The sequence below is a fragment of the Bacteroides sp. 214 genome (genome assembly GCF_010501015.1).
In the GTDB taxonomy this organism is placed as follows: Bacteria; Bacteroidota; Bacteroidia; order Bacteroidales; family Bacteroidaceae; genus Bacteroides.
The window spans coordinates 1-57,671 of record NZ_QVML01000016.1 but is presented as its reverse complement, the minus strand read 5'-3'; the positions used below and the strand labels follow the sequence as shown (position 1 = coordinate 57,671).

51 protein-coding genes, 1 tRNA gene and 1 pseudogene are annotated in these 57,671 nt (G+C 39.7%); 26 read left to right on the top strand and 27 right to left on the bottom strand.

Features of this window, described 5'->3' with window-relative positions:
- Positions 1–12 precede the first annotated feature (12 nt).
- The 3 genes from D0T50_RS11265 (at position 13) to D0T50_RS11255 (ending at position 3,148) form a co-directional block, all read left to right on the top strand.
- Positions 13–690 carry a hypothetical protein gene (locus tag D0T50_RS11265; RefSeq protein ID WP_163223631.1) on the top strand — a complete coding sequence of 226 codons (678 nt, stop codon included), beginning with the start codon at positions 13–15 and terminating at the stop codon, positions 688–690.
- 153 nt (positions 691–843) lie between these two features.
- Positions 844–2,187, top strand: a complete 1,344-nt coding sequence (locus D0T50_RS11260; RefSeq protein ID WP_163223630.1) for an MATE family efflux transporter — start codon at positions 844–846, stop codon at positions 2,185–2,187.
- A 52-nt stretch (positions 2,188–2,239) separates the two neighbouring features.
- Positions 2,240–3,148: a DMT family transporter gene (locus D0T50_RS11255; protein WP_203558228.1), complete on the top strand. Its 909-nt coding sequence runs from the start codon at positions 2,240–2,242 to the stop codon at positions 3,146–3,148.
- Here D0T50_RS11255 and D0T50_RS11250 read toward each other — a convergent pair whose 3' ends face one another.
- Both D0T50_RS11250 and D0T50_RS11245 read right to left on the bottom strand, forming a co-directional pair.
- Positions 3,149–3,739, bottom strand: coding sequence for an HD family hydrolase (locus tag D0T50_RS11250; protein WP_163223629.1), 591 nt, complete (start codon positions 3,737–3,739; stop codon positions 3,149–3,151).
- A gap of 35 nt (positions 3,740–3,774) precedes the next feature.
- Entirely contained in the window at positions 3,775–4,356 is a 582-nt protein-coding gene (locus D0T50_RS11245; RefSeq protein ID WP_163223628.1) for a phosphoglycerate mutase family protein, read from the bottom strand.
- A 131-nt stretch (positions 4,357–4,487) separates the two neighbouring features.
- Here D0T50_RS11245 and nudC point away from each other — a divergent pair, with 131 nt between their 5' ends.
- Positions 4,488–5,315, top strand: a complete 828-nt coding sequence (gene nudC, locus D0T50_RS11240) for an NAD(+) diphosphatase (RefSeq protein WP_163223627.1) — start codon at positions 4,488–4,490, stop codon at positions 5,313–5,315.
- Positions 5,316–5,359: 44 nt separating this feature from the next.
- Positions 5,360–5,902 (top strand): methylated-DNA--[protein]-cysteine S-methyltransferase, encoded by a 543-nt coding sequence (locus D0T50_RS11235; protein ID WP_163223626.1) that lies wholly within the window; start codon positions 5,360–5,362, stop codon positions 5,900–5,902.
- A gap of 175 nt (positions 5,903–6,077) precedes the next feature.
- Here the strand turns inward: D0T50_RS11235 and D0T50_RS13805 are convergent, their stop codons facing one another.
- A complete protein-coding gene (locus D0T50_RS13805) occupies positions 6,078–7,808 on the bottom strand; it encodes a pectate lyase (protein ID WP_370520909.1) in 1,731 nt (576 codons plus the stop codon).
- A 969-nt stretch (positions 7,809–8,777) separates the two neighbouring features.
- Between D0T50_RS13805 and D0T50_RS11225 the strand changes: the two genes are divergently transcribed.
- From D0T50_RS11225 to D0T50_RS11200, 6 genes are all read left to right on the top strand, one after another.
- The gene (locus D0T50_RS11225; protein ID WP_163223624.1) at positions 8,778–9,830 is read left to right on the top strand and encodes a uroporphyrinogen decarboxylase family protein; all 1,053 of its coding nucleotides are present in this window, start codon (positions 8,778–8,780) and stop codon (positions 9,828–9,830) included.
- Positions 9,831–9,897: 67 nt separating this feature from the next.
- Positions 9,898–10,767 (top strand): AraC family transcriptional regulator, encoded by an 870-nt coding sequence (locus tag D0T50_RS11220; protein WP_163223623.1) that lies wholly within the window; start codon positions 9,898–9,900, stop codon positions 10,765–10,767.
- 123 nt (positions 10,768–10,890) lie between these two features.
- The gene (locus tag D0T50_RS11215; RefSeq protein ID WP_239058258.1) at positions 10,891–11,919 is read left to right on the top strand and encodes an alpha/beta hydrolase; all 1,029 of its coding nucleotides are present in this window, start codon (positions 10,891–10,893) and stop codon (positions 11,917–11,919) included.
- Positions 11,916–12,743: a carboxymuconolactone decarboxylase family protein gene (locus D0T50_RS11210; RefSeq protein ID WP_163223621.1), complete on the top strand. Its 828-nt coding sequence runs from the start codon at positions 11,916–11,918 to the stop codon at positions 12,741–12,743. Before D0T50_RS11215 ends, D0T50_RS11210 begins: the two co-directional genes overlap by 4 nt.
- A 1-nt stretch (position 12,744) precedes the next feature.
- Positions 12,745–13,179 (top strand): flavodoxin, encoded by a 435-nt coding sequence (locus D0T50_RS11205; RefSeq protein ID WP_163223620.1) that lies wholly within the window; start codon positions 12,745–12,747, stop codon positions 13,177–13,179.
- A 23-nt stretch (positions 13,180–13,202) separates the two neighbouring features.
- Positions 13,203–13,742, top strand: coding sequence for a flavodoxin (locus D0T50_RS11200; protein ID WP_163223619.1), 540 nt, complete (start codon positions 13,203–13,205; stop codon positions 13,740–13,742).
- A gap of 84 nt (positions 13,743–13,826) precedes the next feature.
- On the opposite strand, the gene D0T50_RS11195 is transcribed toward D0T50_RS11200, so the two are convergent.
- The gene (locus D0T50_RS11195) at positions 13,827–14,327 is read right to left on the bottom strand and encodes a ClbS/DfsB family four-helix bundle protein (RefSeq protein WP_163223618.1); all 501 of its coding nucleotides are present in this window, start codon (positions 14,325–14,327) and stop codon (positions 13,827–13,829) included.
- A gap of 114 nt (positions 14,328–14,441) precedes the next feature.
- Entirely contained in the window at positions 14,442–15,086 is a 645-nt protein-coding gene (locus tag D0T50_RS11190) for an efflux RND transporter permease subunit (RefSeq protein WP_163223617.1), read from the bottom strand.
- Between D0T50_RS11190 and D0T50_RS11185 the strand changes: the two genes are divergently transcribed.
- Together D0T50_RS11185 and D0T50_RS11180 are read left to right on the top strand one after the other, a co-directional pair.
- Positions 15,043–15,579 carry an ECF transporter S component gene (locus tag D0T50_RS11185; RefSeq protein ID WP_163223662.1) on the top strand — a complete coding sequence of 179 codons (537 nt, stop codon included), beginning with the start codon at positions 15,043–15,045 and terminating at the stop codon, positions 15,577–15,579. The genes D0T50_RS11190 and D0T50_RS11185 overlap by 44 nt on opposite strands.
- Before the next feature lie 36 nt (positions 15,580–15,615).
- Complete coding sequence (locus tag D0T50_RS11180) at positions 15,616–15,903, top strand: RteC domain-containing protein (protein ID WP_163223616.1); 288 nt, start codon at positions 15,616–15,618, stop codon at positions 15,901–15,903.
- Positions 15,904–16,031: 128 nt separating this feature from the next.
- Here D0T50_RS11180 and D0T50_RS11175 read toward each other — a convergent pair.
- Positions 16,032–16,105: transfer RNA gene (locus tag D0T50_RS11175), tRNA-Asp, on the bottom strand.
- Between the two features lie 878 nt (positions 16,106–16,983).
- On the opposite strand from D0T50_RS11175, the gene D0T50_RS11170 reads away from it, so the two are divergent.
- Both D0T50_RS11170 and D0T50_RS11165 read left to right on the top strand, forming a co-directional pair.
- Positions 16,984–17,202, top strand: coding sequence for a winged helix-turn-helix domain-containing protein (locus D0T50_RS11170; protein ID WP_163223615.1), 219 nt, complete (start codon positions 16,984–16,986; stop codon positions 17,200–17,202).
- Positions 17,203–17,610: 408 nt separating this feature from the next.
- The gene (locus D0T50_RS11165) at positions 17,611–20,109 is read left to right on the top strand and encodes a glycoside hydrolase family 9 protein (RefSeq protein ID WP_163223614.1); all 2,499 of its coding nucleotides are present in this window, start codon (positions 17,611–17,613) and stop codon (positions 20,107–20,109) included.
- A gap of 152 nt (positions 20,110–20,261) precedes the next feature.
- On the opposite strand, the gene D0T50_RS11160 is transcribed toward D0T50_RS11165, so the two are convergent.
- The 3 genes and pseudogenes from D0T50_RS11160 to D0T50_RS11150 form a co-directional block, all read right to left on the bottom strand.
- On the bottom strand, positions 20,262–21,293 hold the full coding sequence (locus tag D0T50_RS11160) for a low specificity L-threonine aldolase (protein WP_163223613.1): 1,032 nt from the start codon (positions 21,291–21,293) through the stop codon (positions 20,262–20,264).
- 237 nt (positions 21,294–21,530) lie between these two features.
- Positions 21,531–21,887, bottom strand: coding sequence for a hypothetical protein (locus D0T50_RS11155; RefSeq protein ID WP_163223612.1), 357 nt, complete (start codon positions 21,885–21,887; stop codon positions 21,531–21,533).
- A pseudogene (locus D0T50_RS11150) lies at positions 21,880–22,438 on the bottom strand (RNA polymerase sigma factor). The gene D0T50_RS11155 and the pseudogene D0T50_RS11150 overlap by 8 nt, the downstream one beginning before the upstream one ends.
- Positions 22,439–22,593: 155 nt before the next feature.
- On the opposite strand from D0T50_RS11150, the gene D0T50_RS11145 reads away from it, so the two are divergent.
- On the top strand, positions 22,594–23,016 hold the full coding sequence (locus D0T50_RS11145) for a DUF6249 domain-containing protein (protein WP_239058256.1): 423 nt from the start codon (positions 22,594–22,596) through the stop codon (positions 23,014–23,016).
- A gap of 73 nt (positions 23,017–23,089) precedes the next feature.
- Here D0T50_RS11145 and D0T50_RS11140 read toward each other — a convergent pair whose 3' ends face one another.
- The 3 genes from D0T50_RS11140 to D0T50_RS11130 all read right to left on the bottom strand — a co-directional run bounded on the left by D0T50_RS11140 (position 23,090) and on the right by D0T50_RS11130 (position 25,454).
- The gene (locus D0T50_RS11140) at positions 23,090–23,308 is read right to left on the bottom strand and encodes a winged helix-turn-helix domain-containing protein (RefSeq protein WP_163223611.1); all 219 of its coding nucleotides are present in this window, start codon (positions 23,306–23,308) and stop codon (positions 23,090–23,092) included.
- A gap of 208 nt (positions 23,309–23,516) precedes the next feature.
- Complete coding sequence (gene groL, locus D0T50_RS11135) at positions 23,517–25,151, bottom strand: chaperonin GroEL (protein ID WP_163223610.1); 1,635 nt, start codon at positions 25,149–25,151, stop codon at positions 23,517–23,519.
- Positions 25,152–25,181: 30 nt separating this feature from the next.
- Positions 25,182–25,454, bottom strand: a complete 273-nt coding sequence (locus D0T50_RS11130; protein ID WP_163223609.1) for a co-chaperone GroES — start codon at positions 25,452–25,454, stop codon at positions 25,182–25,184.
- Positions 25,455–25,690: 236 nt separating this feature from the next.
- On the opposite strand from D0T50_RS11130, the gene D0T50_RS11125 reads away from it, so the two are divergent.
- On the top strand, positions 25,691–26,590 hold the full coding sequence (locus D0T50_RS11125) for a DUF3667 domain-containing protein (RefSeq protein ID WP_163223608.1): 900 nt from the start codon (positions 25,691–25,693) through the stop codon (positions 26,588–26,590).
- Here D0T50_RS11125 and hisS read toward each other — a convergent pair.
- The 12 genes from hisS to mutY all read right to left on the bottom strand — a co-directional run bounded on the left by hisS (position 26,587) and on the right by mutY (position 39,642).
- On the bottom strand, positions 26,587–27,951 hold the full coding sequence (gene hisS / locus D0T50_RS11120; RefSeq protein ID WP_163223607.1) for a histidine--tRNA ligase: 1,365 nt from the start codon (positions 27,949–27,951) through the stop codon (positions 26,587–26,589). The two genes, D0T50_RS11125 and hisS, sit on opposite strands and share 4 nt — an antisense overlap.
- Before the next feature lie 383 nt (positions 27,952–28,334).
- Positions 28,335–29,015, bottom strand: a complete 681-nt coding sequence (locus D0T50_RS11115) for a zinc metallopeptidase (protein ID WP_163223606.1) — start codon at positions 29,013–29,015, stop codon at positions 28,335–28,337.
- 124 nt (positions 29,016–29,139) lie between these two features.
- Positions 29,140–30,411 carry an adenylosuccinate synthase gene (locus tag D0T50_RS11110; protein WP_163223605.1) on the bottom strand — a complete coding sequence of 424 codons (1,272 nt, stop codon included), beginning with the start codon at positions 30,409–30,411 and terminating at the stop codon, positions 29,140–29,142.
- An 18-nt stretch (positions 30,412–30,429) separates the two neighbouring features.
- Complete coding sequence (locus D0T50_RS11105; protein ID WP_163223604.1) at positions 30,430–30,894, bottom strand: Fur family transcriptional regulator; 465 nt, start codon at positions 30,892–30,894, stop codon at positions 30,430–30,432.
- Positions 30,895–30,968: 74 nt separating this feature from the next.
- The gene (locus D0T50_RS11100; RefSeq protein ID WP_163223603.1) at positions 30,969–31,634 is read right to left on the bottom strand and encodes a DNA alkylation repair protein; all 666 of its coding nucleotides are present in this window, start codon (positions 31,632–31,634) and stop codon (positions 30,969–30,971) included.
- Positions 31,635–31,642: 8 nt separating this feature from the next.
- Positions 31,643–33,649 (bottom strand): dipeptidyl peptidase 3, encoded by a 2,007-nt coding sequence (locus D0T50_RS11095; RefSeq protein ID WP_239058257.1) that lies wholly within the window; start codon positions 33,647–33,649, stop codon positions 31,643–31,645.
- Between the two features lie 130 nt (positions 33,650–33,779).
- Positions 33,780–34,244: an AraC family transcriptional regulator gene (locus D0T50_RS11090; RefSeq protein ID WP_163223601.1), complete on the bottom strand. Its 465-nt coding sequence runs from the start codon at positions 34,242–34,244 to the stop codon at positions 33,780–33,782.
- A 359-nt stretch (positions 34,245–34,603) separates the two neighbouring features.
- Positions 34,604–35,425: a lipopolysaccharide assembly protein LapB gene (locus tag D0T50_RS11085; protein ID WP_163223600.1), complete on the bottom strand. Its 822-nt coding sequence runs from the start codon at positions 35,423–35,425 to the stop codon at positions 34,604–34,606.
- Positions 35,426–35,472: 47 nt separating this feature from the next.
- Positions 35,473–36,093, bottom strand: a complete 621-nt coding sequence (locus D0T50_RS11080) for a 4'-phosphopantetheinyl transferase superfamily protein (RefSeq protein ID WP_163223599.1) — start codon at positions 36,091–36,093, stop codon at positions 35,473–35,475.
- Positions 36,080–37,408 carry a gliding motility-associated protein GldE gene (gene gldE / locus D0T50_RS11075; protein ID WP_163223598.1) on the bottom strand — a complete coding sequence of 443 codons (1,329 nt, stop codon included), beginning with the start codon at positions 37,406–37,408 and terminating at the stop codon, positions 36,080–36,082. The genes D0T50_RS11080 and gldE overlap by 14 nt, the downstream gene beginning before the upstream one ends.
- 89 nt (positions 37,409–37,497) lie before the next feature.
- Positions 37,498–37,944 (bottom strand): single-stranded DNA-binding protein, encoded by a 447-nt coding sequence (locus D0T50_RS11070; protein ID WP_163223597.1) that lies wholly within the window; start codon positions 37,942–37,944, stop codon positions 37,498–37,500.
- 639 nt (positions 37,945–38,583) lie between these two features.
- A complete protein-coding gene (gene mutY / locus D0T50_RS11065) occupies positions 38,584–39,642 on the bottom strand; it encodes an A/G-specific adenine glycosylase (RefSeq protein WP_163223596.1) in 1,059 nt (352 codons plus the stop codon).
- A gap of 162 nt (positions 39,643–39,804) precedes the next feature.
- Between mutY and D0T50_RS11060 the strand changes: the two genes are divergently transcribed.
- The 3 genes from D0T50_RS11060 to D0T50_RS11050 all read left to right on the top strand — a co-directional run bounded on the left by D0T50_RS11060 (position 39,805) and on the right by D0T50_RS11050 (position 44,356).
- Positions 39,805–40,089 carry an HU family DNA-binding protein gene (locus D0T50_RS11060; RefSeq protein WP_163223595.1) on the top strand — a complete coding sequence of 95 codons (285 nt, stop codon included), beginning with the start codon at positions 39,805–39,807 and terminating at the stop codon, positions 40,087–40,089.
- Positions 40,090–40,313: 224 nt separating this feature from the next.
- Positions 40,314–41,888, top strand: coding sequence for an Rne/Rng family ribonuclease (locus tag D0T50_RS11055; protein WP_163223594.1), 1,575 nt, complete (start codon positions 40,314–40,316; stop codon positions 41,886–41,888).
- Between the two features lie 278 nt (positions 41,889–42,166).
- Entirely contained in the window at positions 42,167–44,356 is a 2,190-nt protein-coding gene (locus D0T50_RS11050; protein ID WP_163223593.1) for a glutamine synthetase III, read from the top strand.
- 211 nt (positions 44,357–44,567) lie between these two features.
- On the opposite strand, the gene D0T50_RS11045 is transcribed toward D0T50_RS11050, so the two are convergent.
- Positions 44,568–45,137 (bottom strand): DUF308 domain-containing protein, encoded by a 570-nt coding sequence (locus tag D0T50_RS11045; RefSeq protein WP_163223592.1) that lies wholly within the window; start codon positions 45,135–45,137, stop codon positions 44,568–44,570.
- A gap of 217 nt (positions 45,138–45,354) precedes the next feature.
- Here D0T50_RS11045 and D0T50_RS11040 point away from each other — a divergent pair, with 217 nt between their 5' ends.
- The 6 genes from D0T50_RS11040 (at position 45,355) to D0T50_RS11015 (ending at position 52,070) form a co-directional block, all read left to right on the top strand.
- Positions 45,355–46,410 carry an asparaginase gene (locus tag D0T50_RS11040; protein WP_163223591.1) on the top strand — a complete coding sequence of 352 codons (1,056 nt, stop codon included), beginning with the start codon at positions 45,355–45,357 and terminating at the stop codon, positions 46,408–46,410.
- A 143-nt stretch (positions 46,411–46,553) separates the two neighbouring features.
- On the top strand, positions 46,554–46,919 hold the full coding sequence (locus tag D0T50_RS11035; protein ID WP_163223590.1) for a PleD family two-component system response regulator: 366 nt from the start codon (positions 46,554–46,556) through the stop codon (positions 46,917–46,919).
- 14 nt (positions 46,920–46,933) lie between these two features.
- Positions 46,934–48,106: a sugar transferase gene (locus D0T50_RS11030; RefSeq protein WP_163223589.1), complete on the top strand. Its 1,173-nt coding sequence runs from the start codon at positions 46,934–46,936 to the stop codon at positions 48,104–48,106.
- A gap of 22 nt (positions 48,107–48,128) precedes the next feature.
- Complete coding sequence (locus D0T50_RS11025) at positions 48,129–49,286, top strand: glycosyltransferase family 2 protein (RefSeq protein ID WP_163223588.1); 1,158 nt, start codon at positions 48,129–48,131, stop codon at positions 49,284–49,286.
- A gap of 14 nt (positions 49,287–49,300) precedes the next feature.
- Positions 49,301–49,930 (top strand): DapH/DapD/GlmU-related protein, encoded by a 630-nt coding sequence (locus tag D0T50_RS11020; protein WP_163223587.1) that lies wholly within the window; start codon positions 49,301–49,303, stop codon positions 49,928–49,930.
- Between the two features lie 292 nt (positions 49,931–50,222).
- Positions 50,223–52,070, top strand: a complete 1,848-nt coding sequence (locus tag D0T50_RS11015) for a fimbrillin family protein (protein ID WP_163223586.1) — start codon at positions 50,223–50,225, stop codon at positions 52,068–52,070.
- Between the two features lie 21 nt (positions 52,071–52,091).
- Here the strand turns inward: D0T50_RS11015 and D0T50_RS11010 are convergent, their stop codons facing one another.
- On the bottom strand, positions 52,092–52,943 hold the full coding sequence (locus tag D0T50_RS11010) for an AraC family transcriptional regulator (protein ID WP_163223585.1): 852 nt from the start codon (positions 52,941–52,943) through the stop codon (positions 52,092–52,094).
- 44 nt (positions 52,944–52,987) lie between these two features.
- Positions 52,988–57,325 carry a hybrid sensor histidine kinase/response regulator transcription factor gene (locus tag D0T50_RS11005; RefSeq protein ID WP_163223584.1) on the bottom strand — a complete coding sequence of 1,446 codons (4,338 nt, stop codon included), beginning with the start codon at positions 57,323–57,325 and terminating at the stop codon, positions 52,988–52,990.
- Positions 57,326–57,671: the final 346 nt, after the last annotated feature.

Here is a 57,671-nt window from a genome sequence, read left to right as displayed (position 1 = left end):
TTTTAACCATATATGAAGAAGAAACATCTACTATTTATTGCATTACTAGTCATTAGTCTTAATAGTTTTTCTCAAAATCATGAGCTTAGCATCGGACTAAATACGGGTTACTCATTCTTTACTGGCAATTCAAGCGGTCATACAACCTTCCTCAATGCTGCCGGAACTTCCGATGTCTACACCAACTCTCCTATGGGTAAGAAGTTCACACCTTCATTTGGTATAAGTGCCAATTACAGATTTGTTTTTCTGCGTTACTTTATGGTAGGAGCCGAAATTGGTTATGAAGATTTGCGTACTAAGATTTCGCTTGTTGGCGATAATACCGGCAGAACCATTCTTAACAATCATTTCCTGAATGGACATCCATTCATCGGGTTGCGGCTTCCCCTCAAAAATATTTCATTTGATTTAACCGTTGGATTGGACTTTGCCAAATCCCTGAAATGCAAAGAATATGGAAAATACAAAGATGGAAGTGGACACGAGATTAAGTTTACCAATACGCGAGACGGCTATATAGATTCCGATGTTCGTCCACGCATTGATTTAAGTGTAAACTATAAGAAGTTTGTCTTCTTCACAGGAGCATCTTTCGGCTCGAAGAACTATTATGAAGACTGGATAGGAGGAGATTTTGAAGCATATCTGAATACCATTCGGATTGGTGCAAGGTATCGGATATTTTAATTTGCATGTTCCAAACATAAATTCTACCTTTGCGCCCGAAATAATAAACAACCAAAAAGTTGTGTAACCTCATCGGAGGGCGAAGAAAAAGCCGGATAAGATGACTGGGTAAAACCAATCAGCTTATCCGGTTTTTTTGAATAGATTAAGAATATGGAAAGAGATGCTATTGACTTGGGAACGTTAAAAGTTTCCACTCTGTTTAGAAAATTATTTGTGCCTACACTATTAGGAATGCTCAGCATGTCTGCGGTTACGGCCATTGATGGGATATTTGTAGGACATGGCGTTGGTAGTGATGGTATTGCCGCAGTAAATCTTTGTATTCCGCTGTTAATGCTATTTACAGGAGTGGGATTGATGGTAGGTTTTGGTAGCTCAGTGGTAGCATCTATACACTTATCAAGAAACAAAGTAAAAGTAGCTCGTCTTAATGTAACGCAAGCACTATTTTTCGTTACGTTAATTACACTTATTCCCTCTATCATTATAATGATTTTCGTGGATCAAACGGCTCTATTGCTTGGTTCGTCACAACACCTTCTGCCCCAAGTAAAAGAGTATCTATTGTGGTTTGTCCCCGCGCTGACCTTTCAGATGTGGATTGCTATTTCTCTATTTATTATCCGGTTAGATGGTGCTCCACAATTGGCTATGTGGTGTAGTATGATTACGGCTTTTGTTAATGTAATACTGGACTGGTTATTTATTTTCCCGTTGGGTTGGGGCGTAAAGGGAGCGGCTCTCGCCACTACCATAAGCATTGTGATAGGTGGTGTCATTGCTATTACTTACCTGCTTTTCTTTGCGCGTACACTGCGCCTGCATCCTCTTAAATGGAGTAAGAACAGTCTAAAGCTCTCCATTCGTAACATTAATTACCAATGTCGCATCGGGTCATCGGCATTTTTGGGAGAGGCTACACTTGCTACATTGATGTTTGTTGGTAATCAGATTTTCATGCGTTATCTGGGCGATGACGGTGTGGGTGCATTCGGCATCGGTTGTTATTATATTCCATTTGTATTTATGGTAGGCAATGCCATTGCGCAATCGGCACAACCCATTATCAGTTATAATTTTGGTGCACAGCAATTAACCCGTGTAGTATCAACGGGAAGAATATCTCTTTTTACCGCCATCGTTTGCGGAACAATTGTAACAAGCATCTTTGTCTTTTTCCCCGACCTTTTGGTAGGGCTTTTTCTTGCACCCGGCAACGCCTCTTCTCAAATAGCTATTGACGGTTTTCCTTACTTTGCCGTGGGGTTTATCTTTTTCATTGTCAACCTATCGGTTATTGGTTACTACCAAAGTCTGGAAAGAATAAAGATAGCAACCGCTTTCGCGCTGCTACGAGGTTTCGTGTTTTTAATACCAAGCTTCATCATTATGCCAAAGCTATTGGAGTCGGTAGGTATATGGCTTGCCATGCCCCTATCCGAAATACTAACTACTATGGTTGTTATAGGGGTATATTTGTACAAGAAAAGATGAAGCGGTATCTGTTTATTTCTTACTTTTGCCGCCAATCATAATCTGTAGCACAATGTCCTTGAACCTCAAAAACTTAAAAGCTCACCTTGCTCTTTTAGTCGCCGCTGCCATATGGGGGCTCATGGCTCCTGTAGGCAAGCTTGCAATGGATGCCGGCATCTCAAATTTATCTCTTGCTGCCATGCGCATGGTGGGTGCCGCGGTTTGCTTCTGGCTTGTTTCTCCTTTGGGTGTAAAAGAGCAAATAAGTAAGCGCGATTATCTATTGATTTTCTTTGCCGCGCTAATGAGCATTGTGTTCAACCAAGGCGTATTTATATTCGGGTTATCGCTCACTACACCGGTAGATGCGTCTATCATAACGACCTTTCTCCCTATTATCACAATGATATTGGCTGCCTTGTTCTTAAAAGAGCCGATTACAACAACAAAAGCATTAGGTGTTATTTTAGGTGCTATTGGTGCGGTAATGTTGATACTATTCAGTCATGGAGATGCGGGTACATCGGGTAATATCTGGGGAGATTTACTGGTACTCGTGGCGCAGTTCAGCTTCGCCTGTTATCTTACCATTTTTAAAGGACTAATTGCACGCTATCATGTAATTACCTTAATGAAGTGGATGTTTACCTATGCCGCTATTTGTTTTATCCCCATCGCTTACAATGATTTATCTATAACGTTTAATCAAGATTTTCCTGTTGAAGTTTGGTTGCAAGTGGGTTATGTGGTACTGTTCGGTACATTCTTTGCTTATATATTAATGGTAGTAGGGCAAAAAAGCCTTCGCCCTACCATCGTGAGTATGTATAACTATGTGCAACCTATTGTAGGAGCCGGGGTTTCGGTATTTATTGGTATCGGAACATTCGGGTGGACAAAAGCACTGGCGTCATTGTTGATATTTGCAGGGGTATACGTAGTGACGCAAAGCAAATCGAGAGAGGAAATAAAAGCTTAGCTATTTCCTCAAAATTCCTTCCTCAACACTTTTATTTATCAGTTCCTCTGCATACTTCCAAATAGTTTCAGATCCTTTTCTTATGACCTGTTTATTGAAGTAAACCGTGTCATAGCTCACATCAAACTCTTTCCACGTACCACCCTGATTGGATGTGTTTTGCAGCAACGGTTCCAGTCTATCCATTGCTTTGGCAAACTTAGCTTCGGGGGTGGTGCCTGCTTCGAACTCTTCCCACAAGGCTATTAATTCGGCAGCAAGCTCGCTGGGCAGTAAACCAAATATTCGCTGAGCAGCAAGTCGCTCTTCGGCAGTATTGTCGTGACTTTTCCGAGTATCATAAAGGAAAGTGTCGCCGGCATCAATCTCTACAACATCGTGAATGAGTACCATCTTCACTACTTTCAATATATCAATAGGTTCGTTGGCATATTCTGCCAGCACCATTGCCATCATAGCTAAGTGCCAACAATGTTCAGCATCGTTTTCGCATCGATCACTATTGAACAACTTTGTTTTGCGTTGAATATACTTTATCTTGTCGATTTCTTTTATAAAAGCAATTTGCTGAATGAGGTGATTAGGATACATATTCTATCTATTTTTACTATAACAATTTAATACTATTAAGGCATCCAGCCGAGACTGTTTGTTAACGGATTTGTTTTTCGCCATTGTAAGAGTTCTTCGTATGTTTTTACGTTTCCTGTAAAAACTGCATGATACACTTCAATCCCTGGAATCAATGCATTTTTTGGCATATCATACTTTATTTGAAGTATCGTTTTACGAAGTTCGGGGGTTAGTTTTCCGGCTATTGTATCTGTTACTTTCTCAACCACGCCATCGTACATAGAGCCCTTACGGATGTGTATCAGGTCTAACTTCCAACAATCCTTGTTTTTGTCTTCAAACAAAGCATGCCATTCAATACATTCCTCCTCTGTTTCAAGCCCGTTTTTATATTGAATCTCGGTCAGATTCATCCGTTCCGCAAGCTTTGCCATAACCGAAAAACTATCCGAAACGGAAACTTTTTCAGTGTAAACATGGATGTCGATATCCTTATGTATCAGCAATCCTGTTTTCGCTGACCCAACCATATATACTTCGGCTCCAATAGCTTCCCACAATTGAATTAGTTTGGAGTTTTCAAGTATTTCGAAGGCTGTTTTTTGAATTTCTTGTGAGTATTTGAGTATGTCCATATAAACAAAGTTACAAAAAGAATATAAACGCCCTAAAAATAGCACTAAATAAAAGAACAAGCAAAAATTAAACAGTTTCTTAGTAAAAACTGTATTTTTGCAATCTAACAAAGTTTCAATTTCGTAGTAATATGATTCAAGATATTTTTCCCAATCGCCTTAATACCGACTACCAGATTCTCAGTCCAAAAGCAAACGATTTTTTACTCGTTTACAACGACAGCAAGGTGCTGTTAAATAGAACAAACCTGCAATTACCTACCGTAGCCAATATAGAAGAAGCATATTCTATCGGCAACGAGCAGTACATCTATCTCTTTGCCATTGACGAGATGAGATTCTTCCTCTCGCAAGACAAACTTCCCGAAACAAATCATTTATACTACCACGATATACGTTCATTGCGAAGTCATAAACCCAAATGGCTTTGTTTTGCCGCAGCCACAGGAATGCACCTTAGCCACTGGTACGAGAACAACCAATTTTGTGGCAAGTGTGGCAGTCTTACTGTTGCCAAAGAAGACGAAAGAGCTGTGTGCTGCACAGCATGTGATTCTATTATTTATCCGCGTATCAACCCTGTGGTAATTGTAGGTATTACAGATGGAGAAAGATTGTTGTTAGGCAAAAACATGAATTCGGTATACAAACACTATGGTCTCATATCGGGGTTTATAGAGATTGCCGAAACAGTTGAAGAAGCAGTAAAGCGAGAAACGATGGAAGAAGTAGGACTAAAAGTAAAAAACATACGCTACTACAAAAGCCAGCCTTGGGCTTTTTCCGAATCAATGTTAATGGGCTTCTTTGCTGAGGTGGATGGTAATACTACGCCCTATCTGGATGGAAAAGAACTAACGGAAGCTGTTTGGGTAAACAGGGAAGAGCTGCCGTTGGGCGATTCGCATGTTAGCCTTACTTGGGAAATGATTGAAAGTTTCCGCTTACATCGGGTTTAGTGCAAACGGATAACTAACTTGCAAAGGAACAAACAAAATGCAATATGGAAAAAGAGAATAAAGAGAAACAGGTTCTATATATCACCCACATAGAAACCGAATTGGGTTTGATGGTTACTGCAGCTACCAATAAAGGGATATGCATGTTTGAGTTTGCCGACTATAAGTTAATAGATTTAGAGCTTCGGCAATTGGAAGAAATATTTAAAGCACCACTTGTGCAAGGAAACAGTACGCACTTTGACACACTCAAAACTCAACTTGATGAATACTTCAAAGGAAAGCGCAGAACTTTCGACATTCCGTTGGACTTGGCAGGTACCGAATTTCAGAAAAAAGTATGGCTTTCTTTATTGAAAATTCCATACGGAGAGACAACAACTTACGGCAAACAAGCCGAACTGATAGGAAAGCCTTCTTCTGTAAGAGCAGTAGCCAATGCCAATGGAAAAAACAAGATATCCATCATCTTACCTTGTCACAGGGTTATCGGTATTGATGGCTCTCTTACAGGATACGGCGGAGGTATATGGAGAAAGAAGAAGCTACTGGATTTCGAAAAAGAGCAGATAGAAAAACTTCGATAACTATCTGAAAAGAAATAATCGCTAAATACACCTTATTTTAATAAGCAAAAAGAGACTTTTTGCCAACACATTGGCAATGTTTTGCCAACGCGTTGGCACAACATTGCCAACAGCGTGGCAAAAACAGCATAAAATATGCAATAATTTAAAAGAAACTATTGTGCAGTTATTTTATCTAAGATATTATAACTTTTGCACTAGACTCGCGCCCGTCAGCATATTTAACCCTAACGATTACAATCATCGAGCTGTAGTTACCTGTACTAACCTCAGCCTGCTGGCTGTTACATTGAAGCGTGTTGATACATACTCCTTGTAAATTATAAACAGATATACTATTAATCAGTGCATTTGAGTTTACTTTAATCGTATTTGATTGTCTGTCAAAATAAGCCGTGGTCTTCAACTCATCAGCAGTTATTTCTTTAGCCACAGATGTTATGGCGTTTTTATTCTGATTTTCTGTTATATTACTAACCAAGCTATTCAAATAGATTTCTAAGTTAGTATATCCCTCACTGTTTGTTAAGTTGCCGTCGGCGGGGTTATTTTTATCCAATCCATTCGCATCTTCCCAATCGTCGGGCATACCATCTTTATCCGTATCAATCGGCGCCGTGGCTGTAGATGAAGGTAGCCATGGAGTCCAATCATCAGAAGCATTTGCCGGTTTGGTATCGTAAGGTGTGTTAATAAATCCAGGTTTATTCCCGCTAGAAGTAAAACTTGCTTTACGCTCGCGAATATCTTCAACAATCCGGCTGTCGGCATCATCACGGCTCAATGAACATCCGGCATAAGCCAAGACCTGTTCGTACGCCTTGTCGGCAGAGTGAGTAGTAATTTCGCCTGCATCAAGAGGCTTAGCCAAGCGGATGGTGTCCATGGTGGTTTGTGTCCACGTATAATCAACTCCCGAGCCATTCGTTGTTTGCTCATAAACTCCTTTTGTCCAATTATCGGCAGTAACATCCGGATGTCCTTCCATCGTATTTCCATCAATATAGAACTTTCCCCAGACATGCAGCATCGGAGCAAATGCCGGAAAGGTTTCTATGTAAGATGTTGTGCGAATGCCAATCCCGGCAATTCTGTACTGCACTTTGCTGGATGCCTGATCTGTAGCCGGCCCCGGTTTATAGTAGTTATTGACTAAATTAACGTTCATCCCTTCGCCGCCGTAACAACCATTGCCTGCCCAATTATAAAACACATTATTACGTATATCTACATATTCATCTTTTTGAGTTCCTGCACGAGGCCCTAAGCGAGGAGTTCTGCTTTCGCAATGCGCAATGATATTATGGTGATAGGAAGCTTTATTTCCACCCCAGTTTCCACCATAGCAGTGAGTTCCTTTTTCATGTTTAGATACTCGCAATGCTTCGGATACTAAACACCATTGCACCGTAGAATTTCTCATTCCGTAAACAGAAAGCCCTTCATCTACACTCCAACTAACGGAGCAATGATCAACAATGATATTGCTTTTATCCATACCACCCAATCCGTCGGGTTCTCCCATACTCTCATCTCCCGGTCGGAAGCGAATGTAGCGAATAATAACATTATTGGAGCTGATAGTAAATCCAAATCCTGCAATACAAATACCATTACCCGGAGCCGTTTGTCCGGCTATTGTTACATAATCACCTCCGGTTCCTAATCCTTGCTTTAGTTGAATGGTTCCGGAAACGTCGAAAACAATGGTTCTCGGACCGGCTTGTTGCAAAGCCCAACGCAAAGAACCTTCGATGAGAGGTTGTGAAGATGCGTTATCTTCTAATGTGGTAACACGATAAACGTTACCTCCACGACCACCAACTGTGAATCGTCCATGTCCTTCGGCTCCCGGAAAAGCTAAAATCGGATCGGGAATTTCTGCACCGCTGGGCGATAAGACAATCTTACAGAAAGCATGCGTTTCGGCGGTTATCCCCACGCTGAAGGATGTTGCCGGATTTGTTTCAGAAATCTCGGACAGAGTAAGAACCGTACAGTTGGCTACCGTACGATTACCGGCAGCAACGTCTGCTCCACAATCTGCAAACACATACGGAGTAGCAAGAGTGGTACTCTTTTCTCCATCAATAGTTATTGAATTAATGGTGGTGCTTCCTGTTTTACGAGGCCAACCATAAATCGTTACTTTAGTCGCGACATAGCCCTGTGGCATGGTAAAAGTACCTCCACCGAACTTAAAAATTCGAGAGGAGATTCCTCCTGTGATTGCAGACACAGCCGCACTATAGTCATTACTGCTAAACGTGGAGCAAGTCGACGATACTATCAAATCGTCTAAACTTGTTGACCCCTCTGTGAAAGTTCCATTACCAACAACCCATACTGTTTTGGATTGAGCAAGAATTGAGATACAAGATGTTGTGATTAAGCAACAGAGAATACATGTAAACTGAAAAAAAGATTTGTATGTTTTCATTTTCATCGTGTAAAAAGGTTGTTATTTATAAAAGACGCTGTAAAGTTAGACTTGCTTTCATGTAACAAAGGGTATTTTTTGGTCTATATTGTGTGTTTTTTATTATTGGCAAATATACAGGCTACCGAAAGAGACTATGAATGTAAAATATTATCTTAATAAAAGAAATCTACAGCATCTGCGAAAAGTCTGAATTATTTACAAAAAACCACACCCACAAGGTACTGTAAGGCTGTTTTTACAAATGCTGCATTTGATGAGTTCGAAATGCAGCAAACCACTTAACCGAAATGCTGCATTTCAATCAAGCAAAATGCAGCATTTCGATTAAGTGGTTTGCTGCATATTTTTGAAATGTAACATTTTATTTAGTTACAGAAACGCAAATTGCCCGTCTTTACAGATACGAACCAACACTAAAAAGCAAAGATATTTATGAATACATTCAGCTACCCACTTCTTCCTGTAGATATTATTTTTCATCCATCATGGTGGAACAAACACACAGGTATTACCTTCGATGAGGACTTTTTCTATAATCCCAAACGACGGGTAGAGGACGAGCGACGAATGGAACAGGAGCTTTATGATCGCTTTGGCGAGTTCGGCTTGGGTGCAGACAAAGACAAGGACCTACCGCAAATCGGAGCTGTTCACCTGGCAGCCGGGTACCTCCTTTCAGAGATGCTGGGTTGCAAAATTGAATATTCGAACAATTCTTCGCCTCAGGTAATATGCCCCTACCGCGAGGACTTTGAGATTGACGAAGAAGCTGCTTTTGAGAATGCAGCTTTCAAAAAATTACTAAAACTGATAGATGAGCTCAAATCTCGCTATGGCTATGTTTGCGGCGACATCAACTGGGGAGGTGTACTGAATCTTGCCATTGACCTCAAAGGAGAGAATGCGCTGATGGATATGATTATACAGCCCGAAGAGTGTCAACGCTATTTCCAGAAAATAGCACATGTGGTAGAGCGTTTCTTTACCTTTATACAATCGCAAAGCCACACCAACTCCATCTCGGTCAACCGAGTAGTGCGCCACATCAAACAGCCGGTGTACTTACACTCAGAGTGTACCCATACCATGATTTCGGAAGAAGACTACCGGAAATTTCTATTTCCTATTGATGTAGAGTGGAGCCAAAAATACCGCCCGTATGGCATTCATTATTGTGGCCGCGATCCACACCGTCACGCACCCATCTATGGTGAACTACCCCACCTCGACTTTTTCGATTTGGGTAGCGGAGGCGACATCGCCGAGATACGCAAACATCTTCCCAACACATTATTAAATATCCGATTAGATCCCACAAGCATCAACAGTCATTCGCACGCCGAAATAGAACAAATTATCACAGAAGGCATAACAGCATCTGCCAATCCGCACCTGACAGGCGTTTGCTGCATCAATATGGATGCGACAACGGACGACGAAAAAGTACGGACAATATTTAGGGTGGTGCAGAAATTGCGCAGTTAATTAGTCAGTAGAAAATCATTCGGGTAAACTCAAAAAGGAATAAGTTTGAATTTCTTATCTTTGCAGAATGAAAACAGAACGCATACTATCGAAGTTTAACAACGAGCTCAAGTTAAAAGGCTTCAAAGCATTTCAGATTGACGACGATTGTAACGAGACACGCACCTACAGTCGCAAAGATTTTTATAAGATTTGTCTTACTACCGGCAAAAGTATTATCAACTATGCCGACAGAAGTTTTGAACAGGAAGGAACCATTCTGTTTTTCGGAAATCCGCATATTCCTTATTCATGGGAAACTATATCAACTTACAAGGGGTATACCTGCCTTTTCTCGGAAGATTTCCTAAAGCAGTACGATCGTTCGGAGAGCCTACTTCAATCTCCGTTCTTTAAAATTGACGGAACGCCTGTCTTGGAAATATCAGAAGAACAAAGACTGTTTCTGAACTCTCTCTTCCAAAAAATGATTGAAGAACAAGAGAATGATTATACGTTTAAAGATGAACTTATCCGCAACTATATCAGCCTGATTATCCATGAAGCATTAAAGCTGCAACCCTCAGAGCATTACCATCAAGCGAAAAAAGCAAGCGCCCGGATTACCTCTGTATTCCTTGAACTGTTGGAAAGACAATTTCCGATCGAGACATTCGACAGCCCGTTGCAATTGCGAACAGCTCAGGATTACGCCAACTACCTAAATGTACACACCAATTATCTGAACCGCGCGGTGAAAGAAATCACAGGCAAGCCAACCACCACACATATTACAGAACGGATTATTGCCGAAGCAAAAGCCTTATTGCAGCATACAGACTGGAATATCTCGGAAGTTGCTTATGCTCTCGGTTTTGACTATCCGACTTACTTCAATAACTTCTTCAAGAAACAAACGGGAACAAACCCGAAGTCCCTTCGAGAAAAGGCAGTTTGAATTTCTTAATTATCGGTTTGAATTTTGTTAACAGGAAAACCTGATTAACCCTGATCTTTGCATCAAATAAGACAAAGACAGTATATGAAGAAAATAACACTAATAGCTTTACTCGTGAGCGGAATGCTCACTTCATGCGTAAACAATAAGACGGCCGATAATAGTCAAACAAATGATATAAGTATGGAAAAGTTAGAGTTAACAACAACATGGGATAAAGTATTCCCCCAAAGCGATAAAGTCAATCACAGTAAGGTAACCTTCCGCAACCGTTACGGCATTACGCTTGCTGCCGATATGTATGTGCCAAAGAATGCGAACGGGAAAATGGCGGCTATTGCCATAAGCGGGCCTTTCGGTGCAGTGAAAGAACAGGTTTCCGGCCTATACGCACAAACGATGGCGGAACGTGGTTTTCTGACTATTGCTTTTGATCCGTCTTATACTGGTGAAAGCGGAGGTGAGCCTCGTTATGTAGCTTCGCCCGATATTAATACGGAGGATTTCAGTGCGGCGGTGGATTTTCTTACTACATTGGATAATGTAGACCCTGAACGTATCGGCATCATCGGTATTTGTGGTTGGGGAGGTCTGGCGATTAATGCTGCCGCTATGGATACCCGCATCAAGGCTTCCGTAGCATCTACCATGTACGATATAAGCCGTGTAAGTGCTAACGGTTACAACGATTCTATGGACGAGGATGCCCGTTATAAACTTCGCGAGCAACTTAATGCTCAACGCACAGCCGATGCAAAAAACGGTACATATGCGTTGGCCGGTGGTGTGATTGACCCATTACCGGAGGATGCGCCTCAGTTTGTGAAAGATTATTATAGCTATTATAAAACAGAACGTGGCTATCACGAACGTTCGCTTAACTCGAACAAGGGTTGGAATGTAACATCTTCGCTTTCTTTCATCAATATGCCGCAGCTTTCATACGCCGGAGAAATCCGCAATGCGGTATTGATTATACACGGCGAGAAAGCCCATTCTCGCTATATGGGAGAAGATGCTTTCAAAATGCTCAAAGAGAATAACAAAGAGTTAATGATAATCCCGGGAGCTAGTCATGTGGACTTATACGACCGCACCGACATTATACCATTTGATAAGCTGGATTCTTTTTTTAAGGAGTATTTGAAATGAAATCTCTATTTTGCTTATTACTAATCGTAACCATTTCAACAACAACGATTATGGCACAGACCAAAGTAAAACAAACAGCCGGGAGGGAGCAGTTGGGCGATTTCGCACCCAAGTTCGCAGAACTGAACGATGATGTTCTTTTCGGCGAAGTATGGAGCCGCACAGATAAACTCGGTTTACGCGACCGAAGTATGATTACTGTAACAGCTCTTGTCAGCATGGGTATTACCGATTCTTCTTTGAAATATCACCTTCTGTCGGCTAAAAACAATGGGATTACACGCACGGAAATTGCAGAAGTGTTAACCCATATCGGCTTTTATGCCGGATGGCCAAAAGTGTGGGCAGCATTCCGTTTGGCAAAGGAAGTCTGGACAGAGGATACAGATGTCGCCGATGCAAAGGCCGCATTTGAGCAGGAGATGCTGTTCCCTATCGGCAACCCTAACGATGCCTTTGCGCAGTATTTCATCGGTCAAAGTTATCTTGCTCCGTTATCGCAGGAGCAGGTCGGTATTTATAACGTAACCTTCGAACCACGCTGTCGCAATAATTGGCATATACACCACGCCACCAAAGGCGGTGGACAGATCCTTGTCTGCATAACCGGAGAAGGTTGGTATCAAGAGTGGGGCAAACCTGCGCAGTTGCTCAAACCCGGCGATGTGGTCAACATACCGCAAGGTGTAAAGCATTGGCACGGAGCGACAGCCGACAGTTGGTTTGCGCACCTGGCTATCGAAGTGCCGGGCGAGAAAGGAAATAATGAATGGCTGGAAGCCGTAAGTGATGAAGAATATGATAAATTAACAAGAAACGAATAACATGAAGAAGAATATTTTAGTAGCCTACTTCTCTTGTAGCGGGACAACAAAGAGGACAGCAAATAAATTGGCGGCAAATATGGATGCCGACCTTTACGAAATAGTACCCGAAATACCGTACTCGGCAGCAGACCTGAACTGGAACGACAAGGCGAGCCGCAGTTCGGTAGAAATGCGCGACCCGGCATCACGCCCGGCCATAGCGGGAAGGCTTGACAATGTAGAGCAATACGATACGATCTACATCGGATTTCCCGTATGGTGGTACATTGCGCCGACCATTATTAATACGTTTATTGAGAGCTACGACCTTTCGGGCAAGACTCTTATACCCTTTGCCACTTCCGGAGGAAGCGGAATTGAGAACTGCGAGAAAAATCTTCGTAAAGCATATCCCCAGCTCGACTGGAAAGCCGGCAAACTCCTGAAAGGATAACTATTATCATAAAATACAAACAAATGAAACATCTGATTATAACTATTATGTGTGTCCTGTCGGCGACATGGATATACGCCCAGGAGAAGAAAGTAATGGTAGCCTATTTCTCCTGTACAGGTAATACCGAGACAGTGGCTAAAGCCATTGCTCAGGCTACAGACGCAACACTATACCGTATTCAACCTCAAACAGCTTATTCATCTGCCGACCTTGACTGGCGTAACAAGGAGAGCCGCAGCAGTAAAGAGATGAATGACGCTGCTTCACGCCCCGCACTGGCAGACAAAAATGCGAAGGCGGAAACCTACGATGTGATATTCCTCGGTTATCCGATATGGTGGAATTTATGTCCGCGTATCATCAACACGTTTATCGAAAGCTATAAGCTGGATGGGAAGACTGTCATACCGTTTGCCACGTCGGGCAGCAGTTCCATACAGAACAGTGTAAAAGAATTGAAGGAACAATATAATAAAATCAACTGGCACACTGGAAAACTATTCAACGACGGTACTTCTGGTGTCAAGAAATGGGCTGAAGAGGTAATTGCAGTTCAATAATAACAGTGCATTCGAAACTGTCTAAAACTAAAAATCTTGCAATCCAAACTTAGAAATAGGATTGCAAGATTTATTTATTTTTCATCAGGCTTTTGTGTGTTGCTTCAGTTTCTTCATTGCCCAATCATAGTGACTCGATGTGGCAGAAATACAATAACTCCCTAGGTTAGTTGTCCCGGTCCACGGAAAGTACTTCTTCGTAAACAACTCCTCATCGGTAAGTGGCCCAATAAGCTGCATCACATCGGTATGACTTTCTTTCAAAAGTGTAACCGCTTCTTCCAACGGAGTTGCTTGGTGCTTTTTCCAAAACTCAACATTCATCTGTGGATATGTTTTCCAGTTATAAGGCTCGGGCAGAAAGCTAACCATATTGCCAGCTTGATTGGAACGAAGCCAATTCAATAATAATTGGTGCCACTCATATAGATGTATCAATACATCGCGCAGATTCTTATCTCTATCATCAAAAGAAAATGCACCTAGCTGTTTTTCATCTGGCATGGAATCAATCAGCTTCCACAGTTTATCAAACTGGCTGTTAGCAGCTACTATCAAATCCTGCTTATTGGTTGGTCTTGCCATAATCTATTATTTATTAGAAATTGAAACACAAAAATAGTGTATTAAAAGCACTTCCTTTTAATCCCATGATAAATTCTTATCGTGGTTAAATAACATATCTATTTTGTGTTTATATTAAAACCTTTTTTTACTCCTAGTCAATCTCTCCCGCAAACGATAAAATAAATAATACACAAGCGGAATAATTACCAATGAAAGGAACATTGAACATATAAGTCCGCCTATCAACACCCATCCTAGCCCGTTTTTCCATTCAGCTCCGGCTCCGTGGGCTATAGCTATTGGAATCATGCCGACTACAGTAGAGATTGTTGTCAGCAAGATAGGACGAAAACGGCGGCTTGTAGCCTCCAGAAGCGCCTCTTTGATAGCTACACCCTGTTCCAATTGTTGATTGATAAAATCGACCACCAATATTCCGTTTCGGGAAACCAATCCAATTAATATAAGGATTCCGAGCATGGTGATGATTCCAAGCGGAGTCATTGTCAGTCCGAGTGTAAAAAATACTCCGATAATGGCCAACGGTATGGAGAGGATAATTACAAACGGATGAGTATAGCTGTTATAAAGCAAAACCATAAGAAGATATACTAATATCAAAGAAATCAGCATCACGGTTCCTAAATCGCCAAAACCTTCTTCCTGATTCTCCATATCCCCGGCATACTTTATTTGTCTCGAATCCGGCAGTTCGAGACCCTCTATTGTTGCCATCACATCATCGCCCACATCACCACTCGGACGACCTACAACCATAAAGTTCCAGACACTGAATTATAGTTCTGTAAAAACATATTTAGTGGCATCTATTTTTGTTGTCGGCAATATCCTTTTACCACAACTATGTCATTTAGTACCTAATGGCGGATTGATATTCTTACCTATCTACTTCTTCACACTTGTCGGAGCATATAAGTATGGTTGGAAAGCAGGTTTGCTGATTGCTGTTCTTTCTCCGTTAATCAACTCCTTATTATTTGGAATGCCTGCTCCTACTGTGTTGCCAGCTATTATAGCAAAATCCGTTCTATTGGCTGTTGCTGCAGGACTTGCAGCCAACTATTTCAAACGGATTTCTATTCTTATTTTAGCTTTAGTCGTGTTATCCTATCAAATTACAGGAACATTGGTTGAATGGATATTAGTAGAAGATTTTATGGCTGCAATTCAGGACTTTCGTATAGCAATACCGGGCATATTATTACAAGTATTTGGTGGGTATTTTGTCATAAATCTACTTTCTAAATAGAATATTTATGAGCTGAATCTTGAAAAATCAACTGAAATGAAAGAATATTTATCTCAAAAACTAAAAGAAGTTCATCTCGAACTGGAGTCAATAGATATGGACGGTGATATTTCTATTGAAGTTGCAGTTTCTATGATAGAATATTTAGAAAAATGCTTGATAGATATACGAAAAAAAATCCTTTCTCTGAAAAATGTAGAAGAGGAAGATGAGATTGTTTTTTTCAAAGAAATTAAACCCGAAATACTTGGATTTGTATTGTATTTCAATAAAATACATACTATTGAACTAAAATGCCCAAATGGTAGGGTAATGATTTGGTAACGGAACTCTGTCCGACTTTGGTTTTTTAATGACTTTAGTGTGTCCTAAAGGGATATAAAAAAAAGCCTGTAAAATGCTATTTTACAGGCTTTTTGTCTTCGCAATCGACTGATTGTCAGTCTTTTAAGCGGTATGGACGGGACTCGAACCCGCGACCCCCTGCGTGACAGGCAGGTATTCTAACCAACTGAACTACCACACCAAATTACTCTTTCAAGTAACAATCTCTCTCGATTGCGGATGCAAATGTAGCGCTTTTTTTGAAACATGCAAAATAATTAAGCGGATTCTTTTATTCGTTTCTTAATTACCTCCCACAGAAATCATAATAGAATGCTATAAGTATCCGAAAGAAGAATCATAAAGTTTATGTAGATTCAAAACGCTTTCTAAAAACGCAATAAATTTTTCTCCAACATATTATATGTATAATAATATAACCATTCAAGAACCTATTTAAGGTTGATTTATTTATAGAGTATTAACTTTTAAGTTTCTATTAAATAAAGGGTTTTTGTTTTGGTTATATCGCAAAAAATGCAATGCGAAAGATTTTATTTTCCGATGCAGCGTTTTAAACTTTGTGGTTACCACTAAGAGCAATAGTGGTTACCACTTTGGGTGTCGGTGGTTACCACTTCGACTAAAAGCGGTAACCGTTTTTAGTCGATTTCGCGAAAAAAGAGAGGCGAAAAACCCCATGGTTCCCCGCCTCTACATTTATATACTATCTGTATATCTTTGCTATACTAAAGATAACTTTTTTGAGCGACATTTCCAAATCCGAATTAACGTTCTACAACCTATCCGCAAGAGGGTTTGTGTGATATTTATACTACTTAAATCAATTCAGCTAACGGGATATGCAAGATAATTTTTGAACAAAAACCTTTTCTTTTTGTTTTCACAAAAAGTACTGAGTTCTTCTAACTTTCTTACTTGATTTAATAATATTATTTAATACTACAGGATGTTGGTCTATTTCTGTAACAAATAATAAAAAGAGAGAAAAGAGAGACAGCAAATTAGCATTATTCAGAAGAAATTTATAACTTTAGAATCATAACCAAAAACCAAGGCATGAACGAAGTAGAAAGCAAAAAGACAGAAGCAAATGCGAGCAAAATTCAGAGCATTCTGAACTACTCAACAGTTAGTATTTCAATACAAGAACTGTGCAACAAATTGGCTCTATCGTTCGAAGAAGTCATCCTAGCAATAAGATGGCTATCAAAGGAAATCAATATCGGATTGTCCGTAGAAGAAGAACAGCTGCTATTGATACCATCAAGGATTTAATAGAATATAAGTAAAAAAAGGAAGCCCCAAGTTATTTCAAATAGACTTTGGGGCTTCCTTTTTTATTTTCAATCACACTTCTTTGATATTTTTAAACACTTCAGCTAATTCAATTTCTAAAATATTGTTTATAATTCATAACCAAATGCAGATAAATAGAAAAACGCAAAGATAAAACATTAATAAAATAATCACAATCAACTAATATTCAGGAATAAACAACAAACACATCTACTCACAAGCAAACAATCTATTTACATCATTTAAGACTTGATATTTTATAAATACAACTAAATATTTTGTAATAACTATTAATTAATCGAGGTTCATTGCTATTTATCTCTTCAAGTTTTCTTAATTTGTTATAGTAATACGAAGATATTTTAACCTTGAAAGTCACAATAAGCAATGAAACTCAATCAATGCCTACTCATCGCAACGTTGTTCATCATCGCCTCTACCAATGTAAAAGCTGATGAATGGATACGGGTTAATCAATTGGGCTATTTACCAAACACGAAGAAAGTCGCTGTGTTTATGAGTGAAGAAGAAACTCTTGTGAAAGAGTATACGCTTGTTGATGCATTCTCTAGAAAAAACGTAAAAACCTTCCAAGCCCCTAAAGCAACCGGAAAACTTGGACAAATGAAAGTCACCTACCGACTAGACTTTAGTGACTTTAACGAAACGGGGGTCTATTACCTTGTAGCCGGAAAGGCTAAATCTCCGGCATTTCCTATCAACAACCATGTATATAATGGGACAGCCGACTTCCTGTTGACATACATGAGGCAACAACGGTGTGGCTTTAATCCTTTCCTCAAGGATAGTTGCCATACACATGATGGCTACATCATTTACCACCCCACCAAGACGGGGCAACGCATCGATGTTACCGGCGGATGGCACGATGCTACAGACTATCTGCAATACACTACTACATCTGCCAATGCCATTTACCAAATGATGTTTGCTTATCAGCAGAACCCGGAAGCGTTTACCGATGCGTACGATGCCAACGGACTACCTGGAGCAAACGGTATCCCCGACATTGTAGATGAGATAAAGTGGGGGCTTGACTGGCTTGACAAAATGAACCCTGAGAAGGGAGAAATGTACAATCAGATAGCTGATGATAGAGATCACGCAGGAATGCGACTTCCTAACGAAGACCTGGTTGATTATGACTACGGACCGGGGAAAGGTCGCCCAGTGTACTTTGTTAGTGGAGAAAAGCAAATACGCGGAAAGTTCGTAAATGCCACGACCGGAACTGCCAGCACAGCAGGAAAATTTGCTTCATGCTTTGCACTTGGTTCTCAAATTCTGAAGGAGTTCTATCCTGAATTTGCAGCAAAGATTGGCGCAAAAGCCGATGATGCTTATCAACACGGTGTAGAACATCCCGGTGCTTGTCAAACAGCCTCTGTAAAATCTCCTTATATATATGAGGAAGACAACTGGGTAGACGACATGGAGCTTGCTGCCGCAGAGATGTACATGATGACCAAAGATTCCAAATACTTGGATCAAGCCGTTGAATATGGGCGCCGCGAACCGGTTACCCCATGGATGGGAGCAGATAGTGCGCGTCACTATCAATGGTATCCGTTTATGAATATGGGGCACTACTGGTTAGCAAGCGCATCGAACAACGAGCGGTTAAATAAGGAGTTCGCTCGAAACATGCGCACAGGAATACAACGTACATACGAGAAGGCGGTGGAAAGTCCTTTCATGCATGGCATTCCTTACATCTGGTGTTCCAATAATCTAACTACTGCTATGCTTACCCAATGCCGCTTGTACCGCGAACTTACCGGAGACACCAAGTATGAAGAGATGGAAGCTGCCATGCGCGACTGGCTTTTTGGTTGCAACCCATGGGGAACAAGTATGATTGTGGAGTTGCCACTATGGGGAGATCATCCTTCACAACCGCACTCATCGTATCTCAACGCTGGTTTGGGAAATACACCCGGCGGCATTGTTGACGGACCCGTATACACGAATATCTTCCGCAACCTGCGCGGTGTACAACTAGCCGACGGCGAAGCATATGAACGTTTTCAGCCCGGCCTGATGGTTTACCATGATGGTATTCATGACTACTCTACAAATGAGCCAACTATGGACGGTACGGCTTGCCTTACCTATTACCTCTCTGCTTTGCAAAAAGATGGCATGAAAGTAGCCGGTACAAGAAACGATAAAAACATTTACGCACACGACGGCATCATCAAAACCGACCCTAGTAAGAAGCAAGTTACGTTGATTTTCACTGCTGCCGACAAAGCTGATGGTTCGGAGACAATCATTAAGACCCTGAAAAATAACAAAGTCAAAGGTGCATTCTTCTTTACCGGAGATTTCTTTAAGATGTTTCCCGATGTGGTTCAGCAACTAAAAACAGAAGGGCATTACATTGGTGCTCATAGCTATGCGCACCCTCTCTATTGTTCATGGGAAGACCGAAATAATACCCTTATTACCTACGATGAATTTGTTGAAGATTTAACAAAGAACTATCAGCAACTCCACGAAGCAGGTATAAAATATACAGATGCACTGCTGTTTGTTCCACCCTACGAACATTACAACAAGGAAATTGCCGCATGGACAAGGAGTTTAGGATTGCATTTGCTAAATTTCACTGCAGGCACGCTGACTAATGCGGACTATACCACTCCTAACATGAAGAATTATCGAAGCAGTCGGGAGATTTATGACAGACTCATGTCGGTCGAAGCCAAAGAAGGATTGAACGGGCACATCATATTAATCCATTTAGGAACCAGCGATGCACGCACTGACAAGTTTTACAATGGTTATTTGGATAAGATGATAAAAGCATTGAAGAAAAAAGGCTATACATTTGCGCCATTGCGCGAAGCTGTAGGATTATAATAAATTTCCATAAGTTTTAAAGGTTAGTTTATATTATGTATTAGTTCTAGGAGAAAAGAATTTTCAGCACACAAAAGAACCGACTGAATCTCACCCCCAATAGATTCAGTTAACACAAAAGTCTGTACCTGCGAAGGTGCAGACTTTTATGTTTATCTATATGTTTTAACCGCCTCATAAAAGGCCTTAATAAATACATCGATATCCTCTTGTGTCGTATCAAACGAAGTTACCAGCCTAATTTCATTATTCGCTTCGTTCCAGAAGTAAAAGAAATAAAACTCCAACAACTTATCAATAATGGCACGAGGCATAGTCAGAAAGAGCTGATTACTTTCCACCTTTTGCGTAAAGCAAACATAAGAAGATTTATTCAACGCTTCATAGAGTTTACCAGCCATAGAATTGGCATGTTGTGCGTTTTTCAACCAGAGTTCATCGGTAAGATAAGCTGTGAATTGACAAGAAAGATAACGCATTTTCGAAGCTAGTTGAGCAGATTGCTTGCGAACAAACAATGCTTCCTGACGTAGGGATTGATCGAAAACAATAACACACTCCCCTATCATCAATCCATTCTTCGTACCTCCAAAAGTCAACGCATCGATACCACAATCCACCGTTAGCTCACGCAAGGAGAGATTCTGTGCAGCACAAGCATTGGCTATGCGCGCTCCATCCATAACCACTTTTATGTTGTAGTCGTACGCCAAATTGGTAATAGCTTTCAATTCATCGACAGTGTAGATAGTTCCAAGCTCGGTACATTGCGAAAGATAAATTACCCCTGGCTGCGAGTGATGCTGATCGCCAAAGCCAGTTAAGTACGGACGAATGAGTTCGGGAGTAAGCTTACCATCAGGCGTTTGTATCGGACGAATAGTACAACCGGTACTTTTCACAGGACCGCCACACTCATCCACAAAAATATGCGATGTTTCGGCACAAAGTATCGAGTTGTATGGACGCAAAAGCAACTGTAACGCTACAATATTACTGCCCGTACCATTAAACACAAAAAACGGTTCGCAATTATCTCCGAATGTTTGTTTGATTTTCGCGACAGCCTCATTCGTCCAGCGGTCGCTTCCATAACCTAAGGCATGGTCTTGATTGGCAGCACAAATAGCGTCTATCACCAATGGATGCACGCCCGAATTATTATCTGATGCAAAGCTTCTCATATATCTATTGTTTTAGCTTTGCAAAGGAATATATTTTTGCGGAAACTTAGAAATTGTTTTGAATTTTATTCTGAGATAAATTAGTTCTATTTTTTGTTTAGCTATTGCTTTATTAAAAGGAGCATAGCGGGCTATGCGACTGAAAAAAAAGCTATAGATAAGCGAAAAAGAGGGCTAATTTAACCAGATATAAACAGTAATAGATTACTCCATAAAATTCAGAACGGTTTCTTACTACTACCCAACTGTTTTTCTTCGTTTACTCCGTAGCCAATAGTCTAAGAAAAGCAGCAACAACACCAACACACCTATATAGAGATAAAAAAGGAACAATGGAATGGTAGCTTCTGTTTTTTCGATTTGCGGCATAGGCAGAGACAAATCCACTTCCAAATAGAAAAACACAAAATAAACAGCCATACCTAGAAAAAATGAGGCAGCAGCCACAAGCCATGTCCACGCAAGCAACACCCTGCGTTTACGCTGTTTTACAGCCTCGTGTTGCACTTTCTGCATCATCACGTGCGTAAAGTTAGAAGGTAAACCACCCTTTTCCCTTCTCTTTAAAGCCTCTTTCAGCATATTGTCATTCATATCCTTGCGTATTAAGTATCACATATAATTTCTTTCGGGCACGATGAAGCTTCACTTTTACATTAGCAGCGGTAAAGTTCATAATGAGTGCCACCTCTTCAATGGATTTTTCTTCGTAATAGAAAAGCGTAATAATAGCCTTCTCCTCCACATTTAGTTTTTCAATAGCACGAGTGAGGTGCATAATGCGTTCCTCATCATTGGTAGGAAGAAGCAAAGTATCCGCTTTTTCGTCGGGCACATTGTTTATTGTATTCTCTTCTATATACAAAAACTCTTGCTTGCGTTTGCGCATAAACGACAACGCTTGGTTACACGCAATGCGATAGAGCCATGTCGAAAACGTTGACTCATTACGATAACCCGACAGACTCCGAAATGCTTTCAAGAAAGAATCTTGTACAATTTCTTCGGCATCTTCGGGCGACGAAACGATTTGTACCACCAATACATAAACAGGGCGGCTGTAACGCTCGAGAAAGAATCTAAAACAACTCCGTCTCTCCATTCAATATCCGCTTTATGTATAACGTTTCTTCTGTGGCTTTCATTGTATAAGGTTAGACGCATACATATAAAGAAAGGTTACACTGGCAGCATTATTTTTCTATTTATGAAGTTTCTTACTTAAAAGTGTAACCTTTGATAATTATAGTGCGTCAAACAGTGCAAAGAACGATATTAATCACTTAAAAAAAGAATAGTTATGATGCAATTTCTTTCAATACCTGTTGTAGTTGGTATTTGCGTTTACGGAACGTACAAATTATTTGAGTTATTTGCGCACCGTCGCGAGCGATTGAATTTAATTGAGAAACTCGATGCCTCGATGTTTGTCAATGGGAGCAACAATGGGGTTCAATTGCCGGTATTTAGCAATTCGAGTTTTTCTTTTAGTGCACTAAAGATGGGGTGTTTGCTTGTAGGATTGGGACTTGGTCTGTTAGTTGGTTATCTTATTTGCTTGAATTCGATTCCTGACTATTTAGAATTAGATAATAAGAAGTGGATAATACGTGAAGCTATCAGTTTGATTTACGGGGCATCCGTATTGTTCTTTGGCGGATTTGGGTTGCTTACAGCTTTTCTCATTGAGATGAATATAGCCAAAAAGGAGAAAAAAAACTAAAAATTGCAGACGAGTACATTTCAAAATAACTCCCGAGCAACTTCATGGTTGTTCGGGAGTTACGCTTCAGAGCTTAGCCAATAAACACGTTTACAGGCAAATAAACATACAAGCAATCTTCCAACTCTTCCAGCTCAATCCGTGCTTCGTGCGCCAGCCATCCCAGCGCCGCCCCAAATTCTTCTTCTTTTAGCCCGGACTTGTGCTTCAATTCTTGATAACTCAGCCGAGAGTTGATTCGTAGCAAAGCCCTCACATTTTCAGCATGTGAGGCAATTTCATTTTTGTTCATGCTTCAACGCTTATTAATAAGTTATACAAAAGGTTAGTCCATAAACAAAAATAAGAAGAGTAAACCAATTTACCACAGATGTTTGACAAATTGCTTACAAAGGGACAAAAGAAACAGAGTTATCGAACAAAGCTCATTAGTATATATTAAAAAAACTGTCCAAAAGGTTACCCCTCCAGACAGTTTCAATAAGCTTTATTTTCTTGGATTACATCATTCCACCCATGCCGCCCATACCACCTGGCATTGGCATTTCGGGTTTGTCTTCCTTCTTCTCTACTATCACACACTCGGTAGTAAGGAACATTCCGGCAATAGAAGCTGCATTTTCGAGTGCAACACGTGTTACCTTAGCAGGATCTACCACACCGGCTGCGTGCATGTCTTGATATTCGTCAGTGCGAGCATTGTAGCCAAACTCACCTTTTCCTTCGCGTACTTTCTGCACTACCACAGCACCTTCTTTACCTGCGTTAGCAACGATTTGGCGAAGAGGTTCTTCTATAGCACGCTTAATAATACCAATACCGGTTGTTTCGTCGGCATTGTCACCTTTCATACCTTCTAGTTTGTCGATAGCACGAATGTAACACACGCCACCACCGGGAACAATACCTTCTTCGATAGCCGCACGAGTTGCACAAAGCGCGTCGTCTACACGGTCTTTCTTTTCTTTCATCTCTACTTCGCTCACTGCACCTACGTAAAGTACTGCAACACCACCCGACAACTTAGCCAGACGTTCTTGCAGTTTTTCTTTGTCGTAGTCTGAAGTAGTGGTAGCGATTTGCGATTTGATTTGGTTCACACGCATCTCGATATTCGACTTTTGTCCGGCACCATTTACGATGGTTGTGTTATCTTTAGACACAGTTACCTTTTCGCAAGTACCAAGCATTTCGAGAGTTGCCTGCTCAAGTGTCAAACCTTTTTCTTCGCTGATTACAAGACCACCAGTAAGGATAGCGATATCTTCCAACATCTCTTTTCTTCTATCACCAAAGCCCGGAGCTTTCACTGCACATATCTTTAATTGAGAGCGCAAACGATTTACTACTAAGGTAGTAAGTGCTTCACTGTCTACATCTTCGGCAATAATCAACAAAGGACGACCTGTTTGTACGGCAGGTTCCAGAATAGGAAGCATATCCTTTAAGTTGGAAATTTTCTTATCGTAGATAAGGATGTATGGTTTATCCATTTCCACTTCCATCTTTTCTGTATTGGTTACAAAGTAAGCCGACAGATAACCACGGTCAAACTGCATACCTTCTACAATATCGATGGTAGTATCTGTACCTTTTGCTTCTTCAATCGTGATAACTCCATCTTTAGACACTTTGCGCATAGCTTCGGCAATAAGTTGACCAATCGCAGGGTCGTTGTTTGCCGAGATAGTTGCTACTTGTTCAATCTTATCGTAGTTATCGCCAACTTCCGAAGATTGTGCTTTGATAGCTTCCACTACTTTTGCAACAGCTTTATCTATACCACGTTTCAAATCCATTGGATTTGCACCGGCAGTTACATTCTTCAAGCCTTCAGAAACGATAGCTTGTGCCAATACTGTTGCAGTAGTAGTACCATCTCCTGCATCATCGCCGGTTTTAGAAGCTACTTCTTTTACCAGTTGTGCACCTGCGTTCAGGAATGCATCCGATAATTCTATTTCTTTGGCAACAGTTACCCCGTCTTTAGTTATCTGGGGTGCACCAAATTTCTTTTCAATAATTACATTGCGTCCTTTAGGACCAAGTGTTACTTTTACGGCATTTGCCAATTCATCAACACCTTTTTTGAGTTGATCGCGGGCTTCAATCCCGAAAACTATTTCTTTAGCCATTGTATTTTTAAGTTTTTAAGAATTAATAAATTAAGAAAAGACAGCTACGACATCACTTTGACGCATAATAAGATACTTAACGCCTTCTACTTCAAGCTCTGTTCCGGCATACTTACCATAAAGCACGGTATCACCTACTTTCAGTATCATTTCTTCATCTTTAGTGCCATTACCTACGGCACAAACTTCACCTTTTAAGGGTTTTTCTTTTGCTGTGTCAGGGATAATAATACCGCCAATTGTTTTTTCTTCGGCAGGTGCAGGAAGTATCAGCACTCTATCTGCCAATGGTTTAATGTTCATAATTCTACTTGTTTATTTTATTAGTATATAATATTATTAATGTGTATTTGTATACATTACAAGCTTTGCCAAAACCATGCCAAAGCCCAACAATGACAATCTGTCAGCGGCTATCACACGCATTGATAACAATAGAGGCCAAAGATACTGTAAAAAAGTCATTTACAAAGTTCCGAAGCTTTTCAGTAAAATCCAAAACAGTTTCTTACATTTGCGAAGTAAAATTGATTCTCCCCATGCATAAAAAAGCAGACCAACATACCACCACTACAAAGAAAAACAAGACACTACCCGTTCATTGCATTTGTCGCAACTGCGAAACGGTGGTTATTTCGAGATATTGCCACAACTGCGGACAAGATATTTTTGCAGGAAGAGAGCGAACGATACGAGAAATAACAGGAAATACGTTGGAAACAATTTTTGCTCTTGACAATAAGATTCTAAGAACATTGAAATACTTATTGTTTTTTCCGGGCAGGCTCACGAATGAGTTCTTTGTGGGGAAAGTGGTGAAATATGTATATCCGGCAAAGCTCTTTTGGTTCACCACGCTGATTTTCTTTACAATCCTTGCACTGACTGTGGAAATAAATGATGAAAACGAGAGCGAACTTACAGTTGAAGTTGGCGAAGCGCAAATTACACCAAAAACAGATACAAATGCAAAGAATTCTATAGCAGTATTAAACAAAGAAAGTCAGCAAAATAAAGAAACAGTCGATCGCTTCTTTAGCTACATACCTTATTGTATGCTTTTCCTAGTTCCTATTTTTGCTTTCTTACTATTTACCTTCTTCTACAAGAACAAGAAGTACTACGCGCACCATCTTATATTTTCCATGCACTTCCATGCGTTTACCTTTATCTATTTGGCACTTGTATTAATCATTTTGGAATTAAGCAATATAGAAGAGGCTAACTTTTGGGTTTACGCAGGAGCACCAACCATCTATTTTTTGGTAGCGCTATATATTGTATATCGCCCTAAGAAACGAAACATGTTGTGGAAAGTGCCCACAATTATGCTACTTTATGCCATATTTGCTGCAATTTCCACCTTGGTATTGGTTGTAATTTCATACATTATTACCACCGGAGGCATAGAAATTTTCGAAGAACTTTTTAGCGACTAAATCGCAATTCTTGCAAGCAAAGCTTCGGGAGAAAGAAGTGATTGCTCTCCGGTAGTCATGTTCTTAAGCATAACTTTACCTTCGTTCATCTCATTTTCGCCAACAATAGCAACATACGGTATATTTTTAGCATTGGCATAACTCATCTGTTTCTTCATTTTGGCTGAGTCGGGATATAATTCCGCATTGATACCAGCGGCACGAACCTTAGCAAGAACCGTCATGGCAAATGCAGCTTCTTTCTCTCCAAAATTTACGAAGAAGAGTTGTGTGCCGTTTACAGCTTCTTTGGGGTAGAGTTCTAGCTGATTGAGCACATCGAAAATACGGTCGGCACCAAAAGAAATACCCACACCCGAAACACCTGTCATGCCAAACACTCCTGTCAGGTTGTCATAGCGCCCGCCACCGGTAATGCTTCCGATCTGCACATCAAGGGCTTTTACTTCGAAGATTGCTCCGGTGTAGTAATTCAACCCACGCGCCAAGGTAAGGTCAAGTTCTATTTCGTTCTGCAGGTTGGAATTTTCCAAGGCAGCAAGAATATATTCACTCTCTTCAACACCCTTTACACCAACCTCGCTCGCGGCAAGTACCTCTTTGAGTTTGGAAAGCTTTTCTGCGTTAGTTCCGCTCAACAGGATAATAGGCTGCAACATGTTGATAGCCTCGTTACTGATTCCTTTCTCGGTAAGTTCTTTGTTTACATTTTCGAGTCCAATCTTGTCGAGTTTGTCTATAGCAACGGTAATATCCACAATTTTGTCTGCTTCGCCAATGATTTCGGCAATACCCGAAAGTATCTTGCGGTTGTTTATTTTAATGCAAACACGAATACCAAACTGGGTAAACACCTGGTCGATTATCTGCATCAACTCCACTTCGTTGAGCAACGAATCACTACCTACAACATCGGCATCACATTGGTAAAATTCGCGGTAACGTCCTTTTTGTGGACGGTCGGCACGCCAAACCGGTTGTATCTGATAGCGTTTGAAAGGGAAAGTTATTTCATCGCGGTGCATAACCACATAGCGAGCAAAAGGAACAGTTAGGTCATAGCGCAAACCTTTTTCGCAAAATTTACTTGCCAATTTGGCAGCATCCCGGCTCAACAACTCCTCGTCTGTCAGTCCCGAGAAGTAATTTCCGGAATTTTGTATCTTAAAAAGGAGTTTGTCACCCTCTTCACCATACTTTCCCATAAGTGTAGAGAGCATTTCCATAGAAGGAGTTTCTATCTGCTGATAGCCATACAAGTGATATACATTGCGGATAGTGTTGAAGATATAATTCCTTTTCGCCATTTCAACCGGCGAGAAATCTCTTGTTCCTTTCGGGATACCTGGTTTTGCTGCCATAATTCTATTTCTTTATTTCGAGTGGCAAAGGTAGCAAAATATTAACTCTCACGAGCTCTCCACGAGTAAAATCTCGTCATTTTCTCACTGCATTTCACATCAAAAATCACTGAGAAACAACCACAAAATCACTGAGAAACGAAGTAAAAACCAGTCAGAAAATAAGCTGCTTATACCTCTTCGGTTGTGAGGCATAGTCTCATTGACTGTCTACCTATGGCTCATGAGCCGTCGTCCATAGTCTCATGCTCCGTCATCCATAGGCTCACACTCCGTCGTCCATAGGCAGAAATCGATTCATCCATAGGCAGACAGTCATAAAAAAAGGAGAAAAAGCCTATGCCTCTTCTCCCTATTTTATACTTAAAGAAAATCTCTTTTTCTTAATTCCTTCTGCCTACGAAAATCATTATGTAATAAATTAACGTAGCCAGCGAGCTCAATGCTGCCACCACATATGTATAGGCTGCTGAGCGGAGTGCATCTTCTGCTTGTGTATGGTTACGCGAATTTGAGATACCTGCTCCATTAATCCAGACTAATGCACGCTTACTGGCATCAATCTCTACCGGTAACGTAATAAAGCTGAAGAGTGTGGTGGTGGCAAACAGAATAATACCAATCAGCAATAGCTGTGGAAACGATTGAATCATCAGTATTCCTGCCAAAAGTATCCAGCTCATCCATTGCGAAGCGAAAGACACAATAGGTACCAAGGCACTACGCATTTTTAATGGTGCATACGCTTTGGCATGTTGAACAGCATGTCCACACTCGTGCGCAGCTACAGCAGCAGCCATAATGCTATTACTATTAAACACACCCTCGCTCAGATTAACGGTTTTCGTCATCGGATTATAATGGTCGGTTAGTGTACCCGGTGTGTGCGTAACCTGTACATCATAGATTCCATTGTCATTCAACATTTTCAACGCAACTTCCCTTCCGGTCATTCCGTTAGTGTTGGGCACTTTCGAATATTTCTTAAATTTGCTTTGCAAATTAAGTTGAACAAGGTAGCTTAATAAAGCAAACCCAATAAAAACAATCCAAATCATCGGCATATCTTCTTCTGTTTTTTAGTGATTGACATATTTATTTATACAACTACAAGTACAAATTGTTTGCCAAAATAGAACAAAAAAGCAGGAGAACCAATCAGTCCTCCTGCTTTTTATAAAGTTTTATTTATTTTTCGGTGTAACGCTCTATTGTTTGTGCTCTATCGGGTCCTAAAGAAACAATAGCAATAGGCACTCCCAATTGCTCTTCGAGGAATGACAAGTAAGCGTTAAACTCTTCGGGAAATTCATCTTCGCTCTTCATCTTAGTCATATCCATTTCCCAACCCGGCATCTCTACATAGATTGGTTTTACATCATCTTCGATGCTGTAAGGGAAGTATTCTATCTCTTGTCCTTTTACATCATACGCCACACATGCTTTGATTGTTTCAAAAGTATCAAGCACATCACTCTTCATCATAATTAGCTTGGTTACACCATTAATCATGATAGAATATCTTAATGCTACCAAATCAATCCATCCGCAACGACGTTTACGTCCGGTAACCGAGCCAAACTCATGTCCAAGCGTGCAGATTTTGTCACCTGTTTCATCAAAGAGTTCTGTTGGGAACGGGCCTGAACCAACACGGGTACAATATGCTTTGAAGATTCCAAAAACATCGCCTATCTTATTAGGAGCAATACCCAGTCCGATGCAAGCACCCGCACAAATAGTATTAGAAGAGGTAACATACGGATACGATCCGAAATCAATATCCAACATTGTGCCTTGTGCGCCTTCGCAAAGAATACTCTTACCGGCATAAAGCAAGTTGTTTACCTCGTGTTCGCTATCCACAAACGTGAACTGCTTAAGGTATTCAATCGCCTCCAGCCATTCTTTTTCAATATTGTCTAAGCTATATTCATAACCCAGTGCGTTCAAGACTTGTATATGACGTTGCTTTGCTGCTTCGTATTTTTGTGAGAAGTTCTCCATGATATCTCCGACTCTCAAACCATTGCGGCTAACTTTATCCGTATAAGTAGGGCCAATACCTTTCCCGGTTGTACCTACTTTGGCATCACCTTTGGATGCTTCGTAAGCTGCATCGAGCAAGCGGTGTGTAGGCATTATGAGGTGTGCCTTTTTAGAGATATGTAATCTCTCTTTCAATCCATGACCTGCAGACTCCAACGCTACGGCTTCTGCCTTAAACAAAGCAGGGTCTAACACAACTCCATTACCAATAATATTTACTTTATCGCCTTGAAAGATACCGGATGGAATAGAGCGAAGCACATACTTCTGCCCTTCAAACTCCAATGTATGACCGGCATTAGGTCCTCCCTGAAAACGGGCAACGACATCATAACGTGGAGTCAATACGTCAACAACTTTTCCTTTGCCTTCGTCACCCCATTGCAAACCTAATAGAACATCTACTTTCATTTTCTTTTATTGCTAAGATTATTTCTTCTTTCGTTTATTTTTCCGATCACAAGTAGTACACAATCCATACAGATATAAAGAATAGTGCGACAACTGAAAGCGATTCAGTTTAGCACTTTCAATAGCTTGCTGCAAAGCCAGATTCTGAAATTCAGAAACTTTTCCGCATTGCATACATATTTGATGGTGATGTGTGCTCTTGTTATATGACTTCTCGTATTGAGATGAGCTGGAGAATTGATGTTTTATAACCAATCTGGCGTTGATTAGTAAAACAATCGTATTATAGAGTGTAGCTCTGCTCACGCGGAATTTTTCGTATTCAATCATGCGCGAGTAAAGCGAATCAATGTCAAAGTGCCCCTCTATTGAGTAGATTGTTTCAAGTATAGCAAATCGTTCCGGAGTTTTTCTATGCCCATTGGCAGTTAGGTATTCCGTAAATATTTGCCGTACCGTATCTTTCACCTCTTGGTTAGTCATTCGAGACATTTTTATATTAAAACACCGTCAAAGTTAATCGTTTTTTGTCAACAAACAGAATAATAGTGTGTTTTTTACAGATAATCCACTTCTTCTTTTATCACATTGTAGAGTATTTGCTCGTTTTCATTCTCCGAACCGGCAAATTTCTCAATCATTCGACACAGTCTGAAAGCATTCTCTTCGCTATGTTGCAAATATTTACGCATAGCAAGCAGCGACGCATTCCGCACGTGGTAGCCACCTGTCAAAAAAGCGCAAACTGCTTGATCCAGAAACTCATTCGCTGTGCGTTCTTCCATATCTCCTTTCCGAGAAAGCAAACGTGCAATTGTAAGAAAACCACAAACCTGCATATATTCACGATCGGATGCAATCCAATGGAAAGACTTTGCTGGTGCATAAGAAAGATATTGGAAGAGATTCATACAGGTCATTTCTGCAATTTCTATGTTACGAATCTCTTCCAACCAGATTTCTGCAATCTCAGGATAGAACGTTTCTACCGGTTGTAGCAATCCGGCAAGTATCTTAAACTCACGAATATCTTCTTTCCAGAGGGCTTGTGCCAGCTCATGGTTTTTTTTATAAGATGAGGCAATTTCGCGAATTCTCATGTATTCCACGCCAAAGTTGAGTTTGTAAGTCATTCCTTTCTCGCGCATACTTTGAGAAACAACTCCATTCATACCCATGCGAAGTTGCGTTCTTATTGCCTTTAGTTGTTCGTTAAGTTCCATTGTGGCGTTTATTCATTATAATAAGGAAGATTTCCATGTTCACGACTATAGCGCAACATTTGTTCGGCATAACCCTCAGTGTAAGAAACCTCCACATCAATTATTTCACCATCAGCATTTTGAACCGCAGTATATACTGGGTTGACAAAACCTTTGTAAGGCGAAAGATTTAGTTTCTTATAGCGCTCCAGCACCTCAGTGTGCAACACAGGGTCTACATTGATAGCATATTGCTCTACAATAGCACGGGCTTTATCGAAATCACCGGTAGATTTAATATGTTGTATCTCTTTTAATAATTCGCCAAAAAGCGTACGTAATTTCTGGTAGTCATTGATAACAACAAACGTTTTACCTTCTTTTTGCACCATTTCAACCACCTTGTCTGCCGCGCCGGCTTGGAGCGCCCATCGAGCTATAAGTTGGCGATTGCGCATATGAGATTCTTCAATGTTTGCACCTGGTTCAATACGAACTAATTGTGTCATCAATCCATTCATCATAAAAGAATAGTATTCGGCTTTGTAGGCTTCTTCATTAGGCACAAGACCAAGTTCAACCAATTTGGCATCTGCTATATAATATAAGCCAAACAAGTCGGCACGTGCCTCTTCGATTGTTGCACCGTAAGCTTTCAGTGCATCTGGGTCTACACCAGAAAGCAACTTACCCGAACCATGACCTAAACATTCGTGCAGGTCGGTATGCAAATTGCCTGTAATGTCGCCATATTTTTCCAACAGCGTTTTCTCTTCATTACTATACACAAATTCCTCTTTGAAGCCATTTCCATGCGCTGCTTTGTTGTACGCATCGGTAACATTGCCAATCGTAACCGATTTTGATCCATGCTGTGCACGAATCCAGTTGGCGTTTGGTAAATTAATTCCAATGGCAGTTGCCGGATACAGATCACCGGCAAGGATAGCAGCGGTAATAACTTTTGCGGTAACTCCCTTTACTTCTTCTTTTTTATATTGTGCATCTACAGGCGAGTTGTGTTCAAACCACTGTGCATTGTCGCTGATTAGTTCCGTACGACGCGTAGCTTCTACGTCTTTAAAGTTCACTAATGACTCCCAGCTGGCACGCATGCCCAATGGGTCTCCATAAGTTTCTATAAATCCATTTACAAAATCAATGCGTGAATTTACATCTTTCAACCAAAGAATAGAATAGTCGTCGAATGTTTTCAAATCACCTGTTTCATAGAAAGCGATTAAGCTATTAATTACAGCTTGTTGCTCATTATTCTCGGCAACACCCTCCGCTTTCTTCAGCCAATACACAATCTTTTCTATAGCAGCAGAATAAAGCCCTCCTACTTTCCAAACTTTCTCAACAAGTTCTCCATTTTCCTTTACCAAGCGACTGTTAAGACCATAAGATACAGGCATAGGGTCTTTTATTGCTTTTTTCTTTGCATAAAAAGCTTCAACTTCTTCCTGCGAAACACCAGAATAATAGTTGCATGCAGAAGTCTGCACTAAGTCGGCACCATCAGCCTGATTTACCCTTTTAGGCATAACCGCAGGATCGAAAATAATAGGTAGAATAGCCTCAAGCAACTCATTTGGTGTTTGATCTCCAATTAGCGGAAGTTGCGAGGGAGATAATTTCAAAATTTCTTTGCTAAAAAAGTCCTGTGTGAAGCCCGGAACAAATTTTTCGCTGCCGTAATGATGATGAATACCATTAGAGAACCACACACGTTTCAGATATGTTTCCAACGCTAAATATTCATTATTTTTCTTATCACCCTGATAGTTAATATAAATTTCTTCCAACAGTTTACGTATAGTTAAGTTGTACGCACCGTTTTGATCAAACAAAATATCCCTTCCTTCCAACGCAGCTTGCGAAAGATAGTAAACAAGCTCTTTCTGTTTTAATGAAAGTTCGTCAAAACCAGGAACATAATAACGCAATATCTGCAAATCAGCAAACTGTTCCACAGCATATTTATTACTTTCAGCAGTATTCATTTTTGTTTTCAAATTATTACAAGAAGCCATACAAACAGCTCCGATTATACATAAAAATATTTTTGTTTTCATTTTCTATTAGTGATTAGCTATTTATGTAAAAAAAGAAACCCCGGTTTTGTTCCCGAGGTTTTTCCTAATTCTTAGCACAAGAACGTGATTACTTCTTCTTTCCTCCGTGTTTCTTGCGATACCCGTTTGGAGTTTCCCCCATGTTTTTGTAGAAAGCCGCATAAAATGACTGACGATTCGCAAAGCCAACCATAGCACTTATCTCTTCTACATTCTTATCCGCGTATCTTTTATCGGTCAACATGTGAACTGCGTCTTTAATTCTATGCTCATTCAATAAGCACGAGTAGTTCATACCAAAGCGCGAGTTTACCACAGCCGATAAATAGCGAGTATTGGTCTTCAACTCCTTCGCTAATTCTTTTGCGGAATAATCCTGATCTTTGTATTTCTTCTGAACAACAATAATATTCAAAATCTTGTCATACAATTCATCAGCTAATTCTGGGCGTATCAGAGATCTGTACGCAGCCTTTTTCTCCTTCTTCTCCCTCAGATTATAAGGGCGCTTTTTCGGAGATTCTTTCTTTTCTTGGTTCTCTAAATCACTCATCTAAAAACTGGTTAGGTTTGTTACTGTTTTATACCCTTTTGTACTACAAAGCACATTTAAGGTACAAATATCGGTTTTTTTTTCAAATGTGCAACTATTTCCACTAAATTGTTTATAATTTATTCTACAAATATCTACAACAAAAAGTCTGAAAGTATTTACAGCAAGCAGTTTTAGAGCACACCCCTATCGGCGAAAAAATAAAAGAGAAGTTGGACAAAGAGAACTTAAAAGAGGGGTAAATAACAGACAAAAGAAATACTTTTAGGTGGAATATATTACAACTAATCAACGAAAAACAATTAAAAACAACAACTATTTCATTTCTCAAAATTGACGGTTGGAGTTTATTAGTTGTATTATTTGCATTGAAGAATTAACGGATGAATTTCAGAATGTGGCGCACCCAGTTTTAAAGCTTTTTCAAAATCTCGTCTTGCATCTTTCTTCTTCTTTCTAGCTAGATAGATTTCGCCACGAGAGATATAAGGTTCCGGAGAATTAGGGTCAAGACGAATAGCCTCTTCCAAGTCCATCAACGCAAGTTCCTGTTTCCCATTTTCACTTTCTATATTTGCGCGCATCACATATAAATTCGCGTTTCGAGGATATTGTTCCAATAACACATTTAACTCATCAAGCGATTCTTTAGGACGCCCATCGTGTTGATTTAACAGGACAAGCCCCAGTCTTCCAGAATAGTTAGCTGGGTCGATATTTAACAACTGATTGTAATCTTTTCGCGCGTTTTTGTAATCTCTTCGGGTCATATAAATATGCGCCCGCATCAACAAAGCTTCTTTATTTGTTTTGTCCACGTCAAGCACTTCACAATAATCCACATAAGCTTTATTAGAAAGTCCAACCTCTATATAAGCAACTGCACGATTTAAACGAGTGGACACTAATGTAGGAGAGATATTTAAGGCGTAAGAAAACGACTCAATCGCCGCATCGTATTGCCTTGCACGTTGTTGCATCACTCCTATATTAGAAAAAACAAAAGCATTTCGTGGGTTGGCTGGTTCCATTTTCAAAACTTGCCGAAAGAGTTCTTCGGCTTTAGCCAAACTATCTTTAGCTTCCCACTCCAACGCTTGCTCATACAGTTCCTGATAAGTTTGCCCAAATCCCAGAGAAGGTAAAAGAAGGGCAAAACAGAGAAAAAATAATTGCTTCATTCAAACAAGTTTATCTATAACTTAATGGAGGCAAAGATACATTATCATTACAACATCCATGTCATGACAAAGTCGGAATCCAGCAAATAATACATAATAAATGTTTGATTTTGTGTTGTTCGTGTTTCAAAAACAATAAAGGAAGTATCTCCAAAAGGAGTAGGTTCTATATGCAAATGCTCCTTGAAGTCTACATTTGATTCTCCAATATACTTAAACATAGATTCTTTAGCAGACCAAATCAACAGCCTGCACGTAGTAGAGTTTTCACTAAAGTCAGCTTCCTCTGGCGACAAAAATCTGGGGGCAACTTTATGAATTCGTTCGCTACACCGTTCTATATCAACAGCAACCTTTTTTGTTGGACTAAGAATTACCGCGACATAACCTTTTGTGTGAGAAATACTAACATAAGCTGAGCCATCAGGCAGATAGGGTTTTCCATTGGGGTAATACGCTATCTTTACCAATCTTCCCAATAGCTTGTAAAAAAGCAACCGCACTGTAACCCATTCTATTTTACGATATTCAGAAGAAAAAGTATCCAATTCACTCTGATACATTTCACCTCCATCTGGAAACATAGCAAGCAATTCAGGTAGAGTTTCAGTTAGTTTCCAAATAGCCCATTTGTAATCTGCCTCTACTCTACTTTTATAAATCGGCATGTATTACAAACTTAACCTTAAGGATTCTACGATTATCCAGTTCCAGGACTTCAAATTCATAATTTTCGTACGTAAGTTTCTCGTGAATTTTAGGAAATTCCCCTTTGATTTCGAGTAATAATCCCGCAACGGTATCTGCGTCACCACACAAGTGATCAAAGGTTTCTTCGTCTATCCGCGTAATTTTATAAAAATCCGTAAGTTGAGTTTTTCCTTCAAATACCCAGGTATGATCATTTAATATAGCATATGTACGTTCTTCGTCATCATACTCATCATGTATTTCGCCTACAATTTCTTCAATGATGTCTTCCATAGTAATAATACCCGAAGTTCCACCAAACTCATCGACTACAATAGCAATGTGTATCCTATTCTTCTGAAAATCACGTAGCAGGTCATCAATCATTTTTGTTTCAGGAACAAAATAAGCAGGACGAATAAGCGACTGCCAACGAAACGAGTCTCCTTTATTTATATGCGGAAGCAAATCCTTTATATACAACACCCCTTTAATATTGTCGCGAGAACCTGAATAAACCGGGATACGCGAATAGGCATTATCAATAACACATTGAATAACATCTCTATAAGGTGTTTTAATATCTAAGTCAACCACATCAAGTCGTGAAGTCATTACCTCTTTGGCTGTTTCAGCACCAAACTTTACAATCCCTTCGAGGATCGTATTTTCTTCGGATATCTCATCTTTGTCAGTAAGTTCAAGCGCTTGCGATAGTTCACTGATAGAGATGCCACGTTCTTTTCTCACGACGTGTTTATTTAGAAATGTAGAAGAATGCATTAACAGTGTAGCTAACGGATAAAATAGTTTTTCAAAAAACAACACACCGGAAGCCGCAAAACGCGCAAACGGCAATACTTTTTGAGCAGAGAATACTTTAGGCATAATCTCTCCAAACAACAGCAATAAAAAGGTTAATACAACACTAAGAATCAGAAATTCGGCTAATGGAGAAGAGAAATTAAAGATGCCCATAAAAAAGAAATTACAGAGCATAATAATCGTCACATTAACAAAGTTATTCGTAATGAGTATTGTTGCCAAGAGTCGCTCGGTATTATCCAATAACTTACTGATTTTATCGTCGGATGGATGCTTTCGGGCATCTATTTCATTTTTATCAAAAGGGGATAGCGAGAAGAAAGCAATTTCTGAAGCGGAAGCAAAACCCGAAACTAACAGCAAAATAACCGCTAGCCCAATAGCTACAAGTTCTGCAAAAGAGGGAGGATTTACCGATATACTATTAAAAAAATCTGCCAACCGGCGTAAATAATCGTCTGAGTCCAAGGAAAACATTTTTTAGTTACTACTATATGTTACTCAAAATCACAACAGTTAAACACTCTGTTAACTGCTATGATTTTACTGTAACACTATTAAAAAGGCAAATCATCCGCCGACGTATTAGTGGCAGGCGCCGCCTGTGGTGATGTTGCAGGCTGAGCCGGAGCTGTCGCAGGTTGAGTTTGCGGTGCGCCGGGAGCAGTACTTTTCGAAGATAGCATTTCCATATTGTCTACAAAAATCTCTGTTATATATCTTTTCACTCCAGCTTGATCATCGTAAGAACGAGAACGTATCTTACCTTCTACGTAAAGTTTATCTCCTTTGCGAATGTATTTCTCCGCAGTTTCGGCAAGACCTCTCCAAAGAACAAGATTGTGCCATTCTGTTCTTTCGGGCACTTGCGTCCCATTTGCCAAGGTATAGGCTCTATCCGAAGTCGCCAATGAAAGTGAAGCAACCGCTACACCGCTTTCCGTATATCTTACTTCGGGATCTTTCCCTACATTTCCTAATAGTATTACTTTGTTTACCGACATAGTAGTTTATTAATAAAGTGTATAATATTTATTTGAGTTCAAAAATAAACAGAATAAAAACATTCTGCAAGCATCATTTGTTTTAATATCAAAAAAATCACAAAACTACCCGTTGGCGGAATTAATTCCTCTATAGGATGACCAGTCACGAGCCATAAGATGACGAACCATCTGCCATAGGCACACGGAGCATGAACCTATGGCAGACGACGCACGAGCCATAGGCTGACAGGGCGTGAGACTATGGCTGACAGGTGCATTTAACTAAGAGCTTTAGGCCATCTCCTTTTCTGACTGATTTTCACTTCACTTCTGACTGATTTTCATCTCATTTCTGACTGTGTTTTGCTTCACTTTTGACTGTGTTTTTACCACAAAAACAGTCAGGAAATTGCTTGTGAAGACCCTGTGAAGGATTAAATAGGGGTGGCTTCACACGCAACTTGCTTACTATCAATTGCTTACAGCAATATGTGAATGTGAAGGCCTATTTACTAAAACTACATTTAGAATGTATATTAAGCTGTTGGGCTGGTTAAATATGCACTAATTAATTCCGTCAACGGGCACAAAAGTTTTAATGGTTATCCACAATCAGTTTATCCACTTACATCTTAGAGTGCACAAGTACACTCAAAGCTATTCAAGCGAAAGTAAAAAGTTATGTATCAAACGAGGAACAGCGTAATCATCAATTTCATCACGCCTTATTTTTTTGTATGCAGAAAAAGAACGAGCATTTTCAGGAAGAATAACTTCATAAAAATTAGCATAAATAATCTGATGCGACAACACATGTTTATGACCTGAGGAAAGCAAACGAACAATCGGTTTTTCCGAAGCGTTAACCAATGTATAAAAAGCATCCGAAGCAACAAAAGCATCCGCACTTAGCATAACCTCTGTTTCAACCAACGGCAATTCATAAAGGCCCTTCCATATATCATTCGCTGCACGTCTATGTATAAACGTATACGCGCCTGCGCGTACGTATATATAATTAAAGAAGCGGTCTTTTGTTTTTAATTTGTTTTGCTTAACTGGAAGTTTAGCTACAGCAGCACTTGCATAAGCCACACACCCATCAATCATCGGACAGCTTCCACAATCCGGAGAATTCGGCACACACTGCAAGGCTCCAAACTCCATAATGGCTTGATTATAAGTTGCCGGTCTCGATTTATCCATTAGTTCATCCGCCAATGCGGCAAATATTTTTTTCCCTTGCGTTGAATCAATTGGCACATCTACACCTAAATAGCGAGCAAGCACCCGGTAGACATTACCATCTACAACAGCATAAGGCATATTGTAAGCAAAAGAACAGATAGCTGCAGCCGTATACTCCCCTACTCCTTTCATTGCCAGAACTTCGGAATATGTTCGTGGAAACACACCTTTCAGTTTTTTTGCTGCAGCATGAAGGTTACGAGCGCGAGAGTAATATCCTAAACCTTGCCAATATTTCAGCACTTCATCCTCTTCGGCAGCAGCTAACGTCGTCAAATCTGGGAATCGTTCTATAAAGCGCACAAAATAATCATACCCCTGAGCCACTCTTGTTTGTTGAAGAATTATCTCCGAAATCCAAATAACATATGGGGTTGTGACATCCCTCCAAGGCAATTCACGTTTATTCAATTCATACCACTCGATAACCCTTGTCGAGAACAAAGACCTATTTATTTGTTTACCCATACAATATTTATATCACAAAAGAGAAGCGAAGTTACTCTTACTAAAGGATTTATCAAAAAATAATAGGAATATATTTTTTTGGAAGAGCAAAAAGCCATATATTTGCAGTCCGAAAAAATAGGATTATATACAGATTATAAATAACAATCAATAGATATAGAAATGACAAAAGCAGATATTGTAAATGAGATTGCAAGAAACACAGGATTAGAGAAGACTGAGGTTCTTACTACAATAGAAGCATTTATGGAAACCATAAAGAGTTCTTTGGCGAAAGATGAGAACGTATATCTTCGTGGATTTGGTAGTTTTATTGTGAAGAAAAGAGCACAAAAAATCGCTCGTAATATTTCCAAGAATACAACTATCGTAATTCCGGAACACAACATTCCATCATTTAAGCCAGCCAAGTCTTTTGGTGAATTACTTAAAGAAGAAAAGAAATAAATATATTATTAACTGATTAAAAAAATAAAGCTATGCCAAGCGGAAAGAAGAAAAAAAGACATAAAATGTCTACGCATAAGCGCAAGAAAAGACTAAGAAAGAACAGACATAAAAATAAAAAATAATTTTTAGTCTGAGAAAATACACAAAGAACAAACTTGCAAGGTTACACCTTGAGGTTTGTTCTTTGTGTTAGTAATTATGTGAATCTAAATAATAAAAAAGTGACAAGTGAACTTGTAGTAGATGTACAACCCAAAGAAGTCTCCATAGCTCTGCTTGAAGATAAGAGTCTGGTGGAACTTCAAAACGAAGGAAGAAGTGCTTCTTTCGCTGTGGGTAACATGTATTTAGGACGCGTCAAAAAGTTGATGCCCGGACTAAATGCTTGTTTTGTAGATGTTGGCTATGAAAAGGACGCTTTTCTTCATTATTTAGACTTAGGACCTCAATTTAACTCATTAGAGAAGTTCGTAAAGCAAACTTTAAGCAACAAGAAAAAGCTTAGCCCCATTACTAAAGCAAACATCCTCCCCGACATTGACAAAGATGGCACCATCGCAAACATTCTTAAAGTTGGTCAGGAAGTAATAGTACAGGTGGCAAAGGAACCCATTTCTACGAAAGGACCAAGACTCACTTCCGAGATATCATATGCCGGAAGATACCTCATTTTAATACCTTTCAACGATAAAGTTTCTGTATCCCAAAAAATTAAATCAAGTGAAGAGCGTGCACGTCTTAAGCAACTACTTCAAAGTATTAAGCCCAAAAATTTTGGTGTAATAGTACGAACTGTAGCCGAAGGCAAACGTGTAGCCGAACTTGATACCGAGCTTAAGTTATTGCTGAAACATTGGGAAGAGAGCATGGTAAGAGTCCAAAAGGCAACAAAATATCCCACATTAATATATGAGGAGACAAGCCGAGTGGTAGCCATGTTGCGTGATTTATTTAATCCATCCTTTGAAAACATCCACGTAAACGACGAGACCGTGTTTAACGAGATAAAAGATTATGTATCTCTTATCGCACCCGAACGGGCAAGCATCGTAAAACATTACAAAGGAAACCTTCCTATTTTTGACAACTTCGGCATTACCAAACAAATCAAGTCCTCGTTTGGCAAAACAGTATCTTACAAGAGTGGCGCGTATCTTATCATAGAACATACCGAAGCACTCCATGTAGTAGATGTAAATAGCGGAAATCGCGCCAAGAACGCCAACGGACAAGAAGCCAACGCCCTTGAAGTAAACCTAGGAGCTGCCGACGAGTTGGCACGCCAACTACGACTGAGAGATATGGGCGGCATCATTGTTATTGACTTCATAGACATGGGACATGCCGAAAATCGTCAGAAAGTATACGAACGAATGACTGCTAACATGCAGAAAGATAGAGCAAGACACAACATCCTTCCACTTAGCAAATTCGGATTGATGCAAATTACGCGTCAACGAGTGCGTCCAGCCATGGACGTAAATACATCCGAAGATTGCCCCACGTGTTTTGGCAAAGGAACGATAAAATCGTCCATCCTGTTCACTGATATGTTAGAGAGTAAAATTGGCTACTTAGTCAACAAATTGAAGATAAAGAAATTTTCATTGCACATCCATCCATTCATTGCCGCCTATATAAACAAAGGCTTTTTCTCATTAAAGAGACAATGGCAAATGAAGTATGGATTTGGGATTAAAATTATACCCAACCAAAGCTTAGCTTTCTTGGAGTATAAGTTCTATGAATCCTCCGGAGAAGAGGTAGATATGAAAGAAGAATTGGATAATAAATAACAAGAATAGGCTATCTCATTACGGGATAGCCTATTCTTTTAGATATAAGTAATACATTCGTTTATGACTCCTTTTTAGGCACCGTATGACGCACATGACGTGAAATATTCATGAAAAACGGAGATTCGGATGATAGCACAAAGACAGCAATAGAAGAAATTCGTTTGCTAAAAGAAAGAAAATTAAAAGAAAACATTGAGTTAGCTACAAAACTTCAATGCAAATGAATAATTTTGTGGCTGATAAAGAATACTATCAATAAACAAGCATGTAATGTTATGTCAAAACTGAGATTCAGAGTCGTAGAAAGAGCTTTTAAAAAGAAAGCTGTTGAAGTGCCCACACCCGCAGCACGCCCATCGGAATACTACGCCATGTATGTATTCAACCGCGAAAAAATGTTTAAGTACCTACCCAGCAAAGTGTACGAGAAACTAATCGATGTAATAGACAATGGTGCAACCCTCGACCGTAACATCGCCAACGACGTAGCAAAAGGAATGAAGAACTGGGCTATGGAAATGGGTGTCACCCACTACACGCACTGGTTCCATCCCTTAACCGAAGGTACTGCCGAAAAGCACGATGCTTTCGTGGAACACGATGGCAAAGGTGGTGTGCTTGAAGAATTTTCAGGAAAACTGCTTGTACAACAAGAGCCAGACGCATCGAGTTTCCCCAATGGTGGTATTCGAAACACATTTGAAGCACGTGGATATACAGCCTGGGATCCATCATCACCCGCATTTATCATAGATGATACACTGTGTATTCCTACAATCTTCATCTCCTACACTGGCGAATCACTTGACTACAAAGCTCCTTTGCTAAAATCGCTTCATGCCGTAAACACGGCAGCATTGGATGTTTGCCGTTATTTTTACTCCGACGTAAAAAAGGTATTTACCAACCTCGGCTGGGAGCAAGAGTACTTTCTTATTGACGAAGACCTGTACGCTGCTCGTCCAGATCTATTGCTTACTGGTCGCACGTTGATGGGACACGACAGCGCCAAAAATCAACAGTTGGAAGACCACTATTTCGGTGCTATACCTATGCGCGTGGCAAGCTTTATGAAAGATTTGGAAATAGAGGCTCTTAAATTGGGCATCCCTGTTAAAACCCGCCATAATGAAGTAGCACCCAATCAGTTTGAGCTGGCACCTATTTTTGAAGAATGTAACTTAGCCATCGACCACAACATGTTAGTAATGTCGTTGATGCGTAAAATATCGCGCCGTCACGGTTTCCGTCTGCTGCTGCACGAGAAACCTTTCAAAGGCGTAAATGGCTCGGGCAAACACAACAATTGGTCTCTTGGTACAGACACCGGTGTGTTATTGATGGCACCGGGTAAAACACAAGAAGAAAACCTACGCTTCATCACCTTTGTAGTAAATAGCCTGATGGCAGTTTACAGACATAACGGTTTGTTAAAAGCGAGTATTTCCAGTGCCACAAATGCACATCGCTTAGGCGCTAACGAGGCTCCTCCTGCAATCATTTCGTCTTTCCTTGGCAAGCAACTGTCACAAGTACTCGACTATATTGAGTCCAGCGACAAGGATGAGTTGGTAAATGTAGCTGCCAAGACCGGCCTGAAACTCGACATTCCACATATCCCCGAACTGATGATCGATAACACCGACCGTAACCGCACCTCGCCTTTTGCATTCACCGGAAATCGCTTTGAGTTCCGCGCAGTAGGTTCTGAAGCAAACTGCGCTTCGGCTATGATTGCACTCAACACAGCCGTTGCCGAACAACTTATTTTCTTCAAGAAGGATGTAGATATGCTCATTGCAAAAGGTGAACCCAAAATATCTGCCATCCTCGATGTTATTCGCAAGTACATCAAGATTTGCAAGCCCATTCACTTTGACGGAAATGGTTATAGCGACGAATGGAAAGAAGAGGCGGCACGTCGTGGACTGGATTGCGAAACCAGTGTACCACTCATTTTCGACAATTACCTCAAACCCGAGAGTGTCGCTATGTTTGAGACAGCTGGCGTTATGACCAAGAAAGAGCTTCAAGCGCGTAACGAGGTAAAGTGGGAAACCTATACAAAGAAAATTCAAATCGAATCACGCGTGTTGGGCGACTTGGCTATGAATCACATCGTACCCGTTGCCACCCAATACCAAACAGACCTTATTAATAATGTGTCACAACTAAAAAACCTGTACCCAGATGGGAAATGGCAAAAACTATCTGCCAAGAATCTGGAACTCATAGAGGAAATAGCCGAACACACCGCCTACATCAAAGAACATGTAGATAGCATGGTAGAATCTCGCAAAGCCGCTAACCGGATAGATCACGAACGCGAAAAAGCAATCGCCTATCATGACAACATCGCACCAATGCTCGACGAAATTCGCTACCATATTGATAAACTTGAGTTGATTGTAGACAACGAAATGTGGACACTTCCTAAATACAGAGAGTTACTGTTTATCCGATAGAAATTATCACTATAAACACACAAAAAGAGTATAATACACAATGTTATGCTCTTTTTTTGGAAAGGATTCAAGCCTATGGATCACCGACCATCAGCTTATGGCTGACAGGTCGTGAGCTTATGGCTGACGGGGCATGAGCCTATGGATGAAGGGTCGTGAGCCTATGGACGAAAGGTCATGAGCCATAGGTAGAGGGAGCATGAGACTATGGCTAATCTTCAAGGATATGCGCATCTTCTATATCGCCTTTCTTATCGATAACTGTAGGTTTACGGTTGGTAAAGCGAAGGTAGTTAAACAGTTCGGAAAGCGCATAGACTAACACCGATATGCCGGCAATGATGAATATGGTTTCTTGCGAGTCGCGCGGACTAAGCAAAATAAACAGTCCGGCAAGCAGAATCAGTACAGGTGTAATGTAAAAACCTGCCGACACACTCGTCCATTTACGTGCCGAGAACAAGCCTATCATTTGCTGAAGACCACCAAGCAGCAACACAAAACCCAATATATACATCAATATATTAATGAAAAAGCCCGGTGCCATAATAAGCCACAGCCCCAGCAACAAACTGCCCAACCCTGCAACAGGAAAATAACGAGGTGTATCGTTTTTGCTCTTAGCAAAAAAGCCTATCAGCGAAAAAACACCCGGTACGATAAACAGCACACCTACTGTTATTACTAAATAATCGGCTGCCATGCCCGGCCAAATAACCAACACCAACCCCACTACAAGTGCACAGATAATGCGTATCAATGAGCTGTTTACTGTTTTCATATAAGTTCCTCCTATTTTTATTAGTATGCGAATCTACAAATATAACAACACGCGCCCGATTTTGTAAGAGAAAAAGCATATATTTTCTCTAAAAATACTTCATTTTGTCTTTTTGCCACAACAAACACTAAAATCAAACTAAATATCGAACAACAAAAGCCTTGTATTAAAAACAAATACCTATATTTGCTATCAAAATAACACATTCAGCAACAAGATGAAGACAAGTTATCCTTCCGTACTACTCATATACACTGGCGGAACAATCGGCATGATTGAGAATCCGGACACTGGCGTGTTGGAAGCTTTTAATTTCAACCATTTGCTTAAGCATGTTCCTGAGTTGAAAAAATTCAATTACCAAATTGTATCTTATCAGTTTGATCCCGCCATTGATTCATCCGATATAGAACCATCACACTGGGCCAAATTGGTAAAGATCATCAATCACAACTATGAAAAATTCGATGGATTTGTTATACTTCATGGAACCGATACTATGGCGTATACAGCATCTGCCCTTAGTTTTATGCTTGAAAACCTTAGCAAGCCCGTCATTCTGACTGGCTCTCAACTACCTATTGGCACACTGCGAACCGATGGAAAAGAAAACCTAATTACTGCCATAGAAATCGCAACAACCAAAAACGCAGATGGTACAGCAGTAGTTCCGGAAGTGTGTATTTTTTTCGAAAACCATTTGATGCGCGGAAACAGAACCAGTAAAATAAATTCAGAAGATTTCAATGCGTTTCGTTCTCACAATTATCCAATTTTGGCACGTGCAGGAATACACATCAAGTACGAACCAGATAGAATACGAAAGGCAGATCCATCAAAGCCATTGATACCTCATTACCTATTCGACACTAATGTTGTTATATTAACACTGTTCCCCGGCATAAGTAAAGATGTAGTTACCGCAGTGCTCCATGCTCCTAAAATCAGAGCAGTTATTCTTAAAACTTATGGAACAGGAAATGCCCCACGCAAAGATTGGCTCATCAATTTATTAAAAGAAGCCACAGAAAGAGGTATTGTTATTGTCAACATCACTCAGTGCAGTTCTGGCTGTATAGAGATGGAACGTTATGAAACTGGCATTCAATTATTACAAGCTGGAGTCATCAGTGGATACGACAGCACGGTAGAATCGGCTATAACCAAGTTGATGTATTTATTAGGACATAATTACAGTCAAGAAGAGATAAGAAAAAAGATGTATACCGACCTTGCCGGAGAAATAACATTTCCTGCATATCACTTTAGATAAAATCTCATTAAAGCACTAATTAAACACCCACATTTATAGCTGTTTTTGAGATTAAAATAAAAAAAAGAAGCTATTCCTAAAAATATATTATATATTTGCATCAAGAAGATAACAATTTGCTCACATAATACATTGCCTGAAGTATGAAAAAAAGAATTATGCTAATAGATGACAAAGCTTCAATAGCCAAAGTTGTATCAATCTATCTAAGCAAAGATTATGATTTCACCTATTTTGAAAACCCAATAAAAGCCATTGAATATCTTCAGGGGGGTGACTTTCCTGATTTAATTATTTCGGACATACGCATGCCGGAAATGATGGGAAACGACTTCTTACGTTATATGAAAAAGAATGAACTGTTCAAATCCATTCCAATTATCATGCTCTCCAGCGAGGAAAGTACAACCGAAAGAATTAAGCTATTGGAAGATGGAGCAGCAGACTACATTCTTAAGCCATTCAATCCAATGGAACTAAAAGTGCGTATAAAGAAAATTATTGATTAAGTTAACTCTCCTATATGCAGCACCTTATTTATATAGGGAAAGATAAAGAGTGTATTAAGAATTTTTCGACTTCGAAAGAAAGGACGTTTTATGCTGTATCCGGCTTTAATAAGTTCCTTACAGTTTTTGATGCCATAAGAGAGAAGAACGAAATTGTCGTTTTTTATGAAAATGCCAGCAAAGGAAAAAACCTCGCTGACATTAAAAGAATTAAAAGTAAAGCTCCCGGAGGATATATAGCTCTAGTTGCAGATTCACTACCGCAAGAAGATAATATAGAGTACCTGAAGGCCGGTATCAATAATATTGTTTCGCCAACCGCAGACATTAAGACTATTGATGAGATTTTCAGCTTTATTGAGCAACGCAACATAGAGCACGCGCATCAAAAGTACAGCGGACAAGATGCAATTCATAAATTTAAGCTCCCATTCTGGAAACGTTGTTTCGACATTCTCTTTTCGGGAGCTGCCATTTTATTTTTGTCGCCACTTCTTATTATTACCGCCTTAGCTATCCGATTGGAAAGTAAAGGTGCTGTGATTTACAAATCAAAACGTGTTGGAAGCAACTATAAAGTGTTTGACTTTTTAAAGTTCCGCTCCATGTATACCGGTGCAGACAAACATCTCAAAGATTTCAACAACCTCAATCAATATCAAGGAGAAGAAGAAGAGGAAGAAAATCTTATTGTAGAAACGGGAGACATGCTATTTGGCGATGATGATGATTTAGATTTAGAAAATATCGTTCTAATCTCGGATGACTTTGTTATTGACGAAAACGCATATATCAACAAGAAATCAAAAGATCAGAAAAATTCATTCGTAAAGCTAGAGAATGACCCACGTATCACTAAGGTAGGGCATATTATTCGTAAATATAGCATTGACGAGTTACCGCAGCTAATTAACATCCTCAAAGGAGATATGTCTGTTGTAGGAAACCGCCCTCTCCCACTTTACGAAGCAGAGCTATTAACAAGTGACGAATATATAGATCGCTTCATGGCTCCTGCCGGATTAACAGGACTTTGGCAAGTAGAGAAACGAGGAGATGCAGGTAAAATGTCGGCAGAAGAACGCAAACAATTAGATATAAAATACGCAAAGACCTTCTCTTTCTGGTTAGATGTACGTATTATCTTAAAAACATTTACTGCGTTTATCCAAAAAGAAGACGTATAATTTATAAAAAGCTGACATGATCATGGAAACAATCATTCAGGTAGTCGATTATATCCTCTACTTTTGCATGGGGATAACAGTTCTTTATTTGTTTATATTCGCTGTGGCATCAAAATTCAAAAGAAAGAACAAGTACCCCAAAACAGACAATCTGCACAGATATGCAGTATTGTTTCCTTCTTACAATGAAGATAAAGTTATCTTAGAATCTGTTACAACTTTTCTCAGGCAAACATATCCAGCCGATAAATACGATGTGATTGTTATATCTGACCACATGACGGAGAAAACAGACAACGAATTAAGAGAAGCAGGAGCTACTGTTCTTAAAGCAACTTATCAAGATAGTTCAAAAGCCAAGGCTCTTCAGTTAGCGATGAATTCGTTAGACGAAACGTTATACGATGGCGTTGTTATTATGGATAGCGACAACATTGCCGGATCCTCTTTTTTGCATGACGTTAATAAAGCATTTGATAAGGGATGCCAAGCTATCCAGACACATAGAACAGCAAAAAACAAAAACACAAACACCGCTATGCTGGATGCCGCCAGTGAAGAGATAAACAACTCAATTTTCAGAAGAGGGCATGTAAACATAGGGTTGTCATCAGCACTTATTGGCTCAGGTATGGTTTTTGACTATCACTGGTTCAAGAAAAACATTCTTACGGTTTCAACCGCTGGAGAAGATAAAGAGCTGGAAGCCTTGTTGTTGAAACAAAAAATATTCATTGAATACCTTGAACAAGTTCATGTGTATGACGAAAAAATAGCTAAAGACGATGCTTTTTACAATCAACGCAGACGTTGGTTAGCAGCTAATTATGGAATTTTGGCACACACCTTCGCCGACCTTCCAAAAGCAATCTTCACCGGCAACTGGAGCTATTGCGATAAAATTTTCCAGTGGATGCAGCTTCCACGAGTTATATTATTAGTTGGCATTGGATTTCTTTCATGCCTTATTACATTATATAGTTGGCAAATGTCCCTAAAATGGTGGAGTCTATTACTGTTTTTAATGGTTACATTAGTTATTGCTATCCCTAACTATCTAATGAACAAGGAATTATTACGTTCAGTTTGCAAAGTCCCCAAGTTGGGATTCCTTATGTTTCTCAATCTATTCCGTTTAAGAGGTGTAAATAAGAAATTCATTCATACGGATCACGAATAAAAATCACAATAATTATGAACACTCAACGCCTTAAAGAAAGAATTAAAGAAAACCCTAAGCTAAAAAAGCTAGTTCTTGACTTTATTATGCACCCAATAAAAACTAGACCACAGTGGTGGATACGCCTATTTATGTTCACATATATCAAAAAAGGAAAAAAATCCATCATATATAGAAGTGTAAGAAAAGATTTGCCTCCATTTAATAGATTCTCCTTAGGAGAATATTCTGTCGTTGAAGACTATTGTTGCTTAAATAATGCTGTAGGGGATTTACTTATTGGTAATCATGCCCGTATTGGATTAGGAGCAACAATTATTGGTCCTGTAAAAATCGGGAATTACTCTCATATTGGACAGAGTTCTACGTTAAGTGGACTTAATCATGACTTTGAGGATATAAGTAAACCAATATTCACCCAAGGGGTAACAACGGGGCAAATAATAATAGAAGATGATGTCTGGGTTGGAGCCAATGCGGTTATTCTTCCTGGTGTAACCATCGGCACACACAGTGTGGTAGCTGCCGGTAGCGTAGTAAGCCAATCCATTCCACCTTACTCGGTTTGCGCAGGAGTTCCTGCTAGAGTATTAAAAACATATGATTTTGATGCAAAAGAATGGGTAAAAGTAGCTAAGAAGTAACTACTTCTTGGTAACACTTTTGATAATATACCCAGTTTAAGGGATTTCTAATTAATCAGAACTTCCCTATCTTTGCAAAATCAGATTTAATTAGTTCAATCATAATTTTATTACGTAACCATTTAAGTAAAATAAATAGGACCTTGTCGAAGTGATTCGCCAAGGTCTTTTTATTAGTAAAAGAGTCGTAGATAAACATTTATTAAAAAATATTTCTTAATATGCTTGTTTATTTGCTAATTAATATTGTACATTTGCAGCTCATTACTAACAATATAAAAACTAAGAAATCATGAAAATTTCTATCTGTTCATGGGTCATGCTATGCCTTAGCATTTCAGTCATGACCTCGTGTGTAAACAACATTCCAAGTGAAAAATCCGAAAAAGGAAGAATCCCTATTGGCATTTCTGCTAAAGTCAAACAAGAGAAAACAAGAGTTACTGACACAGCTTTCGAAGAGAATGATGCTATCGGTTTATATGTCACCATTCAGCCAAACACGCTGGAAGATGAGATTTTCATAAGCAACACCAAATTCGTTAATAGTAATCAGGTTTTTACTCCCGAAACAACAAAATACTACCCCGAAGAAAGCGCTATCTGTGATTTCATAGCTTATTATCCATACAAGAAAAAAGGAATTACAGCAGGAACAACTATAATGGATATAACAACAAAAGCAAACCAATCCGAGTGGAGTTCATATTCTATATCTGATTTTCTTACAGCCAAAAACAGTGGAATTGAAGCGACAAAGGATTTTATAAGCATGCAGTTTGACCACAAACTATGCAAAATAAACATTCGCCTAAAGCCGGGAGAAAGTCATACTCCAGCAACTCTTTTAGAATCAAAACCAAGCATCAAACTTGTTGATATATACAGTAAAGCTACTTATGATTTTTCTGCTGATGAGTTTAGCAACCAAAGTAGTATAACAGATATAACTCCATATGGAGAGTGGGAAATAGGCGAAAACGAGTTAGTTGGAAAATGCGCTCTAATCATTCCACAAACATTTAATGCGAAACAAACATTTATAGAAATCGAAGTAAATGAAGAAACGTTCAGAGCAGTAGTTGAAGAAGAGCATGTCTTGGAAAGCGGAAAATCCTTTGATTATCAGATAACACTAGCCGAAAAACTCGCAGTCTCTATTAGTCCAAGTGTAAACGGTTGGGAAGAACCCACTCAGAAAGAAGAAAAAGCTAAGCAAACAACAGTAACAACATCAATATCAATTAATGACCTCCCTTTCTTGAAATCTTCGATTTACAATGTTTTTAGCGGAGGGGTTAAAGTTGCAGAAATCTGCAAAGAATACCTTGTTGGAACCAGTATTACCGCCCAAGCTATTGTGGCCTACCCAACCGCAAAGAACAAAACAAACCTAGCAAAAGGAATCGTGCTAAAAATAATAAACGAAACTGAAGAAAAACATGGAGGGAGCTTAGCTTGGAACACCTCTACCAATACATTTACCTACACTGCAGGCACCTCTTCTCCAATAGAAAAAATTTATATAGCAAAAGACAGCACACTCTGTTTATCCCAGCCAGAAGAGATGCTGTTCATTGACTGTAAAGAATTTACACTCACCGATATACGTGGAACAGAAAGCATCACCTATCCAATTACCAAAATAGGCACACAATATTGGATGGCAGCTAATCTGCAAACGACCAAATACTCGGACGGAACAGCTATTGCACTAAAAGATGATTTTACAGGAACAACAGCAAGGGTTTGTACTCCCGATAATGAGTTTTACTATTACAATATCGCCACTATATCAACGGGGTTAATAGCGCCCAACGGCTGGAGAGTTAGTAGCTCAACAGACTGGGGTACACTGAAAACATACATAGTAAATAATTGTGCAGCTCTAAAAAAAGGCGAAGCATGGAAAACATCAGGACAACCCGCCACGAATCTAACCGGATTCAACATTGATCCTATCGGTTTGTACAACAAGAGTTTTACCAATAGTATTTTTGCAGGATATTGGAGTATGAAGAATGGCTCATCCAGCGAAGCCGAAAAAACCATTATGCTCAGCAGCACAAACAATTCCATAAACGAAGGAGCAGTAACTAATGCATCACTTGGAATTGCCATAAGGTGTATTAAAGAGTAAATCCCTCAAAAGCAATATGAGCTACAACATAATCTGCTTATATTGCGTGGGGGTATAACCGGTGGTTTTCTTAAAGACTTTGTTAAAATACGAAATCGTATCAAATCCACACTCTGTACTAATTTGCACAATGCTCATATCATCCAGAACTAAGAGTTTGCAGGCATGGCTTATTCGCATATCCAATATGTATTTTGTAAGCGATTTACTGGTTTTACTTTTAAAGAAACGACAAAAGGCTGATGGATTCATTGCAGCAAGTGAAGCAACCTCCGCCAGTTCAATGTGTTTTGTGTAATTCTTATTCAGGTAAGAGATAATTTTGTCAATGCGTGCCATATCAAGAATGGGCGCATTGGCATAATCTGTAGTCGAGATAACCTGTCGCGTTGTTATTTCAGACATTTCTTTCAACAACTGCAAAAGTGAAGTTATCTGGTCTATACCTGTTTCATTGGGAAGTGCATCTAACAACTTCACTAACTGTTTGGAGCATCCGGCAGGAAAATAAATTCCCTGTTGAGCCTCTTCAAGCAGTTTTTTTACCTTTATAAATTGCGGATAATGATTGATGGAGTAATGCATAAAATCTTTTTCGAACTGCACAATCGTTCCTTTTACACGCAGTGAATTATCGAGCGCATGAAACACTTCATCACTTTTCATATAATGTGGCAGCGAAGAACCAAACAAAATCACATCACCGGCAACAAACGTTGCGATGCGATTGCCTACAAAACGTTTCCCATAACCTTCTTTTACCAACATAACTTCATACTCCGAATGAAAATGCCATGGGTAAGTAAAGTGTTTATAATCAAAGAAACGCGCTATAATGGGCGATGCCTCTGAAATAGGCAACTGCTCATTCATTATATTTTTCTTAGGCAGCGTCATACAGTAACTCGCTCAAAGAATTATTCTTCTGGCGTTCCAAATGAATTTTTATATTCACTTGGTGTCATTCCAATATGCTTTTTAAAACATTTCCCAAAGTATTTCGGATCGTTAAAGCCAGTCATATAAGCTATCTGCGAAAAGTTATACACATTGCTTTCTATAAGCTGAGCAGCACGCTTGATTCGTATTTCACGAATAAAATCAACAGGGGCCATTCCCACAATCGACTTCAGTTTGCGATAGAAAACGGTTCGGCTAAGCATCATCTTATCTGCAAAATCGTCTATTATAAGGTCTGGATTATCCATATTTGCTTCCAAGAACTCGATTACTTGGTTCATAAATTGCTCGTCATGTGGCATAACTTCGGGCTTAGACGGATTCCAATCTTTTGCCCCGTTAGTTTCTGTTTTGGCAGACAAGCGGTCAACAAATATCTCTTGCAATTGCTTACGTTGAGCAAACAACGCAGCCACCTTAGTCTTGAGGTAAGTTGTACTAAAGGGTTTAGTTATGTAATCGTCTACACCTTGCTCCAGTGCTAAGATTCTATCATCAAGCGAAGATTTGGCTGAGAGCAAAACAATAGGTATATGGCGAATATCGTTGTTCTCCTTAATTTTTTTAATCATCTCCAACCCATCCATAACCGGCATCATCACATCCGATATAATCATATCCGGAATGGTCTTAGCCGCCAGCTTCAGGCCCTCTTCCCCATTTACAGCTTGCAATACGGTGTAGTTTCTCGACAAGATAGTCCGCAGTAGGTTTCGTAGTTCTTGATTATCTTCTACGACCAGAATTGTTGGTCTTTCGTCATCATTAATTTCAGTATCCACCACAGGAACAATCACCTCTTCTGCATCGGGTTCGCTTTGCATCACATCCGTAAGGATTAGTTCCGCTTGCTCGTCATCTTCATAAACACTTTTATCCAAAGGCAAAGTTATACTAAAACAACTTCCCTTGCCAAGTTGACTTTTCACCTCAATATTGCCATGATGCATATCGACGAGTTCTTTTACCAACGACAAGCCTATACCCGATGAAGGTTGCAGCATATTATACTTACTTACAGTTTCAAACCGTTTGAAGAGTGATTCAAGCTTTTCAGGTGCGATACCAATACCTTCATCAATCACCGACACAACTACCTCCTTCTCTTTCTTCTCCACTTTTACCGTAACACTCTTGCCCGGCAGAGTATATTTAAACGCATTTGATAAGAGATTAAAAATCATTTTCTCTACTTTATCACGATCCAACCAGACAAACAACTCTTCTTGATTGGCTTGCAATGAGAACTGCATTTGATTTTCTTCGGCAACCGAACTGAAGCTTTCTGTTATTTTCATTAAGAAAGCAACTAACTCTGTTTCTTCAATCATCAGTTTCATTTTCTTATTCTGTATCTTACGAAAATCGAGAATCTGATTGACTAAACGTAGCATACGCTCGGTGTTCTTACGAACTACCGTAAGATGTTCCCGCGCAGTTGATGATAACTTTTCGCTTTCAAGCACCTCGGTAAGTGGAGTCGAGATAAGTGTAAGCGGGGTGCGCAATTCATGCGATATATCAGTAAAGAACTTCAGCTTGATATTGGATAGTTGTTGTTCCATATCCACCTGATTTCTTAAACGGTATATATAGAAGAACACGTAAATAATGATTAGTGTAAACAAAATGAAGCTAACTGTATAAATAAGCCACGCCCAAGGCGTTTCCCAAAAGGTAGGGACTACATTGACCAATAACGTACGCGTATTATCTACCCATACGCCATCACTATTGGTTGATTTCACCTTCAGTTTGTATTGCCCCGGCGGAAGATTTATGTATCTCGCCTGACGATTACGATCGCTATAGTTCCAGTCATCTTCCAGTCCTTCCAGTTGATATGCATAATTGAGGTTATAAGGGCGCAAAAAGTCCAACGCAGCAAAAATAACCGTAAAGTTTCTTCCTGACTTCCGCAACTTAACCTCCTCCAGATTATCAACAGATGTAGCATAAGGCACACTGTTGATACGTAGATCCGTTAGCATAACAGGTGGTACATATTCATTTTTCCGCATTTCTTCTGGATAAAATTCCAGCACTCCCATATCTGTACCAAATACAAGCTGCCCGGCAGCATTAACAGTAGGTATAGCTTCGGTTATATTCATTTTCTGCCGCAAGAACCGTGTGTCGTAGTTATCAAACAACTCTGTTTCCGAATCAAACTTAGAAAGCGAGTTTTCGGTTGCTACCCAAAGACCACCATCCTCGTCTTCCAACATTGAAAGCACCAAATCAGAGTGCAAGCCTTCATGAATAGAGTAATTCTTGAATGTGATGGATTCACTAAGCAAATTGTTTGTTAGTATTTTATTTATTCCCCCTGTAAATGACAACACAAAAATTTCTTTTTTACTATTCATGTAAATATGCATCACATCGCTACCCACCAAGCTTTCGCGCTCGTCACTCTTGGGCACATTCTTATAGAACTTTATTTCTTCGGGATAATCAAAATTATTAGAGAAAGTAAGCAACCCGAAAGTAGTTCCCAGCATCATCACACCATCTTCTGCTTCTGTAATATAACGAATATTATTGAACTGATTCATGGGGAAATTCTTCAATTTATTACGATGACTAATAAACTGCACATCACCATCCAATGATTCTTTCAGCATGTTGATGCCTCCACCGTATGTACCTACCCAAACATTGTGTTTTGAGTCGGTAAATATGGTATATATATCGTTGCTACTGATACTATAAGGAGATTCGGAATCATATTGAAAGTACTCAATTGTGTACTTCATATCCGTACGCTTTCCTAAGCGTACAAGCCCGGCCGTCTTTGTTCCCATCCAGATATTTCCTCCTTCGCTTTGAGCAAAACAGTAAATAAGTGAAGGAAACTGCACTTTTTCTTTTGTAATATTTCCGCGTGAGTCAAAATATCCCAATAATGTTCCGTCAGGATTATATATCCTAATGTATCCACTCTTCGAGGCTACCCATAACCGTTGGCTTTCATCCCGATAAAGAGCCCTAACCTCAAATCCATCTTCCAACTGCTTCAGCGTGTAATTTTGTGGGAAGAAAGACATTTTCTTTATACCACGCGCACTCACCAGCCAAGCATTTCCCTGCCTGTCTTTGAAACAGAAACGCACCAATGGTGCAAACAAAGATTTCGGATTACCCGGATCGGTATAATAATGTTTTAATTGTTTCTTCTCACGGTCATAATAGCTCAGATTTCCATCATGAGGAATTACCCACAACACACCTTCATTCGTTTCAAATAGCAAGCGGCGATTATTGCGCTCATACTTCACCACTTCATGTTCAGGGGTATATAAGTGTTGTTTTTCGTTTGTTTCCAAATTCACACGAACCACACCTTTCCCATTGGAATATACCCAAATCTCTCCATGACTATCTTCAAACAAAGCAATAGCTTGCGACAAAGGTTGCGTAGCTGTTCGTATATCAATGAGGCGGAATGACTTGCTTTTTGGGTCATACAATACAATTCCTTTGTTGGAAGCTAACGCTATATATCCGCTTTTCAAAACAACGAGAAATCCCACTCGCCCAATATCAAACGGTGCTTCGATAAACCGAACACTCTTGGTTTGTTCGTCATAGTAAGCCAGGTTTTCGGAAGTAGAAACTAAGTAAACCACCCCGTTGTACTCACCAATAGATTTGAATGGGAAGTCGCTATCTACCTTTTTCTGCCCAACAACCGTTACTCCTTTATCGGTAAGTATCCACTCATCACCTTGCGAATCTTTGAATATGGTATATACATTCTCGCCCTTCAGATTTTCGGAAAACGTACTGTAAAGTTCTATACCATCGCTTTCTTTGTATTTCTTTTCGTCTACGCGGTAGCAATAACCCTTATCGCACACAAGCCAGGCTATACCACCCGGAAGTGAATAGATACTGGCTACCTGATTATTTCTCTTTATCTCCTCTTCGAGAGGTCGAAGCACGTCATAAAATTCCTCCGTATACGTATCAAAAATATAAGCACGTTTATCGTATGTCTGACACCAGATATCACCATAAGCCGTTTCAACAATATGTGTGATACGATTACTGGAAAGTGTTGATTCCTTATTTGCCGATGCTTTGAAATTCTTAAACGTATAACCATCAAATTTATTTAAGCCTCCGCGAGTGGCAACCCACATGAAGCCTTTCTTATCTTGTATTACTTCGGTAACGATATCTTGTGGAAGTCCGTCTTCTATGGTATATTCATCTATATGGCAAATAGGAGTTTGAGCATTCGCCATTAACGCAAGAAGCAAAAAAAAGAGTAGGGTTAGTTGTTTCATAACTATCACAGTGTTGTTCATCCGATACAAATATAGATATAAAATCATTAGTGATATTCATTTGATGGGTATTTTATCACTCTAACAAGTTAGGTTAACACATAAGAAGCACTGCATTGTAACCGTCATGTCACTGCATTATTAAGTCATTTGTTGTGTCATAATTATCTCTTCACATATGTGATGATATATCGGCACAGCTGTGAAGATATATCGTCACAATTGTGAAGAGATATCATCACATATGTGAATGACTTATACTGAAAGTGGTTGTCAGTTTTTACTGCTTGTTACTAAAAAGGTTGTCGCAATATATCTTTTCATTCTAAAAAGGTTGTCATTCATA

Excerpts from the sequence above, each read along its gene's own strand:
- D0T50_RS11110 (WP_163223605.1), bottom strand. The coding sequence starts at position 30,411 with ATGAAAGTAGATGTTCTATTAGGTTTGCAATGGGGTGACGAAGGCAAA.
- D0T50_RS11160 (WP_163223613.1), bottom strand. The coding sequence starts at position 21,293 with ATGAGAAGCTTTGCATCAGATAATAATTCGGGCGTGCATCCATTGGTG.
- D0T50_RS11080 (WP_163223599.1), bottom strand. The coding sequence starts at position 36,093 with ATGCCGATTTATAAAAGTAGAGTAGAGGCAGATTACAAATGGGCTATT.
- D0T50_RS11200 (WP_163223619.1), top strand. The coding sequence starts at position 13,203 with ATGAAACATCTGATTATAACTATTATGTGTGTCCTGTCGGCGACATGG.
- D0T50_RS11155 (WP_163223612.1), bottom strand. The coding sequence starts at position 21,887 with ATGAATGACAATATGCTGAAAGAGGCTTTAAAGAGAAGGGAAAAGGGT.
- D0T50_RS11245 (WP_163223628.1), bottom strand. The coding sequence starts at position 4,356 with ATGGACATACTCAAATACTCACAAGAAATTCAAAAAACAGCCTTCGAA.
- D0T50_RS11070 (WP_163223597.1), bottom strand. The coding sequence starts at position 37,944 with ATGTCGGTAAACAAAGTAATACTATTAGGAAATGTAGGGAAAGATCCC.
- D0T50_RS11125 (WP_163223608.1), top strand. The coding sequence starts at position 25,691 with ATGCATAAAAAAGCAGACCAACATACCACCACTACAAAGAAAAACAAG.
- D0T50_RS11265 (WP_163223631.1), top strand. The coding sequence starts at position 13 with ATGAAGAAGAAACATCTACTATTTATTGCATTACTAGTCATTAGTCTT.
- D0T50_RS11085 (WP_163223600.1), bottom strand. The coding sequence starts at position 35,425 with ATGAAGCAATTATTTTTTCTCTGTTTTGCCCTTCTTTTACCTTCTCTG.
- D0T50_RS11045 (WP_163223592.1), bottom strand. The coding sequence starts at position 45,137 with ATGAAAACAGTAAACAGCTCATTGATACGCATTATCTGTGCACTTGTA.
- D0T50_RS11225 (WP_163223624.1), top strand. The coding sequence starts at position 8,778 with ATGAATACATTCAGCTACCCACTTCTTCCTGTAGATATTATTTTTCAT.
- D0T50_RS11140 (WP_163223611.1), bottom strand. The coding sequence starts at position 23,308 with ATGAACAAAAATGAAATTGCCTCACATGCTGAAAATGTGAGGGCTTTG.
- D0T50_RS11105 (WP_163223604.1), bottom strand. The coding sequence starts at position 30,894 with ATGACTAACCAAGAGGTGAAAGATACGGTACGGCAAATATTTACGGAA.
- D0T50_RS11025 (WP_163223588.1), top strand. The coding sequence starts at position 48,129 with ATGGAAACAATCATTCAGGTAGTCGATTATATCCTCTACTTTTGCATG.
- mutY (WP_163223596.1), bottom strand. The coding sequence starts at position 39,642 with ATGGGTAAACAAATAAATAGGTCTTTGTTCTCGACAAGGGTTATCGAG.
- D0T50_RS11170 (WP_163223615.1), top strand. The coding sequence starts at position 16,984 with ATGAACGAAGTAGAAAGCAAAAAGACAGAAGCAAATGCGAGCAAAATT.
- D0T50_RS11130 (WP_163223609.1), bottom strand. The coding sequence starts at position 25,454 with ATGAACATTAAACCATTGGCAGATAGAGTGCTGATACTTCCTGCACCT.
- D0T50_RS11145 (WP_239058256.1), top strand. The coding sequence starts at position 22,594 with ATGATGCAATTTCTTTCAATACCTGTTGTAGTTGGTATTTGCGTTTAC.
- D0T50_RS11180 (WP_163223616.1), top strand. The coding sequence starts at position 15,616 with ATGAAAGAATATTTATCTCAAAAACTAAAAGAAGTTCATCTCGAACTG.
- D0T50_RS11250 (WP_163223629.1), bottom strand. The coding sequence starts at position 3,739 with ATGTATCCTAATCACCTCATTCAGCAAATTGCTTTTATAAAAGAAATC.
- D0T50_RS11060 (WP_163223595.1), top strand. The coding sequence starts at position 39,805 with ATGACAAAAGCAGATATTGTAAATGAGATTGCAAGAAACACAGGATTA.
- groL (WP_163223610.1), bottom strand. The coding sequence starts at position 25,151 with ATGGCTAAAGAAATAGTTTTCGGGATTGAAGCCCGCGATCAACTCAAA.
- D0T50_RS11190 (WP_163223617.1), bottom strand. The coding sequence starts at position 15,086 with ATGGTTGTAGGTCGTCCGAGTGGTGATGTGGGCGATGATGTGATGGCA.
- D0T50_RS11210 (WP_163223621.1), top strand. The coding sequence starts at position 11,916 with ATGAAATCTCTATTTTGCTTATTACTAATCGTAACCATTTCAACAACA.
- D0T50_RS11205 (WP_163223620.1), top strand. The coding sequence starts at position 12,745 with ATGAAGAAGAATATTTTAGTAGCCTACTTCTCTTGTAGCGGGACAACA.
- hisS (WP_163223607.1), bottom strand. The coding sequence starts at position 27,951 with ATGGCAGCAAAACCAGGTATCCCGAAAGGAACAAGAGATTTCTCGCCG.
- D0T50_RS11020 (WP_163223587.1), top strand. The coding sequence starts at position 49,301 with ATGAACACTCAACGCCTTAAAGAAAGAATTAAAGAAAACCCTAAGCTA.
- D0T50_RS11260 (WP_163223630.1), top strand. The coding sequence starts at position 844 with ATGGAAAGAGATGCTATTGACTTGGGAACGTTAAAAGTTTCCACTCTG.
- nudC (WP_163223627.1), top strand. The coding sequence starts at position 4,488 with ATGATTCAAGATATTTTTCCCAATCGCCTTAATACCGACTACCAGATT.
- D0T50_RS11165 (WP_163223614.1), top strand. The coding sequence starts at position 17,611 with ATGAAACTCAATCAATGCCTACTCATCGCAACGTTGTTCATCATCGCC.
- D0T50_RS11040 (WP_163223591.1), top strand. The coding sequence starts at position 45,355 with ATGAAGACAAGTTATCCTTCCGTACTACTCATATACACTGGCGGAACA.
- D0T50_RS11030 (WP_163223589.1), top strand. The coding sequence starts at position 46,934 with ATGCAGCACCTTATTTATATAGGGAAAGATAAAGAGTGTATTAAGAAT.
- D0T50_RS11100 (WP_163223603.1), bottom strand. The coding sequence starts at position 31,634 with ATGGAACTTAACGAACAACTAAAGGCAATAAGAACGCAACTTCGCATG.
- D0T50_RS11095 (WP_239058257.1), bottom strand. The coding sequence starts at position 33,649 with ATGGCTTCTTGTAATAATTTGAAAACAAAAATGAATACTGCTGAAAGT.
- D0T50_RS11035 (WP_163223590.1), top strand. The coding sequence starts at position 46,554 with ATGAAAAAAAGAATTATGCTAATAGATGACAAAGCTTCAATAGCCAAA.
- D0T50_RS11195 (WP_163223618.1), bottom strand. The coding sequence starts at position 14,327 with ATGGCAAGACCAACCAATAAGCAGGATTTGATAGTAGCTGCTAACAGC.
- D0T50_RS11005 (WP_163223584.1), bottom strand. The coding sequence starts at position 57,325 with ATGAAACAACTAACCCTACTCTTTTTTTTGCTTCTTGCGTTAATGGCG.
- D0T50_RS11220 (WP_163223623.1), top strand. The coding sequence starts at position 9,898 with ATGAAAACAGAACGCATACTATCGAAGTTTAACAACGAGCTCAAGTTA.
- D0T50_RS11050 (WP_163223593.1), top strand. The coding sequence starts at position 42,167 with ATGTCAAAACTGAGATTCAGAGTCGTAGAAAGAGCTTTTAAAAAGAAA.
- D0T50_RS11255 (WP_203558228.1), top strand. The coding sequence starts at position 2,240 with ATGTCCTTGAACCTCAAAAACTTAAAAGCTCACCTTGCTCTTTTAGTC.
- D0T50_RS11015 (WP_163223586.1), top strand. The coding sequence starts at position 50,223 with ATGAAAATTTCTATCTGTTCATGGGTCATGCTATGCCTTAGCATTTCA.
- D0T50_RS11010 (WP_163223585.1), bottom strand. The coding sequence starts at position 52,943 with ATGAATGAGCAGTTGCCTATTTCAGAGGCATCGCCCATTATAGCGCGT.
- D0T50_RS11115 (WP_163223606.1), bottom strand. The coding sequence starts at position 29,015 with ATGCCGATGATTTGGATTGTTTTTATTGGGTTTGCTTTATTAAGCTAC.
- D0T50_RS11215 (WP_239058258.1), top strand. The coding sequence starts at position 10,891 with ATGCTCACTTCATGCGTAAACAATAAGACGGCCGATAATAGTCAAACA.
- D0T50_RS11235 (WP_163223626.1), top strand. The coding sequence starts at position 5,360 with ATGGAAAAAGAGAATAAAGAGAAACAGGTTCTATATATCACCCACATA.
- D0T50_RS11090 (WP_163223601.1), bottom strand. The coding sequence starts at position 34,244 with ATGAGTGATTTAGAGAACCAAGAAAAGAAAGAATCTCCGAAAAAGCGC.